This window comes from Comamonas kerstersii (genome assembly GCF_008801935.1).
GTDB lineage: Bacteria > Pseudomonadota > Gammaproteobacteria > Burkholderiales > Burkholderiaceae_C > Comamonas > Comamonas kerstersii.
In genome coordinates this window covers 1-57,671 of the sequence record NZ_VZOT01000003.1, presented here as the reverse complement: position 1 = coordinate 57,671, position 57,671 = coordinate 1, and the positions used below count along the sequence as shown (strand labels likewise).

The 57,671-nt window shown below is 58.2% G+C and carries 45 protein-coding genes, 3 tRNA genes and 1 pseudogene (1 of these 49 running past the window's edge); 37 read left to right on the top strand and 12 right to left on the bottom strand.

What is annotated here, in order from left to right; translation table 11 throughout:
• The 5 genes from F7P80_RS05540 to F7P80_RS17385 form a co-directional block, all read left to right on the top strand.
• On the top strand, nucleotides 1–35 hold the final stretch of the coding sequence (locus F7P80_RS05540) for a microcin C ABC transporter permease YejB (RefSeq protein ID WP_151043317.1). The gene continues 994 nt to the left of window position 1, outside the view; 35 of the gene's 1,029 nt are visible here — the last part of the coding sequence; its start codon lies beyond the left edge, outside the window; it ends in the stop codon at nucleotides 33–35.
• 45 nt (nucleotides 36–80) lie between these two features.
• Nucleotides 81–1,154: an ABC transporter permease gene (locus F7P80_RS05535; RefSeq protein ID WP_249041388.1), complete on the top strand. Its 1,074-nt coding sequence runs from the start codon at nucleotides 81–83 to the stop codon at nucleotides 1,152–1,154.
• A complete protein-coding gene (locus F7P80_RS05530; RefSeq protein ID WP_211371997.1) occupies nucleotides 1,154–2,767 on the top strand; it encodes an ABC transporter ATP-binding protein in 1,614 nt (537 codons plus the stop codon). The genes F7P80_RS05535 and F7P80_RS05530 overlap by 1 nt, the downstream gene beginning before the upstream one ends.
• Before the next feature lie 109 nt (nucleotides 2,768–2,876).
• Entirely contained in the window at nucleotides 2,877–3,230 is a 354-nt protein-coding gene (locus F7P80_RS05525) for a hypothetical protein (RefSeq protein WP_428840850.1), read from the top strand.
• On the top strand, nucleotides 3,200–3,331 hold the full coding sequence (locus F7P80_RS17385; protein ID WP_428840849.1) for an RcnB family protein: 132 nt from the start codon (nucleotides 3,200–3,202) through the stop codon (nucleotides 3,329–3,331). Before F7P80_RS05525 ends, F7P80_RS17385 begins: the two co-directional genes overlap by 31 nt.
• A gap of 187 nt (nucleotides 3,332–3,518) precedes the next feature.
• Here the strand turns inward: F7P80_RS17385 and F7P80_RS05520 are convergent, their stop codons facing one another.
• Nucleotides 3,519–4,259: a lipocalin family protein gene (locus tag F7P80_RS05520; protein WP_151043311.1), complete on the bottom strand. Its 741-nt coding sequence runs from the start codon at nucleotides 4,257–4,259 to the stop codon at nucleotides 3,519–3,521.
• A 419-nt stretch (nucleotides 4,260–4,678) separates the two neighbouring features.
• Here F7P80_RS05520 and F7P80_RS16730 point away from each other — a divergent pair, with 419 nt between their 5' ends.
• From F7P80_RS16730 to F7P80_RS05480, 9 genes are all read left to right on the top strand, one after another.
• The gene (locus tag F7P80_RS16730) at nucleotides 4,679–4,846 is read left to right on the top strand and encodes a hypothetical protein (RefSeq protein WP_170265343.1); all 168 of its coding nucleotides are present in this window, start codon (nucleotides 4,679–4,681) and stop codon (nucleotides 4,844–4,846) included.
• A gap of 184 nt (nucleotides 4,847–5,030) precedes the next feature.
• Entirely contained in the window at nucleotides 5,031–5,384 is a 354-nt protein-coding gene (locus F7P80_RS05515) for a thioredoxin family protein (RefSeq protein WP_151043309.1), read from the top strand.
• A gap of 192 nt (nucleotides 5,385–5,576) precedes the next feature.
• Nucleotides 5,577–6,155 (top strand): ribosome maturation factor RimP, encoded by a 579-nt coding sequence (gene rimP / locus F7P80_RS05510; protein ID WP_054065554.1) that lies wholly within the window; start codon nucleotides 5,577–5,579, stop codon nucleotides 6,153–6,155.
• Nucleotides 6,156–6,235: 80 nt separating this feature from the next.
• A complete protein-coding gene (gene nusA / locus F7P80_RS05505) occupies nucleotides 6,236–7,723 on the top strand; it encodes a transcription termination factor NusA (RefSeq protein WP_054065553.1) in 1,488 nt (495 codons plus the stop codon).
• Between the two features lie 25 nt (nucleotides 7,724–7,748).
• Nucleotides 7,749–10,601 (top strand): translation initiation factor IF-2, encoded by a 2,853-nt coding sequence (gene infB, locus F7P80_RS05500; RefSeq protein ID WP_151043307.1) that lies wholly within the window; start codon nucleotides 7,749–7,751, stop codon nucleotides 10,599–10,601.
• 92 nt (nucleotides 10,602–10,693) lie between these two features.
• On the top strand, nucleotides 10,694–11,074 hold the full coding sequence (rbfA, locus tag F7P80_RS05495; protein ID WP_054065551.1) for a 30S ribosome-binding factor RbfA: 381 nt from the start codon (nucleotides 10,694–10,696) through the stop codon (nucleotides 11,072–11,074).
• A gap of 4 nt (nucleotides 11,075–11,078) precedes the next feature.
• Complete coding sequence (gene truB, locus F7P80_RS05490; RefSeq protein WP_054065550.1) at nucleotides 11,079–12,044, top strand: tRNA pseudouridine(55) synthase TruB; 966 nt, start codon at nucleotides 11,079–11,081, stop codon at nucleotides 12,042–12,044.
• Nucleotides 12,045–12,068: 24 nt separating this feature from the next.
• Nucleotides 12,069–13,892 carry a translational GTPase TypA gene (gene typA, locus F7P80_RS05485; RefSeq protein WP_054065549.1) on the top strand — a complete coding sequence of 608 codons (1,824 nt, stop codon included), beginning with the start codon at nucleotides 12,069–12,071 and terminating at the stop codon, nucleotides 13,890–13,892.
• 241 nt (nucleotides 13,893–14,133) lie between these two features.
• Entirely contained in the window at nucleotides 14,134–15,234 is a 1,101-nt protein-coding gene (locus tag F7P80_RS05480) for an enoyl-CoA hydratase/isomerase family protein (RefSeq protein WP_151043305.1), read from the top strand.
• A gap of 179 nt (nucleotides 15,235–15,413) precedes the next feature.
• On the opposite strand, the gene F7P80_RS05475 is transcribed toward F7P80_RS05480, so the two are convergent.
• Nucleotides 15,414–17,042: a methyl-accepting chemotaxis protein gene (locus F7P80_RS05475; RefSeq protein ID WP_151043303.1), complete on the bottom strand. Its 1,629-nt coding sequence runs from the start codon at nucleotides 17,040–17,042 to the stop codon at nucleotides 15,414–15,416.
• Nucleotides 17,043–17,625: 583 nt separating this feature from the next.
• On the opposite strand from F7P80_RS05475, the gene F7P80_RS05470 reads away from it, so the two are divergent.
• From F7P80_RS05470 to F7P80_RS05450, 5 genes are all read left to right on the top strand, one after another.
• Complete coding sequence (locus F7P80_RS05470; protein WP_170265342.1) at nucleotides 17,626–18,834, top strand: HD-GYP domain-containing protein; 1,209 nt, start codon at nucleotides 17,626–17,628, stop codon at nucleotides 18,832–18,834.
• A gap of 413 nt (nucleotides 18,835–19,247) precedes the next feature.
• A complete protein-coding gene (locus F7P80_RS05465) occupies nucleotides 19,248–19,484 on the top strand; it encodes a hypothetical protein (RefSeq protein WP_058880184.1) in 237 nt (78 codons plus the stop codon).
• 21 nt (nucleotides 19,485–19,505) lie between these two features.
• Entirely contained in the window at nucleotides 19,506–19,775 is a 270-nt protein-coding gene (infA, locus tag F7P80_RS05460) for a translation initiation factor IF-1 (protein WP_054065223.1), read from the top strand.
• An 80-nt stretch (nucleotides 19,776–19,855) separates the two neighbouring features.
• A complete protein-coding gene (locus tag F7P80_RS05455; RefSeq protein WP_054065222.1) occupies nucleotides 19,856–20,221 on the top strand; it encodes an RNA-binding regulator in 366 nt (121 codons plus the stop codon).
• Nucleotides 20,222–20,334: 113 nt separating this feature from the next.
• Nucleotides 20,335–20,853, top strand: coding sequence for a P-loop NTPase family protein (locus F7P80_RS05450; protein ID WP_211371996.1), 519 nt, complete (start codon nucleotides 20,335–20,337; stop codon nucleotides 20,851–20,853).
• A 244-nt stretch (nucleotides 20,854–21,097) separates the two neighbouring features.
• On the opposite strand, the gene F7P80_RS05445 is transcribed toward F7P80_RS05450, so the two are convergent.
• From F7P80_RS05445 to F7P80_RS05430, 4 genes are all read right to left on the bottom strand, one after another.
• The gene (locus F7P80_RS05445) at nucleotides 21,098–22,795 is read right to left on the bottom strand and encodes a sensor domain-containing diguanylate cyclase (RefSeq protein ID WP_170265341.1); all 1,698 of its coding nucleotides are present in this window, start codon (nucleotides 22,793–22,795) and stop codon (nucleotides 21,098–21,100) included.
• A gap of 169 nt (nucleotides 22,796–22,964) precedes the next feature.
• The gene (locus F7P80_RS05440; RefSeq protein ID WP_151043297.1) at nucleotides 22,965–23,240 is read right to left on the bottom strand and encodes a hypothetical protein; all 276 of its coding nucleotides are present in this window, start codon (nucleotides 23,238–23,240) and stop codon (nucleotides 22,965–22,967) included.
• Nucleotides 23,241–23,326: 86 nt separating this feature from the next.
• Complete coding sequence (locus tag F7P80_RS05435) at nucleotides 23,327–23,929, bottom strand: HD domain-containing protein (RefSeq protein WP_151043295.1); 603 nt, start codon at nucleotides 23,927–23,929, stop codon at nucleotides 23,327–23,329.
• A complete protein-coding gene (locus F7P80_RS05430; protein ID WP_249041387.1) occupies nucleotides 23,916–25,331 on the bottom strand; it encodes an aminotransferase-like domain-containing protein in 1,416 nt (471 codons plus the stop codon). The genes F7P80_RS05435 and F7P80_RS05430 overlap by 14 nt, the downstream gene beginning before the upstream one ends.
• Nucleotides 25,332–25,458: 127 nt before the next feature.
• On the opposite strand from F7P80_RS05430, the gene F7P80_RS05425 reads away from it, so the two are divergent.
• Nucleotides 25,459–26,106 carry a LysE family translocator gene (locus tag F7P80_RS05425; protein ID WP_428840848.1) on the top strand — a complete coding sequence of 216 codons (648 nt, stop codon included), beginning with the start codon at nucleotides 25,459–25,461 and terminating at the stop codon, nucleotides 26,104–26,106.
• Nucleotides 26,107–26,164: 58 nt separating this feature from the next.
• On the opposite strand, the gene F7P80_RS05420 is transcribed toward F7P80_RS05425, so the two are convergent.
• On the bottom strand, nucleotides 26,165–27,088 hold the full coding sequence (locus F7P80_RS05420; protein WP_151043291.1) for a LysR family transcriptional regulator: 924 nt from the start codon (nucleotides 27,086–27,088) through the stop codon (nucleotides 26,165–26,167).
• A gap of 216 nt (nucleotides 27,089–27,304) precedes the next feature.
• Between F7P80_RS05420 and F7P80_RS05415 the strand changes: the two genes are divergently transcribed.
• Both F7P80_RS05415 and F7P80_RS05410 read left to right on the top strand, forming a co-directional pair.
• On the top strand, nucleotides 27,305–28,645 hold the full coding sequence (locus F7P80_RS05415; RefSeq protein WP_058880179.1) for a DUF3100 domain-containing protein: 1,341 nt from the start codon (nucleotides 27,305–27,307) through the stop codon (nucleotides 28,643–28,645).
• Between the two features lie 141 nt (nucleotides 28,646–28,786).
• Entirely contained in the window at nucleotides 28,787–29,965 is a 1,179-nt protein-coding gene (locus F7P80_RS05410; RefSeq protein WP_058880178.1) for a M20 aminoacylase family protein, read from the top strand.
• 85 nt (nucleotides 29,966–30,050) lie between these two features.
• Here the strand turns inward: F7P80_RS05410 and F7P80_RS05405 are convergent, their stop codons facing one another.
• A complete protein-coding gene (locus tag F7P80_RS05405; protein WP_151043289.1) occupies nucleotides 30,051–31,148 on the bottom strand; it encodes an AbrB family transcriptional regulator in 1,098 nt (365 codons plus the stop codon).
• 114 nt (nucleotides 31,149–31,262) lie between these two features.
• On the opposite strand from F7P80_RS05405, the gene F7P80_RS05400 reads away from it, so the two are divergent.
• The 5 genes from F7P80_RS05400 (at nucleotide 31,263) to fdhE (ending at nucleotide 37,604) form a co-directional block, all read left to right on the top strand.
• Nucleotides 31,263–31,339 (top strand) — tRNA-Pro (locus F7P80_RS05400).
• A gap of 679 nt (nucleotides 31,340–32,018) precedes the next feature.
• Nucleotides 32,019–35,072, top strand: coding sequence for a formate dehydrogenase-N subunit alpha (fdnG, locus tag F7P80_RS05395; RefSeq protein ID WP_211371995.1), 3,054 nt, complete (start codon nucleotides 32,019–32,021; stop codon nucleotides 35,070–35,072).
• An 8-nt stretch (nucleotides 35,073–35,080) separates the two neighbouring features.
• Nucleotides 35,081–35,992, top strand: coding sequence for a formate dehydrogenase subunit beta (gene fdxH, locus F7P80_RS05390; RefSeq protein WP_151043287.1), 912 nt, complete (start codon nucleotides 35,081–35,083; stop codon nucleotides 35,990–35,992).
• A complete protein-coding gene (locus F7P80_RS05385) occupies nucleotides 35,989–36,648 on the top strand; it encodes a formate dehydrogenase subunit gamma (RefSeq protein ID WP_151043285.1) in 660 nt (219 codons plus the stop codon). The genes fdxH and F7P80_RS05385 overlap by 4 nt, the downstream gene beginning before the upstream one ends.
• Entirely contained in the window at nucleotides 36,645–37,604 is a 960-nt protein-coding gene (fdhE, locus tag F7P80_RS05380) for a formate dehydrogenase accessory protein FdhE (protein ID WP_151043283.1), read from the top strand. Before F7P80_RS05385 ends, fdhE begins: the two co-directional genes overlap by 4 nt.
• A gap of 159 nt (nucleotides 37,605–37,763) precedes the next feature.
• Here fdhE and F7P80_RS05375 read toward each other — a convergent pair.
• From F7P80_RS05375 to F7P80_RS05360, 4 genes and pseudogenes are all read right to left on the bottom strand, one after another.
• Nucleotides 37,764–37,979 (bottom strand): annotated as a pseudogene (locus F7P80_RS05375) (IS3 family transposase); the annotation flags it as partial.
• A 548-nt stretch (nucleotides 37,980–38,527) separates the two neighbouring features.
• Nucleotides 38,528–38,618, bottom strand: a tRNA-Ser gene (locus F7P80_RS05370).
• 174 nt (nucleotides 38,619–38,792) lie between these two features.
• Nucleotides 38,793–38,869: transfer RNA gene (locus F7P80_RS05365), tRNA-Val, on the bottom strand.
• Nucleotides 38,870–39,030: 161 nt separating this feature from the next.
• Entirely contained in the window at nucleotides 39,031–39,828 is a 798-nt protein-coding gene (locus F7P80_RS05360) for an outer membrane protein assembly factor BamD (RefSeq protein ID WP_054066221.1), read from the bottom strand.
• 219 nt (nucleotides 39,829–40,047) lie between these two features.
• Between F7P80_RS05360 and dnaE the strand changes: the two genes are divergently transcribed.
• The 10 genes from dnaE to F7P80_RS05310 all read left to right on the top strand — a co-directional run bounded on the left by dnaE (nucleotide 40,048) and on the right by F7P80_RS05310 (nucleotide 57,542).
• A complete protein-coding gene (gene dnaE, locus F7P80_RS05355; RefSeq protein ID WP_151043281.1) occupies nucleotides 40,048–43,593 on the top strand; it encodes a DNA polymerase III subunit alpha in 3,546 nt (1,181 codons plus the stop codon).
• A gap of 122 nt (nucleotides 43,594–43,715) precedes the next feature.
• Nucleotides 43,716–44,075 (top strand): ATP-dependent Clp protease adapter ClpS, encoded by a 360-nt coding sequence (clpS, locus tag F7P80_RS05350; RefSeq protein ID WP_151043279.1) that lies wholly within the window; start codon nucleotides 43,716–43,718, stop codon nucleotides 44,073–44,075.
• Nucleotides 44,076–44,137: 62 nt separating this feature from the next.
• The gene (gene clpA, locus F7P80_RS05345; protein WP_151043277.1) at nucleotides 44,138–46,462 is read left to right on the top strand and encodes an ATP-dependent Clp protease ATP-binding subunit ClpA; all 2,325 of its coding nucleotides are present in this window, start codon (nucleotides 44,138–44,140) and stop codon (nucleotides 46,460–46,462) included.
• 119 nt (nucleotides 46,463–46,581) lie between these two features.
• On the top strand, nucleotides 46,582–48,036 hold the full coding sequence (gene cls, locus F7P80_RS05340; RefSeq protein ID WP_151043275.1) for a cardiolipin synthase: 1,455 nt from the start codon (nucleotides 46,582–46,584) through the stop codon (nucleotides 48,034–48,036).
• An 861-nt stretch (nucleotides 48,037–48,897) separates the two neighbouring features.
• Nucleotides 48,898–49,671 carry an ABC transporter permease gene (locus tag F7P80_RS05335; protein ID WP_151043273.1) on the top strand — a complete coding sequence of 258 codons (774 nt, stop codon included), beginning with the start codon at nucleotides 48,898–48,900 and terminating at the stop codon, nucleotides 49,669–49,671.
• Nucleotides 49,668–50,342: an ABC transporter ATP-binding protein gene (locus F7P80_RS05330; protein WP_151043271.1), complete on the top strand. Its 675-nt coding sequence runs from the start codon at nucleotides 49,668–49,670 to the stop codon at nucleotides 50,340–50,342. The genes F7P80_RS05335 and F7P80_RS05330 overlap by 4 nt, the downstream gene beginning before the upstream one ends.
• The gene (locus tag F7P80_RS05325) at nucleotides 50,339–51,463 is read left to right on the top strand and encodes a KpsE/RkpR family capsule polysaccharide export protein (protein WP_211371994.1); all 1,125 of its coding nucleotides are present in this window, start codon (nucleotides 50,339–50,341) and stop codon (nucleotides 51,461–51,463) included. Before F7P80_RS05330 ends, F7P80_RS05325 begins: the two co-directional genes overlap by 4 nt.
• A gap of 142 nt (nucleotides 51,464–51,605) precedes the next feature.
• Nucleotides 51,606–53,393, top strand: a complete 1,788-nt coding sequence (locus F7P80_RS05320; protein ID WP_249041385.1) for a polysaccharide biosynthesis/export family protein — start codon at nucleotides 51,606–51,608, stop codon at nucleotides 53,391–53,393.
• A 383-nt stretch (nucleotides 53,394–53,776) separates the two neighbouring features.
• Nucleotides 53,777–55,729, top strand: a complete 1,953-nt coding sequence (locus F7P80_RS05315; RefSeq protein WP_151043269.1) for a coiled-coil domain-containing protein — start codon at nucleotides 53,777–53,779, stop codon at nucleotides 55,727–55,729.
• 67 nt (nucleotides 55,730–55,796) lie between these two features.
• On the top strand, nucleotides 55,797–57,542 hold the full coding sequence (locus F7P80_RS05310; protein WP_151043267.1) for a hypothetical protein: 1,746 nt from the start codon (nucleotides 55,797–55,799) through the stop codon (nucleotides 57,540–57,542).
• Nucleotides 57,543–57,671 lie beyond the last annotated feature (129 nt).

The window sequence follows — 57,671 nt, the reverse complement described above, 5'->3', positions numbered from 1 at the left end:
ATGTCTGGGTCGATCCCCGTGTGAAATTTGATTGAAATATGGCGCTAACGCAATCCCCATCTGCGCAAGCAGCTATATCTATGCAAGCAGAAAACACCGCCTTGCCGCGTTCTCTTTCCCCCAGCCAGCGTGCCTGGCAGCGCTTTCGTCGCAACAAGCTGGGCTTTTACAGCCTGGTGCTGTTTTGTGTCATGGTGGTGGTCAGCCTCTTTGCTGAGGTGGTCAGCAACGACAAGCCGCTGGTGGTGCGCTATGAAGGGCAGTTTTACTTCCCGCTGCTGAAAAACTACCCGGAAACCGTGTTCGGCGGCGACTTTGCCACGCCCACGGATTACCTGGACCCCTTTATCGAAGCGCAGCTGCACCAGCCCGGCAACTGGGCCATCTTCCCGCTCAACCGCTACGGGGCAGACACCATCAACTACTTTGCCAAGGCACCCAACCCAGCCCCGCCATCGCGGGAAAACTGGCTGGGCACGGACGACCGTGGGCGTGACCTGCTGGCCCAGCTCATCTACGGTTTTCGCCTGAGCGTGCTGTTTGCGCTGGCGCTGACGGCGGTGGGCGTGGTGCTGGGCGTCATCACTGGCGCCATTCAGGGCTTTTTTGGCGGCAAGGTGGATCTGACCTTCCAGCGCTTTATTGAGATCTGGGGCTCCATGCCGGAGCTGTACCTGCTCATCATCTTCAGTGCCGTGCTGGCCCCCAGTATCTCCTTGCTGCTGGTGCTGCTGAGTCTGTTTGGCTGGATGGGGCTGTCTGACTACGTGCGCGCCGAATTTTTGCGCAACCGCCAGCTGGACTATGTGAAGGCCGCACGGGCGCTGGGTGTGCCCAATGGACAGATCATCTGGCGGCACATCCTGCCCAACAGCCTCACACCCGTGGTGACGTTTTTGCCGTTTCGCATGAGTGCCGCCATTCTGGCGCTGACCTCGCTGGACTTTTTGGGCCTGGGCGTGCCGCCCGGCACCCCGAGCCTGGGTGAGTTGCTCAATCAGGGCAAGAACAGCATTGATGCGTGGTGGATTTCGCTGTCCACCTTTGGTGTGCTGGTCATCACCTTGCTGCTGCTGACTTTTATGGGCGATGCGCTGCGTGATGCGCTGGACCCCCGCAAGGCACAGGCCAGCGACGCGAAGGAGGGCGCATGATGCAACCAGACCAAAATCCACAGCCGCTGCTGTCCGTGCGCGACCTCAAGGTGCGCTTTGGCAGCAAGCAGGTGGTGCATGGCGTGAGCTTTGATGTGCGCGCTGGGGAAAAGCTGGCGCTGGTGGGCGAATCCGGCTCGGGCAAGACCGTGACTGCGCTCAGTCTGCTGCGGCTGGTGGGCGAAGCCCAGCTCAGCGGTCAGGCCCTGTTCGACGGGCGAGATCTGCTGGCACTGACCGAGCGCGAAATGCGTGGCGTGCGTGGTGGCGATATCGCCATGATTTTTCAAGAACCGATGACCGCGCTCAACCCGCTGATGACCGTGGGTGCGCAGGTGGCGGAAGTGCTGCAGCTCAAGCAGGCGCTGAGTAGCCAGCAGGCCTGGGCGCAGGCCGTGGAGCTGCTCGCCGCCACGGGCATTCCAGAGCCTCAGCGCCGCGCGCAAAGCTATCCGCACCAGCTCAGCGGCGGCCAGCGCCAGCGCGCCATGATCGCCATGGCGCTGGCATCGCGCCCCAAGCTGCTGCTGGCCGATGAACCTACGACGGCGCTGGATGTGACGCTGCGCATGCAGATGCTGGAGCTGCTGGGCGATCTGCAGCGCCAGACGGGTATGGCGCTGCTGCTGATTACCCACGATCTGCATCTGGTGCGCCGCTTTGCCGACCGCGCCGTGGTCATGGAGCATGGCGTGCTGGTCGAGCAGGGGCCGGTGGCGCAGCTTTTCGAGCATCCACAGCACCCCTATACCGAAAAGCTGCTGCACAGCCAGCCTGAGCGCGAGGTGCAGGCGGTTGATATCGCCGCTCCCGTGGTCGTGCAGGCGCAGCAGCTGCGCGTGGGCTACCCCGTGCCGTTGCCAGGCATCAAGGGCTGGTTCAGCAAAGGGGAGTTTGTGGCCGTGCAGGGCGTGGATGTCTGTCTGCGCCAGGGGCAGACGCTGGGTGTGGTGGGCGAGTCCGGCTCGGGCAAATCCACGCTGGCACAAGCCATTCTGGGGCTGTTGCCCAGTCAGGGGGAGCTCCAGATTACGGGCCAGTGCTGGCAGCAGCCAGCCATGCGCAATACGCCTGCGAACCAGGCCTTGCGGCGCATGGTGCAGGTGGTGTTTCAGGACCCGTTCTCGTCGCTCTCGCCGCGCATGACGGTGGAGGAGATTGTGGGCGAAGGCCTGCGCGTGCATGCCCCTGATATCAGCGAAGCAGGCCGTCGTACCCAGGTGCTGGAGGTGCTCCAGAGCGTGGGCTTGAGTGAGCAGCAGTTCCCGGGGCTGCTGCAACGCTATCCGCATGAGTTCTCAGGCGGTCAGCGCCAGCGTCTGGCGGTGGCGCGGGCCTTGATTTTGCGGCCCAAGGTGCTGGTGCTCGATGAGCCCACCAGTGCGCTGGATGTGACCATCCAGAAACAGGTGCTGCAACTGCTGCAACGCCTGCAGCGCGAGCTGGGGCTGAGCTATCTGCTGATTACGCACGACATGGACGTAATCCGCGCCATGGCGCATGAGGTGATGGTGATGAAAAACGGCCAGGTGGTAGAGGCCGGCAGTGTCGAGCAGGTGCTGCAGCAACCCCACCATCCATACACCCAGCAACTTGTGCAGGCCACGCTGTAGCAGTGGAAGGTGCTACAAAATTTGCAATCCCTTTACAGACCGTGGCGTAAAACTTTGCGGTGCCTGCCTATGATGGCTTCATCAGCAAGCACCGTCACAAGGAGGCGCTATGAGCCCAAACAAGATCACCGCAGCGCTGGCTGCATTCGTGCTGGGCAGCACATCGCTGATGGTCAGCGCACAGCCCATGCCTCCCGGGCACGGAGGCCCAGGAGGTCCGGGCCGTGGACCTGCCGCAGTCAAGTCTGCGCATCCAGGTGGTAAAGCGCCCGGGCATGCACCGAATGCCTACAGGCCCGCTCCTAACATGGCAGGCAAACCCATGCACCCCCATGGCATGCCACCGGGGCAGGCCAAGCGCATGGGCGCAGGCCCGCAGTACAACTGGGTCAAGGGATCGCGTGTGCGCCGCAGTACCGCACGCCACACTACGTGGTCAATGACTGGCGAGGGCATGGTCTGAAGGCGCCGCCCCGAGGCCATCAGTGGGTGCAGTACGGTGCGGACTACATGCTGGTTGCCATCGCCACGGGCGTGATCGCGCAGCTGATTCTGGGCCGTTAAAACCAAGAGTCTGCAACCATGGACTGCTGCAAGCTTTGCAGCATGAAGCTGGATGCAGGTGTTCATCAAAAAAGCCGATGCTGATGCATCGGCTTTTGTTTTGATAGCTGCTTGCGTTTGTTTTTAGGAGCTTTCAGATATAAATCATGTGGAATTCTTTATAAATCAAGCGCAAGCAGCTATGGTTTTATGAGTACGAGCCTGTGGGGTTGACGCCATCCTGATGCACCCAGAGCACCTTGGTCAGGTCTACGCCCAGCTGCTGCGCATGGTGCAAAAGGCGCTCCTGCACACCATCGGGCAGGGTGGGAGTGCGCGAGAGAATCCAGAAATAGTCCAGCTTGTCGCCAATCACCATGGCCCAGCGGTACTTGTCGTCCAGGGCGACCACGTTATAGCCACCGTAAAAAGGGCCGAAGAAGGACACTTTCAGTGCCGCAACGTCAGGCCGGATGGTGGGCATGGCCTTGCCGAAGGAGATCTTCCATTCTCCGCGCTTGGGGTCATAGCCGCGGTTGACCACCTGAATGCGTCCATTGGGCAGCAGGCTGTATTCGGCCTGCGTGCGCTGCAGGCCTTTTTCAAAACTGTGGTCAATGCGTGCCACCTCATACCACTTGCCCAGATAGCGCTGCAGCTCAAAGTCTTCGACCGGGTGAATGCCCTGCGGTATGCGCGGATTGCGCGTGGCGTAGAGGGCAAGGCCTGCTACGGCGACCAGGCCCAGCGTGCACAGTGCTGCCTGGTTGACGCCAGACCGGGCCTGTTGAGGCGGCTCGCTGGCAATCTGAGGCAAATGGCCTGCCTTGCGATGCTGCAGCAGTGTGGCCTGAATGCTTTGGACGGTGTTTTGCAGGGCATCCTGCGTAGCGCAGCGCGGGCAGCTGGGTAATGCGGAGTGCGTGCTGGAGCGACGAAAAAGCGGCATGGGTATGTTCCTGTAGCGATGAACACAAAAGGCGCACCAAAAACTTGGCACATCTGCAGACATCGAGCACCAAGTATTTGCAGCAGCAACTGCCAGGGCATTGTAGGTGGCGGCTGTGAAATGCTGTCGTAACGATGGCTGCAAACGGTGTTGCTATGGATAAAAGTGATTGCAGCTACTGCGTGGTGTGATGCGTGTGTAGTGCTGCGTCCCTGGATCTATCCCAGCTTGCGCGAGCATGATCCTGCAACAGTGGCCATGGTATCCATGCTGAGCAAAATCTGGCACAAGGAGTCTGCAGCGCGTTGTCAGGTCCATAGCACCAGCCTTTTTTTGTGTTTTTCATGGGATTTCAAGAATAAACAGAGCGAATGTGGAAAAATACGCTGTTTACTCAAACTTCAACTGGAGAAATTGCCATGGGCAATAAAATCGTTACTGAAGCTGACCGCAAGCGCACACCCCGTCCCGTTCCTCCTCAGGGTGTGACCCTGCTGCCCCAAGGCCGTGGCCAGCGCGTGAGCTTGGAGCGTGGTTCCCACACTCGCAGCAAGAAGAATCCTGGCAAGCGTGCTCACTCGGGTTAATTCCCGTCAGCACGGCTGGACTGCATAGCCCAGTCGCCAAGCAAAGCCTCAGACCTGTGTCTGGGGCTTTTTGCATTTCGGACGCTTGCCGTGTACATGGGTGCTGTCATGCGGCTGGCATCAAGGGTAGGATGCCAGTCTGAAATATCTGAATGCTGGCCCCGGGCCTGGAGAGCAGAACAAGATGAACAGTGATCAAGCCCCCGTAGGGGTTGTCTGCCTGTGTGCAGCATGGTGCGGTGTGTGCCGTCAGTACGCACCGGAGTTTGAGGCCCTCAAAGCCAGGTTTCCGCAGGTGCGCTTTGACTGGGTTGACGTCGAGGATGAAGAAGAAGTCGTGGGCGATGTAGATGTAGAAACCTTTCCCACATTGTTGATTGGGCAAGGCTCCAAAGCCCTTTTTCTGGGGCCGCTGCTGCCGCAGATCAAAGTACTGGAGCGCTTGCTGACATCGTTGCTGGCAGGTGAGTCTGGAGGGATGGCAGTCTCTGAGGAGGCCGATGCATTGTGGCAACGCGTATGCAAAAAATGGCAGTGATGCCTACAGGAATTGCATGTGGCTGACATCGCGAATCAACACTTTGCGGATACAATAAAGCATTCACGACCAAACGGGCGGATACCAACCGCCCGTTTTTTTTGGTCGGTTGCTTTTGGAGCTCGAAGCCGTCCCCAAGCAATTGCAGGATGGTTGTCGGGTTTTTCGTACTTCCGGGATTGAACTTAGCACGTGGCACTACAGCAAATTGTTGAACAAACCGTAACGGGTCTGGGCTATGACCTGGTGGAAATTGAGCGCTCGGCCGGTGGCCTGCTGCGCATCACCATCGATCTGCCTTGGCAGGCGCCTGAAGAGGGCGTCGATCCGCTACCAGAGGCTTTTGTGACTGTGGAAGATTGTGAAAAGGTCACGCGCCAACTGCAATTTGCACTGGAGGTGGAAGGGGTGGACTACACGCGTCTGGAGGTTTCCTCTCCTGGCATCGATCGTCCCCTGCGCCATGAGCAGGATTTTGTCCGCTTTGCTGGCTCTGAGATTGACATCACCCTGAAGGAAGCCATTGGTGCAGCAGGTGCAGGTGTGGTCAATGCCAATCGCAAGAAATTCCGCGGCACGCTGGAGCGCGCGGAAAATGGTGGCTGGCAGATTGTCTGGAGTGATGAGCCAGCACGCAAACCCGGTGCCAAGGTGAGCAAAAAGCGTGAGCCCGCACCATTGCAGGCTATGGGCTTCACGCTGGATGAGCTGAAAGAGGCACGACTGGCTCCTGTGGTGAACTTCAAGGGGCGTGGCGTCAAGCCCGTTTAAGACGAAGACATTGCTAAATGCTAAACAGGCGTCCCGGCAGGCGCCACGCTGGAAAGAATTGAAATTAGGAGAGTCATCGCATGAACCGCGAACTGTTGATGTTGGTTGAGGCCATTTCGCGCGAGAAGAACGTAGAACGCGATGTGGTGTTTGGCGCCGTTGAGCAGGCTTTGGCGCAGGCCACCAAGAAGCTGTACGAAGGCGAAGTGGACATTCGCGTTGCGATCGATCGCGACACTGGTGACTACGACACCTTCCGTCGCTGGGTCGTCGTGCCCAATGACGCAGGTCTGCAAAACCCTGAGGCCGAAGAGCTGCTGATGGATGCTGAAGAGCGCAGCCCTGGTATTGAAGTGGGTGAGTTCATCGAAGAGCAGATCGAGTCGCTGCCCATCGGCCGTATCGGCGCGATGACTGCAAAGCAGGTCATCCTGCAAAAGATCCGTGACGCTGAGCGCGAAATGCTGCTCAACGAATTCCTGTCGCGCGGCGAAAAGATCTTCACCGGTACCGTCAAGCGCATGGACAAGGGCGACATCATTGTCGAATCCGGCCGCGTGGAAGGCCGCCTGCGTCGCAGCGAAATGATCCCCAAGGAAAACCTGCGCAATGGCGACCGCGTGCGCGCCATGATCATGGAAGTGGATCTGACACTGCGTGGCGCCCCCATCCTGCTGTCGCGTTCGGCACCTGAGTTCATGATTGAGCTGTTCCGCAATGAAGTGCCAGAAATCGAGCAGGGTCTGCTGGAAATCAAGAGCTGCGCACGCGATCCCGGCAGTCGTGCCAAGATTGCGGTGCTGTCCCATGACAAGCGCGTAGACCCCATCGGCACCTGCGTGGGTGTGCGTGGCTCGCGTGTCAACGCAGTGACCAACGAACTGGCTGGTGAGCGCGTGGATATCGTGCTGTGGTCTGAAGACCCCGCACAGTTCGTGATCAATGCACTGGCTCCTGCGAACGTGTCGTCCATCGTGGTGGACGAAGAAAAGCACGCCATGGACGTGGTGGTGGACGAGGAAAACCTGGCCATCGCTATCGGTCGTGGCGGTCAGAACGTGCGTCTGGCTTCTGACCTGACAGGCTGGAAGATCAACATCATGGATGCAGCTGAGTCTGCACAGAAGCAAGCTGAAGAAACCAGCTTTGCGCGCAAGCTTTTCATGGAAAAGCTGGATGTAGACGAAGAGCTGGCCGACATTCTGGTGTCGGAAGGTTTTGCCAGCCTCGAAGAAGTGGCCTATGTGCCGCTGTCTGAAATGCTGGAAATTGAAGCTTTCGATGAGGAAACCGTGACTGAGCTGCGTGCCCGTGCAAAGGATGCGCTGCTGACCATGGAAATCGCTCAGGAAGAAAGCGTGAGCGCGGTCTCGCAGGAACTGCGTGACTTGGAAGGTATTACACCCGAGATTGTGGCCAAGCTGGCAGCAGGTGGTGTGTTGACGCGTGATGATCTGGCTGATCTGGCCATCGACGAGCTGACCGATTTGACCGGCCAGTCGGAAGAAGAGGCCAAGGCCTTGATCATGAAGGCGCGTGAACACTGGTTCGCCGACGGTCAGGAATAAGGGTCAGGGAGGATAGAACGGAGATATGTCTTTGAACACTGTTGCAGAGTTCGCCAATGAACTGAAAAAGTCCCCCGAAACCTTGCTTGTGCAATTGCAGGCAGCGGGCGTTTCTAAGCGCGCGATTACTGACGTCCTGACGGAAGCTGACAAGCAAAAACTGCTGTCTCACCTCAAAGCCGCACATGGCCAAGAAAGTGAAGGCAAGAAAAAGATCACGCTGACGACCAAGTCCACCAGCGAGATCAAGCAGGCCGATGCCACAGGTAAGGCCCGCACCATTCAGGTGGAAGTGCGCAAGAAGCGTACTTTCATCAAACGTGACGACACCCCAGAGGTGGCTGCAGAGGCTGCAGCCCGCTCTGCGCAAGCTGCGCAGGCTTCCAAGGAACTGGTACGCCGTGAAGAGGAAGCGCGCAAGCAAGCAGAGATGATCAAACAACAGGAAGACCAATTGGCCCAGGAACGCCAGGAACGCGAAGAACGTGAGCGTAAGGAGCGCGAAGCTGAAGAGCGCGCGCGTGCATACGCAGAAGCTGAAGCTGCCAAGCAGCGTCAGGTAAAGGAAGCCCAGAAGGAAGCGCAAGCGGAAGCTGCTGCTGCAGCTGAAGCACGTGCCAAGGCGCAAGCCGAAGCCCGTGCCAAGGCAGAAGAAGAATCGCGCCAGCGCGCAGCTGAAGAAGCCGCGCGTGCCAAGGATCTGGAAGATCGTCGCCGCAAGGCACTGGCTGAGGCTGAAGCCATTCGCGCCATGATGGCAGCACCTAAGAAGGTGCTGGTGGCCAAGAAGCCTGAAGAGCCCAAGAAGGCAGCGCCTGCCGCTGACGCCAAGAAGGACCCCAAGGCTGCGCCGGCCAAGGATGCCAAGTCGGCTGTCAAGGCTCCTGCTACTGCTGCCAAGGACGACAAGTCCGGCACCAGCGGTCGCGGCGGCAAGGACAAGGATGGCAAGTCCAAGTCCGCATGGGGCAGCGATGCTCCTGGCAAGAAGAAGGAAATCAAGACCCGCGGTGACGCCGGTGGTGATAGCCGTGGCAACTGGCGTGGTGGCCCCAAGGGTGGCCGTCGTGGCAATGATCGCAACGACCAGCGCAACAGCCAGCCTCAGCAGCAGGAATTCCGTGCACTGGAGATTTCCGTGCCCGAAACCATCACTGTGGCCGAACTGGCCCACAAGATGGCGGTGAAGGCTTCCGAGCTGATCAAGGTGCTGATGAAGATGGGCCAGATGGTCACCATCAACCAGCCGCTGGACCAGGACACCGCCATGATCGTGGTGGAAGAAATGGGCCACACCGCCAAGGTGGCAGCGCTGGACGACCCAGAAGCCTTCAGCGAAGAGGATGCAGCACGCTACACCGGCGAGCTGCTGCCTCGCGCACCTGTGGTGACTGTGATGGGCCACGTGGACCACGGCAAGACCTCGCTGCTGGACTACATCCGTCGCACCAAGGTGGCAACTGGCGAAGCTGGTGGTATTACCCAGCACATCGGTGCCTACCACGTCAAGACGCCTCGCGGCATCGTGACCTTCCTGGATACCCCCGGCCACGAGGCGTTTACCGCCATGCGTGCCCGTGGTGCACAGTCCACCGACATCGTGATTCTGGTGTGTGCGGCTGACGACGGCGTGATGCCCCAGACCAAGGAAGCGATCAAGCACGCCAAGGCTGCTGGTGTTCCTATCGTGGTGGCTATCACCAAGGCCGACAAGCCTGAAGCCAACCCCGAAAAGGTCAAGCAGGAGCTGGTGGCTGAAGAAGTGGTGCCTGAAGAATACGGTGGTGATTCGCCGTTCATCGCTGTGTCCTCCAAGACCGGCATGGGCATCGACGAGCTGCTGGAAAACGTGCTGCTGCAAGCCGAAGTGCTGGAACTGAAGGCGCCTGTGGATGCATCCGCCAAGGGTCTGGTCATCGAAGCACAGCTGGACAAGGGCCGTGGTACCGTGGCAACGGTGCTGGTGCAGTCCGGTACGCTGAAGGTGGGCGACGTGGTGCTGGCTGGTCAGACTTATGGCCGCGTGCGTGCCATGGTCGACGAAGACGGCAAGCAGACCAAGGAAGCTGGTCCTTCGATCCCTGTGGAAATTCAGGGCTTGAACGAAGTGCCTCAGGCTGGCGATGACTTCATGGTCATGTCCGACGAGCGCCGTGCCCGCGAAATTGCGACTTACCGTGCTGGCAAGTTCCGCAACACCAAGCTGGCCAAGCAGCAGGCTGCGAAGCTGGAGAACATGTTCTCCGAGATGAGCGCTGGCAACGTACAGACACTGCCTCTGATCATCAAGGCCGACGTACAGGGTTCGCAGGAAGCGCTGGCTGCCTCGCTGCTCAAGCTGTCGACCGACGAAGTCAAGGTGCAGATCGTGTACTCCGGCGTGGGTGGTATTTCCGAATCCGACGTCAACCTGGCGCTGGCTTCGAAGGCCATCATCATCGGCTTTAACGTGCGTGCTGATGCCCAGGCCCGTAAGACGGCTGAAGGCAACGATGTGGACATCCGCTACTACAACATCATTTACGATGCGGTAGACGAAGTGAAGGCTGCCATGTCCGGCATGCTGGCTCCCGAGAAGCGCGAAGAGATCATCGGTATGGCCGAGATCCGCACCGTGTTCGTAGCGTCCAAGATCGGTACGGTGGCTGGTTCCTACATCACCCAGGGTCACGTGACCCGCAACGCACACTTCCGTCTGCTGCGCGACAACGTGGTCATCTACACGGGTGAGATCGAATCGCTGCGCCGTATGAAGGACGATGTCAAGGAAGTCAAGGAAGGCTTCGAGTGCGGTATCAAGCTGCGCAACTACAACGACATCCGCGAAGGCGATATGCTGGAAGTCTTTGAAATCAAGGAAATCGCGCGTACGCTGTAAACTATAGCTGCCAACGCTGATGAATAAAGGGTTTGAAGGTCGCAAGGCTTTCAAACCCTTATCTGACTAGCGCTACAAGCTCACAATTTTTAATGGCACCTAAACGTAAATCTGCTGCGCCCAACCGCAGCTTCAAAGTTTCTGACCAGATCCAGCGCGATCTGGCGGAGCTGATCGCCCGTGAGTTGAAGGACCCACGCGTAGGCATGGTCACACTGCAAGGTGTGGAAGTCACACCCGACTATGCACACGCCAAAGTGTTTTTCAGCCTGCTGGTGGGTGATCCCGACGAGACACAAAAGGCCCTGAACCAGGCAGCAGGCTTCCTGCGCAACGGCCTGTTCAAGCGCCTGCACATTCACACTGTGCCCACCCTGCATTTCATCTACGACCGCACCACTGAGCGTGCTGCTGACATGAACGCCTTGATTGCCAAGGCTGTGGCGTCGCGCGGTCCTGAAGAGAACCAATAAGCCTATGAACGCCACGCGCACACGGGTGCAGCGGCGCCCTGTGCATGGGGTGGTGCTGCTCGATAAACCGCTGGGCCTGTCCAGCAACGACGCTTTGCAGAAAGTGAAGTGGTTGCTGCGCGCCGAAAAAGCCGGTCACACTGGAACGCTGGACCCTCTGGCCACGGGCGTGTTGCCCCTGTGCTTTGGAGCGGCGACCAAGTTCAGCCAGCTGCAGCTGGAAGCTCCCAAAACCTATATCGCTGTAGCCCGTCTGGGGCAGGTGACCACCACGGCCGATGCCGAAGGTGAGGTGCTGCGTGAGCGTCCTGTGGAGCTTGCGTCTTACACGCCTGAGCTGCTGGCGCAGGTGCAGGCCAGGTTCACAGGCCCGATCAGCCAGGTGCCGCCCATGTACAGTGCCCTCAAGAAAGATGGCAAGGCGCTGTACGAGTACGCACGGGCTGGCATAGAAATTGAACGTCCTGCAAGAAACGTCACTATTCACGCTCTGGACATGGTTTTGTGTCAGGATGCGGACGGATTTGCTGCCTTGCAGCTGACGGTGACGTGCAGCAAGGGCACCTACATTCGTACACTGGCAGAGGACATTGGCGAGGCACTCGGTTGCGGTGCCCACCTGCGTTCACTGCGCCGTACTGATACGGGCGGCATTGGTGTCGATCGCTGCATCACTTTGGATGCCTTGATCGCCATGCCCGAAGAAGAGCGCCTGCATGTGGTGCAGCCGGCAGATTGTCTGCTGCATGCCCACACCCGCGTGGTGCTTGATGCGCGCGAGAGCGGACGGTTTCTGACCGGTCTGCGCCGCCGTGGTGACTGGCCCGATGCCGAAGCCGTTGCCGTTTATGGAGATGAACCGCGCGCCTTGCTGGGTGTGGGGCACATCACAAGTGGGGAGCTGATACCCGATCGCCTGCTCAGCCCCCTAGAAATTCAACAAATTTTGGAAGGCACGCCGCGCGCATAAGTCTCGTGGCATTTTGGAAACCGTATGAGCAAAGAAATCCGCAACATCGCCATCATTGCGCACGTTGACCATGGTAAGACCACCATGGTTGACCAGTTGCTGCGCCAATCCGGCACATTCGCCGAACACGAAAAAGTGGTTGACACCGTGATGGACAACCACGCCATCGAACGTGAACGCGGTATCACGATTCTGGCCAAGAACTGTGCCGTGTCCTGGAAGGGCACCCACATCAACATCCTCGACACACCCGGCCACGCGGACTTCGGCGGTGAAGTGGAACGTGCGCTGTCCATGGTGGACGGCGTGGTGCTGCTGATCGACGCGCAAGAAGGCCCCATGCCTCAGACCCGCTTCGTGACCAAGAAGGCACTGGCCCTGGGCCTGCGTCCTATCGTGGTGGTGAACAAGGTGGACAAGCCCGGTGCGAACCCCGACAAGGTGGTGAACCTGGCATTTGACCTGTTCGACAAGCTGGGTGCGACCGACGAGCAGCTGGACTTCCCCATTGTGTACGCCTCCGGTATCAACGGCTGGTCGTCCAAGGAAGAGGGCGTGCCCGGTGAGAAGTGGGGCGAAGACATGTCGGCCCTGTTCGACACCATTCTGGAACACGTGCCTTCTGTCAAGGGTGATGCTGAAGCGCCTCTGCAGCTGCAAATCTCTGCGCTGGACTACTCCACCTTCGTGGGCCGTATCGGCGTGGGCCGTATCACCCAGGGCACGATCAAGCCCGGTCAGCAAGTGACTGTGATGGCTGGCCCTGAAGGCAAGCCTTACACCGGCAAGATCAACCAGGTGCACACTTTCCAGGGTCTGGACCGCGTGCAAGCCACCGAAGCTGGTCCTTCCGAGATCGTGCTGATCAGCGGTATTGAAAACATCGGTATCGGTGAAACCGTGACCGATCCTGCCAATCCTCAGCCTCTGCCCATGCTGAAGATTGACGAGCCTACCCTGACCATGAACTTCTGCGTGAACACCTCGCCTCTGGCAGGTCGTGAAGGCAAGTTTGTGACCAGCCGTCAGATCTGGGACCGCCTGCAAAAGGAACTGCGCTCCAACGTGGCCCTGCGTGTCAAGGAAACCGACGAAGACGGTATCTTTGAAGTGTCCGGCCGTGGTGAACTGCACCTGACCATTTTGCTGGAAGAAATGCGCCGCGAAGGCTACGAGCTGGCCGTCTCCAAGCCCCGCGTGGTGATGCAGACCATCGATGGCGTGAAGTACGAGCCTATCGAGCTGGTGACTGCTGACATCGAAGAAGGCCACCAGGGCGGCGTGATGCAAGCTCTGGGCGAGCGCAAGGGCGAGCTGGTGAACATGGAACCCGATGGACGTGGTCGTGTGCGTCTGGAATACCGCATTCCAGCACGTGGCCTGATCGGCTTCACCAACGAATTCTTGAACCTGACACGTGGTTCCGGCCTGATCTCCAACATCTTCGACGGCTACGAGCCCCACAAGGGTGACATCGGCGGCCGTAAGAACGGTGTGCTGATCTCCATGGACGACGGTGAAATCTTCACCTACGCCCTGGGCAAGCTGGACGACCGCGGTCGCATGTTCGTGAAGGCTGGCGACCCTGTGTACGAAGGCATGATCATCGGTATCCACAGCCGTGACAACGACCTGGTGGTGAACGCAACACGTACCAAGCAGCTGACCAACTTCCGCGTGTCCGGCAAGGAAGATGCGATCAAGATCACACCTCCTATCGAGCTGTCGCTGGAATACGGTGTGGAATTCATCGAAGACGACGAGCTGCTGGAAATCACTCCTACCAGCCTGCGCGTTCGCAAGCGCTTCCTGAAGGAACACGAGCGCAAGCGCGCTTCGCGTGACTAAGACCTGCTCACACAACACGTCATCCGTTGTTGTGTGCTGCCAGTCGCACTAAGCACAGTAGCTGGGGCATGTCCCCAGCTATGCCAAGGCCGCCATGGAGCGGCCTTTTTTGCGTCTGTACAGGCGTTGTGAGCGCTGCCGCTGACCTATGGTTTGTCCTAGGAATGCAGCAAGGGTGACAAAGTTTGCCGCTGGCCTGCGCTATGGTTGCCGCATCAGGAGACACAAGGAACACAGCGCAATGACACAAGCAAGTTCAGACATCGTGGCCGAGGTACGTGGCCAGGTCGGTTTTATTACGCTAAACCGCCCCAAAGCCATCAATGCACTTTCGCTGGGCATGGTGCGTGATCTGTACGCCCAGCTGCTGGCCTGGAAAGACGACCCACAGGTGCTGGCGGTTGCCATTCGTGGCAGCAACAAGGAAGGGGTGTTTGGCCACTTCTGTGCAGGCGGAGACATCCGCTTTCTGCACCAGGCAGGCAGCACGGGCAACCCGCAGCTTGAAGACTTCTTTACCGAGGAGTACACGCTCAACCACCTGATCTTTCACTATCCCAAGCCCTATATCGCCTTCATGGACGGCATCGTCATGGGCGGTGGCATGGGCATTAGCCAGGGGGCGAGCTGGCGCATCGTCACGGAAGCGACCAAGATGGCGATGCCAGAGACCATCATTGGCCTTTTCCCCGATGTGGGTGGCGGCTACTTCCTCTCCCGCTGCCCCGGCGCCGTCGGCGAATGGCTGGCGCTCACGGGTGACACCATTGGCGCGGCAGATGCTATTGGATTCCGCCTGGCTGATGCCTTTTTGCCCGCCGCAGAGCAGGGCGCGTTGTGGGATGCGCTGGGTGTGCAGACCTTTGCAGACAGCCATGCCGTGCAGGCCTTTGTGCAGGCCAGCACACCAAAGCAGGCGCCCGGCGCGCTGCGTGATCTGGCGGAGATCAACCGTGTGTTTGCTCTGTCTTCCGTGCAGGACATCATTCGTGCGCTGGAAGCAGACACCGCCAGTGCATGGGCACAGAGCACGGCTGCAGCGCTGCGCAAGCGCTCACCGCTGATGCTGTTTGTGGTGCTGGAGCAGATCCGCCGGGCCCGCAAGCTGGGGGTGGCGGATGACTTGCGCATGGAACGCGACATGGTGCGCCACTGCTTTTATCTGCGCCCTGGCCAGAGCGAGACAGTGGAAGGCATTCGCGCGCTGGCGGTGGACAAGGACCACAACCCGCAGTGGAACCCTGCACGCATCGAAGATGTGCCTGAAGACCTGTGGAAAGCCTTTTTTGTCAGCCCCTGGCCTGCGCACTCCCACCCGCTGGCTGCGCTCAAAGACAGCTGAGCAGGCACTGGAGAAGACATGAAAAAAAAACCACCTGTGCAGACCACAGGTGGTTGGTTGGAAATTTAAAAAGTAGAGCTGCCAGCGCTTGCAGATAAAGGGTTTGAAAAATAAATCTATTCAAAACCCTTGTATATCAAGCGCTGGCAGCTTTTTATTTGATAGCTGCCGGCAGGCAATCAGCCCCCCAGCAGTGCAGGCTCCTGGCGGTTGTCAGCCAGGTGTGCTGTGCCTGCAGGGCTGGGCTTGCCCAGATGCTGCTCTGCCAGTCTGAAGGCATCTACCAGCTTGCGCAGCTGCTCGGCCTGTGCGTACAGATGCCCGGCGGCAGCGCTGGATTCTTCCACCAGTGCGGCGTTCTGCTGGGTCATCTGGTCCAGCTGGGCAATGCTCTGGTTGATCTGCGTGGCGCCCGTGCTTTGCTCCAGCGTTGCAGCGTTGACCTCTGACACGATGTCCTGCACGCGGGTCACGTTGTCCAGAATGTCGCGCATGGCTGCGCCTGCTTCCTGCACCTGGTTGTTGCCAGCCGTCACGCTTTGCAGATTGCTGTTGATGAGCTGGCGAATTTCCTTGGCCGCTGCAGCACTGCGCTGTGCGAGGGTGCGCACTTCGCCTGCCACCACGGCAAAACCGCGGCCTTGCTCGCCAGCGCGTGCAGCTTCCACCGCTGCGTTGAGTGCCAGGATGTTGGTCTGGAAGGCAATGCCGTCGATCACGCCGATGATGTCGCCAATCTTCTGGCTGCTTTGCTGGATCTCCTGCATGGTGTCCTGCGCCAGTCTGGCTTTTTCAAAGCCCAGCTGCGTGGCCTGCAGCGAGTTGCGCGACAGGTGCTCTGCCTGGCGGGTGGAGTCCGAGCACTGCTGGGCTGAAGTGCTCAGCTCTTCAATGGCTGCCGCGCTTTCTTCCAGATTGGCCGCGGTGTTTTCGGTACGGCTGCTCAGGTCATTGCTGCCGCTGGACACCTGGGCGCTGGCCGTGGAAATGCTTTGTGAGGCCTGCAGCACCTGGGCCATGGTGCGGTTCAGGGCATCGCGCATCTGGTCGATGGATTGGAGCAGCTCGCCGGTCTCATTGTGTGTGTAGTGTGTCTGTGCAGGCTGGCTCAGGTCCAGCGCTGCCATGGCCTTGGCTGCAGCATTGGCGCGCAGCAGTGGCTCGGTGATGCTGCGTGTCACCGCGATGGCCAGCCAGATGCCCAGGGCAAGCGCTGCTGCCGAGAAAATCATCAACTGCACCATGCTGTCCGCACGCAGTTCTGCGCTGCGATGGGCCATCGTGTCGAGCTGCTGGCGCTGGTATTCGGTCAGTTCGGCCACTTTGTCCAGGTAGGCCTGCATGGTGGGCTCAAAGCGGTTGGTGAACACCTGCTCTGCTTCACCCATGCGCCCCGCATTCTTGAGCGCTGCAATGTCCTTGCGCAGGCTGAGATACGCGTCACGCAGCTTGGAAGCCTCCGCCAGCATCTGCAGCTCGTGTGGAGACTTCAGATTGGCTTCGATGATCTTCATCTGGCGTGCCGTGTCGGCGGTCGCGTCCTTGGTGGCCTTGTCAAAGTAGGCCACCAGGCTGGTGTCAGTGCTTTTGGCAATGGCTGCTGCGCGCTGTACACCCGACGTCACGTTCTTGGACCAGTTGGCCAGGGCGCGCTCGGTCAGCAGCACTTCGCCAACCATGTGATTCAGGATTCTGTCTTGTTCGCGCGTCTGATAGAGGGAGAGGGCGCTGCTGCCCATGAATAAAACCAGAATGCTTGCTAAGACGGCCGCGAGCTTGCGGCCAATGGACCAGTGACGGAAAAACATGTTCCCCTTCGTGTCGGATCAAGATTGGGAGGCCTGGCACAGATCGGTGTGCAGGTCTCTGAAGTGATTGGAGTGTCAGAACGCAGGGAGAACCGTCAGCACAGCTTTAGGGGGGTGAATTTGCTTCACCTGTGCGTGCGACGTGTGCGGTCTGCAGCGCTGCTATGCAGTGCGGGCAGCTCTGATGACGTAAGTGACTTCCAACTTCAGTTTAATAGTGAAGCATTTGTGACATTTGGGCGACAAATGTAAACGCACTGAAATAGTGCTTTATCGCAAAGGTGTGCATCTTTCTTGTGCGTGCATATTGATTTTTGTTTCTTTTGGGTGCACTGCAGCATCCAGCTTGCAGCTCTATTCAGCCCATAAGTTCACCGCCAAGGCCCGTGAAGGCTTGGTATGTGCTGCATGGACAGCGAAGTCTGTCATCGCAAAACGCGCAATGTCCGAGTGTGACAAGGTGTGTTTTTTGCGTCTAATTGCTTGATTGCCAATAAGCGCTGCAGGTGCTGTGGCCACCAGCGCAGAGCACCGCCTTTGACAGGTGGCTCCGCCCGGCTCAAGAAAAACAATGGAGCAAGCAATGAAGACCACAATGCGGCGCATTCTTCCTTATGAACTGGCATTGAATGAGGCGCTGCCCTGGACGGTATATGACGAGTTCGGCAACCTGCTGCTGCGCGAAGGCTATGTGATTCGCCAGCAGCGGCATCTGGACTCACTGTTCACGCGCGGTGCCTACATCTATGAGCAAGCTCCAGACGAGGAGGTGGAAGAGGCCCAGGCCGCACCTGTGGCAGCACCGCGCCAGCGTGTGCCGCACAAGGCTGAGCCGGTGTTTGTGCGCACGCGCCGGTTAGCCAATAGCCTGGAGCGTCTGCACGCCAGTTTGCTGGCCGGTGAGCTGCGCAACGACATGCGCATGCTGGTCATTGGCATGGCCCACGTGATTGCTCAGGCCTGCAAGGACGATGCGGATGCGTTGCTGGCGGGTCTGCATACCAACCGCTCCCACAGCTATCTGGTGGTGCAGCAGCTGCTGGGCGCTGCTGTGGTGGAAGTGCTTGCTTCTGAAGCAGGGATCGATGAGGACATGCGCACCTCCTGGGTCTGCGCCGCACTGACACGCGATGTGGGCATTCTGGACCTGCAGCAGCAGCTCGATACCCAGACCCGGCCGCTGACTGCGGAGCAGCAGGCCGAAATACGCTGTCACCCCGCCTATGCAGAAACCATGCTGGGTCAGATGGGTGTCAAAGACCCACTCTGGCTGCAGGTGGTGCGTGAGCACCATGAACGCTGTGACGGCACGGGCTACCCACAGCGCCTGCTGCGTGATGCCATCTGTGATGGTGCGCGCCTGCTGGCTGTGGCGGACTCTTACGCTGCCATGGTCACATCACGGGCCAATCGCACGGCGCGACTGCCGCGCCAGGCCATGCAGACCCTGTACATCGAGCGCGAGACAGCCTATGACAGCGCCTGGGTGCTGGCACTGGTGCGCAGCCTGACACTGTTCCCGCCCGGCAGCATGGTGGCTTTGCACAATGGAGATCTGGCACTGCTGCGCACCCGCCAGCGCAAGCCGCAGGACATGCAAGTGTGGGCCGTGCAAAACCGCAGTGGTGCACTGCTGCAGCCGCCGCAGCCACGCAGTACGGCGCAGCCTGACCATGCGGTGGAGCAGCCTGTTGCCGTGCCTGAAGCACTGTACGCCGCCATCGACTGGGCCAGTCTGTGGCAGCCGCCCGAGCCACCCACACAGGTCGAGCCACAGGCAGAAGCTGTATAAAAAATTGCCCGGCCTTGCGAAAGGCGGTGGTGCCTGGTGCTGCAAGGGGTCGTCGAGGAAAAATTTTCAAATAAAAAACATAGCTGCAAGCGTATATGCAGCAAGGGAAAAGCAGTTTTTTGTACTGCTTTTTGGGAATAACCTTGCAACTTGCCGCACCAAGACTTGCGCACTGCAGCATAAGTTCTGTTAGAGTGAGCATCTTTGAGCTTGCTGCTCATGGCAGTAAGTCTGATTTTTCAGCCGCCACAGTAGGCGGTTTTTCTTTACCTCCGTCCATCAGGCGTGGCCCCCGCCGGTGGAATGCAGCACAGGGCCAGTCCTCTCTAAATTACGTTTTCCCAAAAAAGCGTAAAGCGGCTTGCTTTTGAGCCACCTTTTTTCTGCGCCAGCGCTGTGCTTGCGCCACTTTGTTGAACTACGTTTCCCCGACCTTAGAAGTCATCGGCAGATATGCGCTGACACCAGCCGCCGAACTGACAAACAGCGGTTCCTACACCGCCTCGCTTTCCATCCGCAGCGGCCACGGCCAGAGCACGCATGATCGCGTGTTTCGTTTTGTGCCTGACTTTGATACCGCCGCCGCTGCCCTGCGCTACGCCTGCCGTGAAGGCCGGCGCCTGCTGCAACAGCCGGGCCTGACTGCCTGACATCCCATCGAAGGAGATCCCATGTCAAAAGAAGATCTGATTGAAATGCAAGGCCAGGTCATGGAAGTGCTGCCCGACTCGCGTTTTCGCGTCACGCTGGACAACGGCCATGAACTGGTTGCCTACACCGGCGGCAAGATGCGCAAGTTCCGCATCCGCATCCTGGCTGGTGACAAGGTCACCCTGGAGATGTCGCCCTATGACCTGAACAAGGGCCGCATCACCTTCCGACATATCGAGCAGCGTTCGCATGCTGGCCCATCGGCCGCCAAGCGTCGCCCTCACCGATAAATCGCACAGAGCAACCACCTCTTTTCTTTTCCCCTGGCACGGCGTGGTGGCTGTGCGTTTTTTCTCTCAAGAGTTTCACCATGAACAACAAACTGTACGTTGGCAATCTGGCCTATTCCGTCCGCGACAACGATCTGGAGCAAGCATTCTCCGAATTCGGTAACGTCGTATCCGCTAAGGTCATGATGGAGCGCGACTCCGGCCGTTCCAAGGGCTTCGGCTTTGTGGAAATGTCTTCCGACGCTGAAGCACAAGCAGCCATCGAAGGCCTGCACGAGCAGCCTCTGGGCGGCCGTAACATGATGGTTAACGTGGCCCGTCCCCGTGAAGAGCGTCCTGCCGGCTTCGGCGGCGGCTTCCGTGGCAACAACGGCGGCGGCGGTTTCCGCGGCGGCCGTGAAGGCGGCTTCGGTGGCGGTTTCGGCGGTGGCCGCGATCGTTACTAAGCACTCAGATTTCGCTGTCTTTCCTGGAAGGGCAGCGCGCTGACAAAAAAATCTGCCCTTGTGGCAGATTTTTTTTCGCCTGTGCATGCCTGCCGCCGGGCTACAGTGGCGGCATGAGCCCCATGCTTGCAGGCGCGCAGCGCATTCTCATCCTTGGCAGCCCCGGAGCCGGTAAATCTACCCTGGCCCGGCAGCTGACGCACAGCATGGCTTTGCCGCTGGTGCACCTGGATGCCCTGTACTGGGCGCAGGGCACACCACCCGCAGCTGCACAGTGGCGCAGCACGGTGGAACAGGCCATTGCACAGCCTGCCTGGATCATGGACGGCCATTACCCCAGTAGCCTGGCGCAGCGTCTGCAACGTGCAGATGCGGTGATTTATCTGGACTTTCCTCGCAGCCTGTGCCTGTGGCGCGTGCTGCGCCGCAGCTGGCAAGGCCAGCGTGCCGATGGCGTGCCAGCCACATCGCTGCCGCGTTGGGATTGGCGCTTTGTGCAGCGTGTATGGCACTCCCCCAGTGTTCAGCGCCCACGGGATATGGCGCTGCTTTCTGCTTTTGAGGGCCCGGTGCTGCGGTTCACAGGGCCTTCCGCTTTGCAGCAATGCTTGCACGAAGCTAAATACTTATAAATTAATAGCTGCTAGCGCTTGCTGGGTAAGCGTTAGAGCCACTTTTTATACTTAAAGTTCGGTGCTGGCCGCAGGCAGCCACTGCTGCACAAGCGCAGCCTGAAAGCTGCAACTCCAGGCCATCTGCTCCTCACCCAGCTTGGCCTCTCTGGTCTGCGGCGCAATCCTTGCTGAAAAGCTATGGGCCCTCAATCTGATGGGCCACGGTATCAGCGGTGATGGCGTTGTCGCTGCAGGCTTGTGCTCAGTCGCTGCAGCACACTTTGTTGCGGCCACTGTTTTTGGCCGCATACAAGGCGGCATCGCTGCGCTTGATCATTTCATTCAAGCTGTCTCTGGCCTGGTCGAGATACAGGCTGCTTACGCCAATGCTCACGGTGATGTGGCCAACAGGTGCAAGGTGTAAATCTGCAATGCTTTGGCGCAGATGCTCCGCCATGTGTTTGGCACCTTGAGCATCGGTGTCGGGCAAGAGCAGCACAAACTCTTCACCCCCAAAGCGCGCGAGCACATCGGAGTCGCGGGCGCGTTCAGCCAGAGTACGGGCCAAGGCTTGCAGCACCATATCACCCACATCGTGGCCATAGGTGTCGTTGATGCGCTTGAAGAAGTCGATGTCGATGCTCAGTACGCTGAGCGGCCGTGCATTGCGAACGGCCAGGGCCAAAGCCAGTGCAGCGCGGGCTTCAAAACCGCGGCGGTTGAGCAGCTGTGTGAGTGGATCGGTCGTCGCCTGGCGCTCCAGCTCCGCATTGGCTTGTTGCAGCTCCAGAGTACGCAGGCGCACTTGCGCCTTCATCTCGTCATTGGCCTGCAGCAGTTTTTGCGTCATGTGGGACAGCGACGCGCTCAGCAACTGCACTTCTCGGTTGCTGTTCATGAGTGGCAGGGGGGTATCTACCGCACCAGCATGGATGCGGCCTGCCGCCTGGGCCAGGGTCTTGAGGTCATCGCTGACGTGCTTGGCCAAGCGCCAAGCGATCAATGCGCCCAGAAGCCCTAGGAACAAACCAGCTGCCAGGGCCATCCAGATCACGCGGTTGGCATCGGCATAGGCCATTTCCAGCGGCTGGCGCGCTACGATCCACCAGCCCAGGTCAGTGACTGTAGCTGGCAGCTGGACTGCCGTGGTCAGATAAGGCTGGGGCCTGTCTTTCCAGGTGGCGGACACTGGCGCACCAGTCAGCGCATCTTGTAGTTGCTTGCCTTGCAGCGGCAAGCTTTGGCCTAAGTCGGTGTAGGGAGCCATGACTCCTGCCGGTGCATAAATCAGCGCCCCTTGGTGGTCGAAGATAAATACGCTTTGCTGCAGCTCCGTACCAGGCCCTTGGAGCAGGCGCTCTACCGAATCGCGTATCCAGTCCCAGCTGCAGTGCACGCCCAGCACACCCGCAATATGGCCGTCTGGGTGGTAGATGGGGGCCGAGAAGTCCACCAGACGCAAGGGCTCGCCGGTCATGCTGCGTGGCAGCAAATCTGCCAGCAGCTTGGCGGGGTGCACTTCGCTGATAAAGGGTGTGCTCATGCCTTCCTGAAACCAGGGGCGTGCAGCCACATTCGCACCTTGCAGCATGCCTTGTGTGGCATTGCGTACCGTGCCTTGTGTATCAGCGACGCCAATCCAGACGTTGTGTGGGTTGATATGTTGCACGCGGTCAAGCATGGTGCGTACGCTGTCGGCATCCAGGCCGCTTTCCCACAGCTCTTTGGCACGTGCCAGCACTTGTGTGCGGTGGCTTTGCTGACTGATTTCTTCGTGCAGCAAGGTCACAGTGTTGTGCGCGACCATGTTCAGGCTGGTCGCGGCTTGTTGCTGCAGGCGCAGTTTGAGGATTTCCCCCCACAGCAGACACAGTGCAATGGTCAGCAATGCCGTAAAACTGCCAAATACCAGTGCAATGTGGGTGCGAAAACTTTTGGCGGGAGGGCTGGAAGGGGTCATAACGCGGGGGGCAGGAGAAAGAGGCTGCACAGGGTGCGTGTAGCAAGGCGCAATCATCAATGTATGCGCTTTGCAAGTTCCATGCTGGGGCTTGTTGTGGTGAAGCTCCAGTTAAGGAAGCGCTGCATTAAGCGCTTTCGCGCGCGATGGCTTGACTTTGAAAGACCTGCTAGGCAGTGGTCGCAACGAAGAAACAACAACTTGCCGATGATGCTTTGCACGCCCTAGACGTTCGTTTTTTGGCTGCTGATTTTTGATGGATGCAGAGTATCCTCAAGCGGCATGCTTGTCGCTGTAAGCCATTCATGATGATTGAATATTCCCAGAAAGAATCAGCGGCATCATCCACCACCGACATCACCGCTGGCACCGGCAACCGCAACATCGTTGCCATCTGCCGTGCGAGCACTTCGGTATCTTGCCCTGCATAGACCCAGATCAACATGCCACGACCAGGCCCATGTTCTCCACGAGCTTGAGGCAGAACTGACTGGGCAAGGGCGTCACCAGTTGGGCATGCTGCGGGAAAGGTCAGGGCGTTGCCGCAGGCAGCCACTGCTGCACAAACGCTGCCTGAAAGCTGCGAATCCAGGCCATGCGCTCCTCTCCCAGCCGCCTTCCGGCTGCGGTCTGCATGCTGGCGGGCAGGGTGGCGAGCTTGACCTCGATATGGTCCAGCGTGTACGTCACATCATCGAGCGGGCGCTGCTGCGCCAGAGGGTCAGAGGGGTGGGCCAGCGCACGGCCCAGCTGACCGCCCACGCTGAACATGCGTGCAATGCCTACAGGGCCAAGGGCATCGAGCCGGTCAGCATCTTGCACGATCTTTGCCTCTATGGTCTGTGGCGCAATACCTGCCGAAAAGCTATGGGCCTCAATCGCATGGGCCACGGCATCGAGCTTGTGCGCGGGAAAGCCTCGCGCTCGCAGCGCAGCGACTGCTTTTTCTGCCGCCATGCGCGAAGCCTGTGCCCGCTGCGGATGGTTTTTGGGCAGATTCACACAGTCATGCCACAGGCAGGCAGCGTGCACCACTTCGGTATCTGCTTCGGGGTGGTCTTGCAGCAGGATTTGGGCAGTGGCCCAGACTCGGGCAATGTGGGTGGTGTCGTGGGCGGGGTCAGTGGCCTGCATTTTTTAATGTATTAATGAGAAGTAGAGAAATGTCTGAATCAGTGATTGACACCGGCAGCCGCAACATGGTTGACCCCTGTTGATTGGCAGAAAACAACACCCCCGGTGCCAGTAAAACCCCTTGCGCTGCCATCTGCCGTGCCAGCACTTCGGTATCGCGCCCTGCATCGGCCCAGATAAACATGCCGGCCAGTGGCTCCTGGTGCACGACCAAGCCCATGTTCTCCACGAGCTTGAGGCAGCGCTGGCGGGCCGTGTCCACCCGTTCGCGCAGGCGCTGTACATGCTTGCGGTACTGGCCATCGGCAAGGATGCGGTGCACCACGCGTTCGCCCAGCTCCGGGCTGGTCAGGCCGCTGAGCAGCTTGGCATCCGTCAGCGCGCGAATGCGCTCGGGCTGTGCGGCCACATAGCCCACGCGCAGACTGCCAGCCAGTGTCTTGGAAAAGCCCCCAATCAGCAGCACACGGCGCAGCCGATCCAGCGTCGCCAGGCGCATGGGCTGTGGCACAAAGTCTGCATAGGTGTCGTCTTCCAGAATCAGAAAGTTGTGCTGCTCGGCCAGGCGCAGCACGTCATAGGCCACGGGCAGAGAAAGGCCAAAGCCCGTGGGGTTGTGCACCACGGTGTTAGTGATCAAGAGCTTGGGCCGGTGCGCCCTGGCCAGGCGCTCCAGCACTTCCAGATCAGGGCCATCGCGCAGACGGGGCACAGGCAGCACCTGCACGCCCAGTGCGCGCAGCAGACCAAACACCATGAACCAGGCGGGGTCCTCCACCAGCACGGCGTCGCCCGCGCGCAGGGTGCTGCGCAAGATCAAATCCATGCCTTGGGTGACGCCGGTGACGGTCATCAGCTCCAGTTCAGGGTCTATCTGCAGCCCTTGCGCCAGCAGCATGGCGCTGATTTGCTGGCGCAGTGGCGCGTATCCCTGTGGCTCGCCATAGCCCAGCAGCTGCATGCCTGCACTGCGGCCCACGGCACGTACGGCGGCGTTGAGCATGTCGTGGTCCATCCAGCTCTGGGGCAGCAGGCCGGTGCTGCCGTCAAACTGCACCTGTCCATGGCTGCGGAACATGCTGCGCAGCAAAAAGGGGGTGTCAAAAGCCTGTCCTGCAGAAAGACTGGGCATTTCAGGGGTGGAGGGCGCATGCAGCCTGCGCTGGGTGCTCACAAAAAATCCAGCACCGGGGCGCGAATGCAATAAACCGAGCGCGACCAGCCTGTCATAGGCCTGCACCACGGTGTCGCGGCTCACGCCTGCGCTGTCTGCCAGCTGGCGAACAGAAGGCATGCGGGTGCCCGCACGCAGGCTGTGGTTGCCCAGCAGCTGCTGGCAGTGCTGCACCAGTTGCTCGACCAGCGGCGGGCTGTCGCTGCCGCGCAGGGGTTGCCAGCCCAAGGCGTTGCTGCTGTCAGCGGTTTGGGGGTGTACTGTTCGGGTGTTTGAGGCCATACAGTCTCTAAAGTGAGTGGAAAAACTGTATGGAAACTGTATGGGTAATTGCGCCTAGCATGCAAGCCTTGTGATGGTTTTGCTACGAGGTGTCTGCATGAATCTGCCGCTGGATTTGTCGTCTTCCAACCATTGGTTGCCGCTGGTGATGTTTATTGTGGTGAGCTCCATCACGCCGGGGCCGAACAATGTGATGCTCACGGCCTCTGGTGCCAACTTTGGCTACCAGCGCAGCGTGCCGCATATGCTGGGGATTTCAGTGGGTACATCGGTGCAGCTGCTGATGGTAGGCGCAGGGCTGGGGGCTGTGTTTACGCAGCAGCCCCAGCTCTATACCGCAGTGCAGTGGCTGGGGGCGGCCTACCTGATCTGGCTGGCATGGAAGATTGCAAGCGCTGGCCGCATGCAGACCCAGGGCGGCAGAGTTCAGCCTTTGAACTTCTGGCAGGCGGCAGCCTTTCAGTGGGTGAACCCCAAGGCATGGCTGATGAGTATTGGTGTGGTGGCAGCCTATACCTCGCCACAGGCGTACTGGCCCAGCCTGTTGCTGAGTGCACTGCTGATGCCGCTGGTGAACTACCCCTGCATCAGCGTATGGACACTGTTTGGCAGCGCGATTGGCCGCTGGCTGCAGTCGCGCCGGGCGTTGCGCATCTTCAATGCTGCGATGGCCGCTTTGCTGCTGCTGTCACTGTGGCCCATGCTGGCAGTGAAGATATAAAAATTTAATAAAAATGGCTGCTAATGCCCGAAAAATAAGCGCTGACAGCTATTAATTTTTAAGTCTCAGCAGCCTGCTGCTGGAAGGCAGCCATACCCTGCAGGCAAAACCGCAGAAAGCGATTGGCAGCTGGTGAAAGCTGGCGGCCTGTGCGCGTGATGAGCTGCATCTGCGCATGGGCAAAGGCGGGGTTGTCGATAGGCACGGCGCGCACCAGGCCCTGTGCCAGTTCGGTGGTGACGGCGCACTGGGGCAGCAGGGTGATGCCCTGGCCGCTGCCGACAAAGTGCAGCAGTACGCTGATCAGGTTGCTGGTCAGCGCAGGGCTCAGCCGCAGCTGGTCGGTCTGCTCTGCATATTCCACCAGCTGGCGAATGCCGTACACGCCCTGCAGCAGGGCAACGGGCCATTGCTGCAGCTCGTGCAGCGAGGTCATGGGCTGGCTGGCCAGTGGGTGGTTGCTGGCGACGATGGCATGCATGGGCTGCAGCGCGCTGGCACGCACCTGCACCATGGGATCTGCCGGGGCGTAGTACACCAGTCCCAGCTCGGCCTGGTCTTCGCGCACGCGGCGCATGATTTCGTTGGTGCCATACACCTCCAGCGATACCGAGATGCCAGGGTGCTGTTGGCGAAACTGCTGCAGCGGCCCCTGCACCAGTTCCTGGGCAAAGCCTTCACCGCTGACCACGCTCACAGTGCCGGTGTGCAGGCCGCGCAGGGCTTCAATCTTGGCCAGCATGTCGTGCTGGTGGGCCAGATGCTGGCGGTAGTAGTCCAGCAGCAGCAGCCCCGCTGCCGTGGGCACCACGCCGCTGCGGTGACGCTCGAGCAGCACCAGCCCCAGCTCTTCTTCCAGCAGTGCAATCTGGCGGCTGACGGCAGAAGGCACGATGCCCAGCTTTTCTGCAGCATGGCGCACGCTGCCAGAAGTTACAGCCTCATACAAATAGCGAGCACGGGAATCGTGAAAGGCGAGCATGTGCAGCAGAAAGTGATGACTTACGAGAGAACGGGGCAGCAACTGGTATTTTGTTCTAATTTTCAGAACGCAAAACTAATAAAGTGCAATCTATGCGCAGATATAGTCATTGACAGTGGTCCGTGTGCATAACCAGCGTAGTTGTGGGTGCGGCCGAACGGTTTGTTCAATATCAGCGCGTGGGACTGCGCAGGCAGCAGCGCAAAAGGAAAATCGATGACTTCCAACGTTCCAAAGGCCGCTTCGGCCCAGCCCGGCATCAGCGCCGGCAGCGTCATGCAGGTGTTTGCACTGGCACTGGTGATTGCCGCTTTGTCCGAGTGGCTGGGGCCACTGCCCATTGAGCTGGGTGTAGGCAAGGTGGTGTTGCTACCCATGATCTGGGCGCTGCTGATTGGCCTGATTCTGGGCCTGCTCGCCAAGCGCATGCCCAAGCCCGTGAGCCTGGGGCTGCACAGCCAGCACCTGGCGGCAGCTGTGCTGTCGTGCGCACTGTTCCTGTTCATTGCCAAGCTGGGCCTGATGGTAGGTGGCTCGCTGCCGCAGCTGGCCAAGGTGGGCTGGGGCCTGGCGCTGCAGGAGCTGGGCAACCTGATTGGCTGCGTGCTGCTGGGTATGCCAGTGGCGCTGCTGCTGGGCATCAAGCGCGAAGCCATTGGTGCAACGTTCTCGATTGGCCGTGAGCCCGGTCTGGCCATTGTGGGTGAGCGCTTTGGTATGGACTCGCCCGAAGGCCGCGGCGTGCTGGCGGAATACATCACTGGCACTTTGATTGGCGCCATCTTTATCTCGCTGCTGGCGGGCTTTGTGGCCAGCCTGGGCATTTTCCACCCCATCGCGCTGGGCATGGGCGCGGGCGTGGGCTCGGGCAGCATGACGGCGGCGGCGGTGGGAGCCATCTCTGCGCAATACCCAGAGCGTGCGAATGACATTGCGACTTTTGCTGCTGCGGCCAACCTGATCGCCACCACGCTGGGTACGTATCTGACGCTGTTTATCTCCCTGCCTCTGGCCGTACGTGCCTATCGTTTCCTGGAGCCTATTCTGGGCCGCAATCGCAAGGCAGTGGCGGTGCAGGAGGCGGCACCTGCTGCGCATGAAGTGGTGCATGTGCCTGCGCTGAACCTGGGCATGCGTCTGCTGGCATGGGTGTATGTGGGTTTCCTGGTGCTGGTGGGCAACCAGATCGGCTACGGCATCCCCATGCTGGATGCGCTGCCTGGCATCGCACTCATCGTTGCTGTGGTACTGGTGGGTGATCTGATCTATATGGGTACTGGCCGCAAGCTGCCTGCGGTGTGCTGGATTTCTTTTGTGGCCATGGCGCTGACTTTCCCTGCCGTGCCTTATGCGGCAGAGGTGGCAGCGATTACCAGCAAGGTGAGCTTCCTGGCCATGATTACGCCCATGCTGACTTTTGCGGGTCTGTCGCTGGCCAAGGACATTCCCGCCTTCCGCCGCCTGGGCTGGCGCATTGTGGTGGTCTCGCTGATGGCCAATGCCGGTGTCTTCCTGGCGGCTGCGGTGATCGCACAGTTCTTTGTGAGCAATATGTAAGGCGGTCATCACCACCGATGTGATCTATGCCTCGTCAGTACATCCCGATGTGCTGCGAGGCATTTTGTTTGGGGCTGCGCTGGCATTGCTGCAAGCGTATATTGCTATCAACTTTGATTTTTTGAACAAGAGGAATCTGTCATGAACACCATCAAGTGGCCCGGTCAGCAAACGCTGCAGGCATGGAGGCATGACTTTCACCGCCATCCCGAAACCGCCTACCAGGAGCACCGCACCAGCCAGCGTGTGACTGAGCTGCTGCAAAGCTTTGGCCTGGAAGTACACACGGGACTGGCTGGCACGGGCGTGGTGGCTGTGCTGCGCGGCAAGCGTGGCGATGGCCCATCGATTGGCCTGCGCGCAGACATGGATGCCCTGCATGTGCAGGAGCTCAACAACTGCGAGCACAAGTCTGTCAACGAAGGCCGCATGCACGCCTGCGGCCACGACGGTCACACCACCATGCTGCTGGGCGCAGCGCAGGCCCTGGCCTCCAACCCTGACTTTGCGGGTACGGTGCATTTCATCTTCCAGCCTGCCGAAGAAAACGAGGGCGGTGCACGCACCATGATTGAGCAGGGCCTGTTTGAGCGCTTCCCCATGGATGCGGTCTACAGCATGCACAACTGGCCCGGCCTGCCCGTGGGCACAGCAGCCGTGCACAGCACCGCCGTGATGGCAGCCTTTGACATTTTTGACCTGACACTGACGGGCAAGGGCTGTCATGCCGCCATGCCGCATCTGGGCAAAGATGCATTGCTGGCCGCCTGCCAGCTGGTGACGCAGTTGCCCGCACTGATTGCCCGTGAGCAGGAAGTGCACAAGCCTGCCGTGCTGAGTGTGACCAGCTTTAACGCAGGCGATACCTACAACGTCATGCCCGAAGTCATCAAGCTGCGCGGCACCGTGCGCTGCTTTGACATGGAGCAGCGCGCCCGGATTGAGCAGCGCTTCCGTGATGCCATTGCCGCTACCTGCACCCTGCATGGTCTGGAGGCACAGCTGGACTACCGCGTGAGCTACCCCGCCACCATCAACCACCCCGAGCATGCTGACATCTGCGCCGAGGTACTGACCCAGGTGCTGGGCGAAGGCAATGTGCGCCGCGATCTGAAGCCCAGCATGGCCTCGGAAGACTTTTCCTTCATGTCGCAGACCCGCCCCGGTGTCTATATCTGGATGGGCAATGGTGAAGACAGTGCCTCGCTGCACAACCCGAAGTACGACTTCAACGACAACGTATTGCCCAAGGGCGTGCAGTATTTTGTGGAGCTGGTCTACGCATTGCTGCGTGACGGCAAGCTGCCCAAGGCGGGCTGAGTCGCAGACAGCATCTGCTAATCACGAAAAAGCGCTTCCTGGTGAAGCGCTTTTTTTATAGCTGCCAGCGCTTGCTGCATAAGCGCTAGAGGCCAATTTGGCTTATTTTTTTTCGTACATAGAGCCAGCGGTGCAAAGGCTCGGTGAGCAGCAGCACGGCAATCAGGCGCGTGACCTGAAACGATGTGACCACGGGCACGGACAGCGCAAAAATCTTGGCAGTGATGGACATTTCCACAATGCCACCCGGTGCAGTGGCCAGCAGCAGCGAGGTGTAGTCCAGATCTATGCATTGCCACAGCAGCCAGGCAAACCCGGCACACAGCGCGATCAGCCCCAGCGTCAGCAGCGTAATGCTCAAAGCCCAGCGCGGCGCGCTCTTCAGAAACTGGCGGTTAAAGCGCACACCAAGACTGATGCCGATGACCAGCTGTGCAGCGTTGCTCAGGCCTGGTGGCAGGGCGGAAAGCTGCAGATCACACAAAGCCATGATGACGGAAGCTGCGAACGGCCCCAGAAACCATGGGTTGGGTTGCCTGAGCCACTGAAACACCGCCACGCCAGCCGCAGTGAGCAGCGCAAACAGCGCAAAGCCTGCAGGCTGAAAGCTCAGTGCCAGTGGTGCGCTAGGGAGGCTGGCGGCGGGAACTTCACGCTCAATCAGGGCCACGAGAAAAGGCACGCACAGTGTGACCAGCATCAACCGCAGGCTGTGGCTGGCGGCGACCAGATCGGTTCTGGCCTGGCTGCGCTCCGCCAGGATGGACATTTCCGAGGCAGCCCCAATCACCCCCGAAAAGTAGGCGGTGGAGTGCAATTGCTCCGGGCTGTGGAAGCCGTCGTTACCACGGTTGCACCACGCAATGAACCGGGCACTGAACAAGCCCAGCCCCAGCGAAAACATCACGGCCAGTCCCACGGCCCACCACAGCTGGGCCAGCAGCCCCAGGATCTCCGACGAAAAATACATGCCCAGTGCAGAGCCCATGGCCCATTGGGCCAGGTTGCGCATGCGGTTCAGGCTGAGCACGGGCAGCTGCATGACGGACAGCACGCCCGTCACCAGCAACGGGCCGGTCAGCCAGGGCAGTGGCACATGCCACCACACAAACAGCTGGGCTGCCGCAAAGGCAATGAGCAGGGTGAGCAGATAGGCAGGAAGAGGGCGCAGGGGCAAACGCATGTTGTAAAACTTCGGTCTATTCAGATTGCTTTGCACATGATGTGCCATGAATGCTTGATGCTGACACGCTTTTCACTTTTCATAGCAAAAAAAGGCGTAAAATCTAAGGCTTGTCGGAGCGTAGCGCAGCCTGGTAGCGCATCTGCTTTGGGAGCAGAGGGTCGCGAGTTCGAATCCCGCCGCTCCGACCAAAAGATTCAAGGACTTAGCTGAGAGATCGGCTAAGTCCTTTTGTCTTTTCTGGGCTGAGGGGTAAACAAGAAATTAGCTACTTGCGCCTTCGAGGTGCGCCTGCCGACATCGCACTGCAGATCCGCGCTAGGCTGACAAACCTGTCGGGCAGTTCTGCTGCAAAAACGAGGAGTGCTGGAGTGGTACACGTGCGGCAAGTTTTCTGGAGTAGAAAGCAAAAAACCTCTGTAAATCAAAGATCTACAGAGGTTTTGTGTTCTGGCGGAAGGGGCGTCCGCCATTGATGCCCCATTCTTCGGGCCCCTAAAAAGTAAAAAATAACTGACAAATTTTCAGCGCTATATAGCATTTTGTCCATCGAGCTATATGTGCGGTGGTAGATTGGCGCTCTTTTGACTTTTTAACATAGGTCAAGTGACAAAAGCTTGAGGGCTTTTGTTTGAATTCCCTCGTCTTGCGAGCCGTTCTCATCGAGCAGCTCTATTGCTTGCCATTGGCATTCCCTCAACATTCGACGTGGCCCGTGAGGCTCGGCAATGTGTGAGCAATCGTCAAGGTCGAGGCCTTTGAGTTCGGGCTGTTCCCCCGACTCAACAGGTAGCATTCCTCATGCACTGCTGCCTGTAAACCTAACGCCCTCCATGGTCATGGGAGCGCGGTTTCTGAAAACTACTCACGATGATGAATCACGGCAGAAGAAGATTCTTTAAGCTGTGCGGCGCTGCTGCTGCTAGCGCCACTGCTGCGTCCTTGGGCTTTGCCCCCTCTGTTGCGCAAGCCACTCTCCCCCGCCAGTACAAACTACTGCGCGCCAAAGAAACACGCAATAACTGCACCTACTGTTCAGTGGGTTGCGGCATGCTGATGTACAGCTTGGGTGATGGTGCCAAAAACGCCAAGTCCAAGATCTTCCACATCGAAGGTGACCCAGACCACCCAGTAAGCCGTGGTTCTCTGTGCCCCAAGGGTGCGGGCGCATTGGATTACATTCATTCCGAACAGCGCCTGAAGTACCCCGAAGTGCGCGAAGCTGGGACCAATGAATGGAAGCGCATCAGTTGGGAGGAAGCGAACGAGCGCATCGCTCGCTTGCTCAAGGACGACCGAGACGCCAACTTCATCGAGAAAAATGACAAAGGCGAAACGGTCAATCGCTGGCTCTCTACTGGCATGTTGGCTTCTTCTGCAGCATCCAATGAAACCGGCATCTTAGACTTCCGCTTTGCCCGTGCCTTGGGCATGGTAGGTTTCGACTGCCAAGCCCGTCTGTGCCATGGTCCTACCGTGGCGGCCCTCGCCCCTTCGTTTGGCCGTGGTGCTATGACCAACCACTGGGTGGACATCAAGAACGCCAATGTGATCTTGGTCATGGGCGGCAACCCCGCTGAAGCCCACCCGGTGGGATTCAAGTGGGCGATTGAAGCCAAGATCCACAACAAAGCCCACCTGATGGTGGTGGACCCACGCTTCAACCGCACGGCGGCTGTTGCTGACTTCTACGCCCCCATTCGCGCTGGCGCAGACGCTGCATTTTTGATGGGCATCGTCAACTATTTACTGCAAAACGACAAAATCCAGCACGAATACGTCAAAGCTTACACCAATGCAAGTCTGATCGTGCGGGAGGACTACAACTTTGAAGAAGGCTTGTTTAGCGGTTACGACGAAGACAAAAAAATCTACGATAAGTCCAGTTGGACCTACGAGCGAGATGCTGAAGGCCATGCCCTGCAAGACGATACGCTGCAAAATCCCCGCTGTGTGCTGAACTTGCTGAAAAAGCATGTGGAGCGCTACACCCCCGAGATGGTGAACACCATCACAGGCACCAAGGTGGAAGACTTCCTGCACGTGTGCGAGCAACTGGCCAGCACCTGCGTGCCTAACCGCACCGCCACCTTCCTGTACGCCCTGGGCTGGACGCACCACACTGCTGGCGCTCAGATCATTCGCGGTGCAGCCATGATCCAGTTGCTGCTGGGTAACATTGGCATGGCTGGCGGCGGCGTGAATGCGCTACGCGGACACTCAAATATTCAGGGCTATACCGACCTTGGCTTGCTATCCACACGCCTGCCTGGCTACATGGATCTACCCAAAGATGCACAGCAAACCCTAGAAGGCTATCTGAGCGATATCACACCCAAAGCGGATGTGGCAGGCCAAGTGAACTTCTGGGAAAACACGCCCAAGTTCTTTGTCAGCCTGATGAAGGACCTGTACGGCGAGCACGCCACCAAAGACAACAACTGGGGCTTCGACTGGCTGCCCAAGTGGGACCGCAGTTACGACATGCTGGCATACTTTGACCTGATGTACCGCGGCAAGGTCAACGGCTACATCGCCCAGGGCTTCAACCCCGTGGCGGCCATGCCCGACTCCACCAAGGTGCGCGATGCACTAGCTAAACTGAAGTTCTTGGTCGTCATCGACCCACTACAAACAGAAACTTCGACTTTCTGGAAGAACCACGGCGAATTCAACGACGTGGACCCAGCCCAGATCCAAACGACGGTGTTCCGTCTGCCCTCGTCGTGCTTTGCCGAGGAAAACGGCGCCATTGTCAACTCAAGCCGCTGGCTGCAGTGGCACTGGGCTGCGCAAGAGCCCCCATTTGAAGCACGCCATGATGGCCGCATTCTGGGTGGCATCTTCATGAAACTGCGTGAGCTGTACGCCAAGGAAGGTGGAACATGCCCCGAGCCGCTAATGAATATGCGCTGGGAATACCACAACCCAGAAGATCCACACCCCGAAGAAGTCGCCAAGGAAGCCAACGGTTATGCGCTGGCCGACCTGTATGACGACAGCGGCAAGCTGATCGCCAAGAAGGGGCAACTGCTTTCTGACTTCGGCATGTTGCGTGACGACGGCACCACCGCCAGCTACTGCTGGATTTTTGCCGGCTCATGGACCGAAGCAGGGAACCAGATGGCCCGTCGCGACAACACAGACACAGGTCACGGCAATACTCCCGGCTGGGCTTGGGCCTGGCCGGCCAACCGCCGTGTGCTCTACAACCGTGCCTCGGCTGACCCAGCGGGTAACCCTTGGGACCCGAAGCGCCAAATACTGCACTGGGATGGAAAGAAATGGGGCGGCGCTGATGTACCCGACTACCCAGTCACAGCAGCCCCCAATAGTGGCGTCAATCCCTTCATCATGCTTCCCGAAGGTGTGGGACGTTTGTTCTCTGCCAAGGGTATGAACGATGGTCCTTTCCCCGAACACTATGAACCGACGGAAAGTCCCATCGCCGCAAACCCATTGCACGCAAAGGTCAGTAAGAGCCCCGTGGCTCGTGTGTTCGCTGATGACGCTGCACGCATGGGGACACGCGAGCAGTTCCCCTATGTCGCGACCACCTACTCGATCACCGAGATGTTCCGCCACTGGACCAAGCACTCGCGTCTGAATGCGATTGTTCAGCCCGAACAGTTCATTGAGTTATCCGAAAAACTGGCTCAGAAAAAAGGTATTAAGGCCGGCGATGTCATTCGTGTCTCTAGCAAACGTGGCCATATCAAGGGTAAAGCAGTTGTTACCAAACGCGTGATGACGTTGCAAGTTGATGGCCAGGAGATTGAACAGATCGGTATTCCCTGCCACTGGGGCTACGAAGGCACCACACGCAAGGGCTATCTGGCAAATACGCTGAGCCCTGGTATTGGCGATGCCAATGCCCAGACTCCCGAGTTCAAGGCCTTCTTGGTCAACATCGAAAAGGCATAAGGCACGCCATGACCATGCAATCCCAAGATATCGTGCGGCGCTCGGCCACCAACGGTTTCACACCGGCTGCCCATGCCCGCGACCATAAGGCCGAAGTGGCTAAACTTATCGACGTCAGCATCTGTATTGGCTGTAAAGCCTGCCAAGTCGCTTGTAGCGAATGGAATGATCTGCGCGATGACGTTGGTGAGAACTTCGGCGTTTATGACAACCCACGCGATCTTTCACCCCAAACTTGGACCTTGATGCGCTTTGATGAGCACGTCAATGAGCAAGGCAAAATGGAATGGCTGATCCGCAAAGACGGTTGTATGCACTGTGAGGATCCTGGCTGTCTGAAAGCATGCCCGCAACCTGGTGCGATCGTGCAATATGCTAACGGCATTGTTGATTTCCAGTCCGAGCACTGTATTGGCTGCGGCTACTGTGTGGCCGGTTGTCCGTTTGATGTACCACGCATCAGCGAAAAGGACAACAAAGCCTACAAATGCACCTTGTGTTCTGACCGTGTCGCTGTGGGGCAGGAGCCGGCTTGCGTAAAAACCTGTCCGACTGGTGCGATTTCGTTCGGCACGAAAGACGACATGCTGATCAAGGCAGAAGGTCGTGTGGACGAGATGAAATCCCGTGGGGGGCAAAACGCTGGGGTTTACGACCCAGCAGGTGTGGGTGGCACTCATGTGATCTACGTGCTGCAACACGCTAATCAACCCGAGCTCTACCACAAGCTGCCTAATGAGCCCAAGATCAGCAGTGTGGTTGAAGGCTGGAAGGGCTGGTTCAAGCCACTGGCAGCACTTGGCTTTGTGACTGCGTTGGCAGGCGCTGCCGCTCACTACATCACTACAGGCCCCAATGAAGTCGACGATGACGATATCGAGGGCGATCACACATCCACGTCGAAGGGAGAAAAGGCATGAAAAAAGACCGCATGATTTTGCGTACACCCTTGCCTGAACGTTTGTGTCACTGGGCCATGGTGGTGTGCTTCTTTCTGGTTGCCATGTCGGGGCTCTCTTGGGTATTTCCCAGCTTGAACTGGCTAAATGGCGTCTTCGGCACGCCACAGATGGCGCGAGTCTTACACCCCTTCTTTGGCATCGGGGTGTTCTTGGCACTGGTGTATTTATTTATCCGTTTTGTGAAATACAACTTGTTCGTCAAGGAAGATCGTATCTGGGCAGACAACATTAAGTCTGTAGTCGCAGGTGATCACAGCAAGCCACTGCGTATCGGTAAGTACAACGCCGGCCAAAAATTCCTATTTTGGGGAATCATGTTGCTGATTAGCGTGCTGCTGATTAGCGGTCTGGTCATCTGGCGTGCCTACTTTGCTCACCTGTTTCCCATTCCTGTATTGCGCGTTGCTTTGCTGCTGCATGCGGTAGCGGGTGTCGGCCTGATGTTGCTGATCATAGGCCACATCTATCTGGCGCTCTGGGTCAAGGGCTCTATCCGTGGAATGGTCACGGGCTACGTCAGCCATGCTTGGGCACGTGCCCACCACGATCGTTGGTACCAAGAAATTGCCAGCAAAAGCTCCAAGGAAAAAACAAAGGTTAAAGGAACACAATGAGCATCCAAGTCGTTCCTGAAGCAGAGCGATCGCCGGGCGTGGGGGAAATTGCATCCTTGCAGCGTCCTGCGGCCAAGCTTCCTTACACACAGCGCTCCAGTCGTTTGCAAGCGCTAGCTGAGGGCCATGCGATGGCGGACTATCTGCTATGGGCTGCGGACCTCGTTAGCGCGCAGCAGACCACAGCACAAGCTCTACCTTTGCCAGAGGCAGAAAGCCTATATCTTGGCACTGTTTTGCAGCATAGTAAGAAAGCACCATTGCATTCAGCGCAATGGAAACGATCTGTTCATTGGCAAACACTGCTAGATCAGTTTCTCGTGCAGTTGACCGAGCAACCGCGGATGCATACCAGTGCTGTACAAAAAGCACTGCAAAGTCTGCAGTCTGCAGACGCTGAACAGCGTGAAATGTGGGCAGATGCGCTGCTCACCGCACTGCGTGGCGAGGAGCTAAGTGATGCTGGAGCTTTGCCGGAACCTGGTATTGCACAACTGCTGTGGTGTGCGTTGTCCATGTATTGGCGTCAGCTAAGTAGCCAATTGCCAGCGTCTGGCCAGGCGGAAATAGGAGACCTTAATCATCTCTGCCCCGTGTGCGGTCATGTTCCTACTGGTAGCTTAATACAAGGCGGCGCGCAAGCTGGTCTGCGCTATCTGCAATGCAGTTTGTGTGAATGCCAATGGCATGTGGTTCGCGCCACTTGTACGAACTGCGATAGCACTGGTGCCTTGGACTACTGGTGCCTAGAAAGTGAAAAAGCGCCAATCAAGGCAGAGAGCTGCAACGGCTGCAACACCTACCTGAAGGCCTTTTACCAGCAACTGGATCACCAGCTTGAGCTCGTTGCCGACGATTTGGGGAGCCTTGCACTCGATGCGGAAATGGAAGAAAAGGGGCTGGCACGTAGCGGAGTGAATCCCTTAATGCTGCCCGCACTCGATGTCCCAGGCTAGAGGGTACAGACTCTTCCATGTACCTTAGCTCTCGGCGAAGGTGCTAAAAGCCCATCTGTAGATTGATTTGCAGATGGGCTTTTTCGTTAGCCGTAATTTCATCGAACTGATGTTGCCCCTGCTTTGTGGAGCTCTTAGCTCCCTGCTTACGCGGCCTTTTTACACGGCCTTTTTACGCTGTGCTTCGTACCAGCGTTTCTCGTATTGCATGGGGCTGAGGTAGCCCAAGCTCGAATGCAATCTACGGTGATTGTAGAAGGCCATCCAGTTCATGATGACCTGCCTTGTTTGCTCCCGGGTAGCGAAGCGCTGTCCATGCACACAAGCGTTCTTCAATCGTCCCCAGAAGCTTTCAATGGGGGAGTTGTGATCGCATCAGCAATTGGCTGAAGCTGCTTGGCTAGGTAGTGCTGGCACTGAGCACTTCCAACAGCTCTGCCCCATTTCTGGCCATTACGTACTGAATCCCGCCCCCGCTCTGGTACTACTGTGCCCCTGCATACGCTGGTTGTATTCATCGGCAATGCGCGCAGCGCTGACTTGCGACGGCACATTCTTGACGTACTCATCCAAATGAGTTCCTTAGGCGCCTGCGGTAGATGAGTAGATCATCTTTGTGACCAGCAAGGGGCTTGCACGTACTCAGCCAAAAACTCTTTGTATGGCTCGCCTTTGAAGAACCGTGCGAGCAGGCCATCCTGAAACTGCCGCGCCAGCAACGCCCCATCACTGCACGCAATCTCGCAGTACGGAAAGAACATCAGTCCGCATGCGTATTTGAACCGGAATGCTCAGGCTTGGTTTTTTGCTCTAGATTGATCCAATCCAGCAGCAACAAATCAAACGATCCATGGCATACCAAATGGCATACCGATTCAAAGCAAAAAAAAGCCAAAGTGAATCAATCACTTTGGCTGATGTCTTGGCGGAAGGGGCGGGATTCGAACCCGCGGTAGGCTATTAACCTACACACGCTTTCCAGGCGTGCGACTTAAACCACTCATCCACCCTTCCGGGGTGTAACTCAAGCATTTCTAAAATGCTGAAGTTCAAATTTACTTTTTGCTCTTGATTTTGATTTTGAAACTGTAAGCCTAGCTTCTTTGAGCGTGTGTTGATACTTTGGCCAGGATTTGTGAAAAACAAAAGGACTTGTGTATTTGGACAAGTCCTTTGCTTGAAGAATCCTGGTAGGCGCGATTGGATTCGAACCAACGACCCCCACCATGTCAAGGTGGTGCTCTAACCAACTGAGCTACGCGCCTGTTTCGTCAACAGGAAGAACTATAGCAGGGTTTTCAGGCCTCAAAAGGGAAAACTGCCAAATCGTTCAAAAAAACAGGGCTCAAAAGCCCTGTAAAGAAGTAGCAAGAAGTAGCGATGGGAACAAATGCTCAGCAGTACCCGGAGCCCAACATCTGGTGCATCACCAGAGCTTCCACCAAGGCTTCTTTTGGGTGTCCTGGGCCTGAGTGCTTTCGGCGCTGCTGCCAAAGCTGCTTTCGCGCACGCGCTTGGCATCGTCACGCAGGTCGGCCATGCCCAGCTTGTCGTAGGAGTTGATCAGAATATCCAGGGCTTCCTTGGATGCGGGAACGCCGTCATAGTCCGTCAGCGCGGTCTGGGCGCGTGCAATGGCTGCCACATAGGCACCACGCTGGTAGTAGTAGCGTGCAACGTGCACTTCATACTGGGCCAGCGAGTTGACGATGTAAGTCATGCGCTGGCGTGCATCAGGGGCGTAGCGCGAGTTGGGAAAGCGTGTGACCAGTTCCTTGAAGGATTCGTAGGAGTCCTTGGCGGCTTTCTGGTCGCGCTCGGACAGGTCCTGGCGTGACAGCCACGAGAACAGTCCCAGGTTGTCATTGAAGTTCACCAGGCCCTTGAGGTAGAGGGCGTAGTCCAGGGCAGGGCTGGAGGGGTGCAGGCGGATGAAGCGATCCAGTGTTGCCAGTGCCTGCTCACGCTCGCCACCCTTGTACTGGGCATAGGCTTTTTCAATTTGTGCCTGCTGTGCCAGTGGTGTGCCTGCGGCGCGGCCTTCGAGCTTTTCAAACAGAGGCACTGCCTTGTCGTAGCCGCCTGCTTCTGCCTCGTCACGCGCTTCGGTGTAGATGCGCTCTGGAGTCCAGTTTGCAGTGGGATCATCTTTGGTGGACGAGCACCCGGCCAGAAATGCCGCAGTCAAAACAACAGCAAAAACAGGTCGTGAAAAACGCGGCATGGCGAACAGCTTTCGGACTGAGGTTGTCATAAGGTTCCAGAAGGATCAGACGCGCTCTCAAAGCCAAGAGCACTCTGCAGTGGTCTTGCATTGTATAGGTCCGTGGCGCGTTCCCGTAAGTACCTCAGGTGACTGTATGCACGCAGCGCCAGCCTCAGTCTGGTGAGGACATGCAATGAATTGGGCGTGCGGTGTGCGCGGTGTTTCTACAATGCTTGGATGTTTGTTCACTTGCGCTTGCACACCGAGTTTTCCGTCATTGATGGAACGTGTCGTATCAATGATGTCATCAGCGCGGCTGCCGCTGATGGCCAGCCAGCACTGGCGCTCACCGACCTGAACAATATGTTCGGGGCCCTGAAGTTCTACAAGGCAGGGCGGGGTAAGGGCGTGAAGCCCTTGCTGGGGGCTGAGCTGAATATGGAAGCCTGGGGCGGAGACGTCGCAGGCCGTGTATTGCTGCTGGTGCAAAGTCATCAGGGCTTTTTGAATCTGTCCGAAATTCTGGCGCGTGGGTGGACAAGCAATGTGCCCAAGGGGCAGGCACAGCCCTTGTTCAAATGGGAATGGCTGCGTGAGCTGGGTGAAGGCCTGCTGCTGCTGTCTGGTGCCAATGCAGGCCCGATAGGGCAGTTGCTGCTGCGCGGCGATAGCCAGGGTGCAGCAGATGCGGCCTTGCAGCTGGCCAGCACATTCCCCCACCGCTTTTATCTGGAGCTGCAGCGTGCAGGGCGGCCAGATGATGAGCGTCTGGTGATACAGACGGTGCAGCTGGCAGCACGCATGAACTTGCCTGTGGTGGCAACGCACCCCATCCAGTTTGTCAAGCCTAGCGACTTTGAAGCGCACGAAACGCGAGTGTGTATTGCCGAAGGTGAAGTGCTGGCCAACCCCAAGCGGGTGCGACGCTTCACGCAGGAGCAGTATTTCAAGAGCAGTGCGCAGATGGAGGCCTTGTTTGCCGATATTCCTTCTGCCATTGAGAACACGCTGGAAATTGCGCGTCGCTGCAGCGTCCAGCTCAAGCTGGGTACGTACTACCTGCCTGAATTCCCCATTCCCGAGGGGATGACAGAGCAGCAGTATTTCCGCCATGCCTCGTATGAGGGGCTGGAACACCGTCTGGCCTTGCTGTTCCCGGATGTGGCAGAGCGCAACCGCAAGCGGCCAGAGTATGTGGAGCGGCTGGAGTTTGAGCTGGGCATCATCTTGAAGATGGGCTTTCCGGGCTACTTCCTGATCGTGGCGGACTTTATTAACTGGGCCAAGAACAATGGCTGCCCTGTGGGGCCAGGCCGTGGCTCTGGTGCAGGTTCGCTGGTGGCCTATGTGCTCAAGATTACGGATCTGGACCCGCTCTACTACAACCTGCTGTTCGAACGCTTTCTGAACCCAGAGCGTGTGTCCATGCCTGACTTTGACGTGGACTTCTGTCAGGCCAACCGTGACCGCGTGATTGACTATGTGAAGGAGCGCTACGGCCGCAATGCCGTGAGCCAGATTGCCACCTTCGGCACCATGGCGGCACGGGCGGTGATTCGTGACGTGGGCCGTGTGCTGGACCTGAGCTACAACTTCTGTGACGGCATCTCCAAGCTCATTCCCAACAAGCCGGGCCTGCACGTCACGCTGAAGTACCCGCCCAACCCCAAGAAAGAGGGCGACAAGTACACCTACGCGATTGAGGCGGAGCCTATTCTGGCGCAGCGCATTGAGCAGGAAGAAGACGTCAAGCTGCTCATCGAGATGGCGCAAAAGCTCGAGGGCCTCACGCGCAACATCGGCATGCACGCGGGTGGTGTGGTGATTGCCCCGGGCAAGATCACGGACTTTTGCCCCATGTACCAGCAGCCGGGCAGCGAATCGGCAGTGGCCATGTTCGACAAGGACGACGTGGAGCAGATTGGTCTGGTGAAGTTCGACTTCTTGGGGCTTGCCACGCTGACCATCCTGGAAATTGCGCGCGAATTCATCATGAAGCGCCACAAAGGCCAGGAGAACTTCCGCTTTGAAGAAATTCCGCTGGATGACTACCCGACCTACAAGCTCTTCCAGGAGGGCAAGACCGAGGCCGTGTTCCAGTTTGAATCGCGCGGCATGCAGGGCATGCTGCGGGACGCCAAGCCTTCGCGCCTGGAAGATCTGATTGCCCTGAACGCCTTGTACCGTCCGGGGCCTATGGACCTGATTCCTTCTTTCGTGGCCCGTAAGCACGGGCGCGAAGAGATTGAATATCCACACCCTCTGGTGGAAAAGGTGCTGGCAGAGACCTACGGCATCATGGTCTACCAGGAGCAGGTGATGCAGACCGCCCAGGTGCTGGGTGGCTACTCGCTCGGTGGCGCTGACTTGCTGCGCCGTGCCATGGGCAAGAAAAAGGTCGAGGAGATGGTCAAGCACCGCGCCATCTTCCGTGAGGGTGCGGCCAAGCAGGGCATCAGCCAGGAAAAGGCCGATGAGGTCTTTGACCTGATGGAAAAGTTCGCGGGCTACGGCTTTAACAAGTCGCACGCGGCTGCTTACTCGCTGCTGGCTTATCACACGGCGTGGCTGAAGGTGCACTACACGGCAGAGTTCTACTGCGGGAACATGACCGTGGAAATGGACAACACCGACAAGCTCAAGGTGCTCTTTGAAGATGCCATCAAGATGGGTATGAGCTTTGAGCTGCCGGATGTCAATCGCGGTGTCTACCGCTTTGAGCCGGTGACAGACAAGGTCATCCGCTACGGGCTGGGTGCGGTCAAGGGCACCGGTCAGCAGGCGATTGAGGCCATCATCGCTGCCCGTGAAGGGCAGGGCGTGGGGCCGGACGGGCATGTCAAGGGGCCCTTCAAGAGCCTGTTTGACTTCTGCTCGCGCGTAGACCGCAGCAAGATCAACAAGCGCACCGTGGAAGCGCTGATCAAGGCTGGCGCTTTTGACAGCATTCACCTGGACCGTGCTGCGCTGGCCGCGTCGATTGACACGGCCTTTGAATATGGCAATGCCCAGATCGTCAATGCCAATCAGGGCGGCCTGTTCGACATGATGGGTGATGATGCTCAAGGCTCCAGCAGCCAGGAGCCACCCCTGGCCAATGTGCTGCCATGGACCGTCAAGGAGCGCCTGACGCAGGAAAAGCAGGCGATTGGCTTCTACATCTCGGGCCACCTGTTTGATGAGGTGGAGCACGAAGTGCGCCAGTTCATCCGCACGCCGCTGAGTGAACTGGGTGACAGCCGTGAGCCACAGCTGGTGGCGGGCATTGTGAGCGACCTGCGCGTCATCAACGGTCAGCGCGGCAAGCTGTGCCTGTTCAAGCTCGATGACAAGAGCACCGTGCTCGAAGCATCGATTGATGAAGCCACCTTGCTGGCCAACAGCGATCTGCTCAAGGATGACGAATTTGTCGTGCTCAGCGCCAGAGCGCAGCACGACCACTTCAGCGGTGGCCTGCGTCTGAAAGCGCAGAAAGTCTTCAGCCTGGCCGATGCACGCTGCCTGTTTGCACGCTATCTGCAGATTGACGCCAAGCAGCAGTTGCCTCACGTACAGCGCATTCTGCGTGAGTTCCCGGCCAAGGTGGTGTCGGATGCCGAAGGCGATGTAGTGCGCGGCCTGCGCGTTCGCATGGAGGTTCGCTGCCAAAGCGGCGAAGATGCGGCATTGGTTGAGCTGGACCTGGGCGAGCACAACCGCTTCTACCCCAGTGATGCGGCACTCGCTGCCTGGCGCGCAGAAACTGGCAGCACAGCCTGTCAGCTGGTCTGGCGCAATAGCTGAAAATACGAAGTGTTGGATGCCTGTCACCCGGGCGTCCTACATGATGTTTCTTGAAACTGCCCTTTTCGATCCCACCTCGCAGTATGAAAAATGACAGAGGGACGATCACTAGAATGAAATTCATGGCTACCCCCCAATCACCTATTCGTCCATCATTGCCCGAGCAAGCTCCTCATGAAGAAGATGGCAACCAGGTCGTCCTGGAGCGCCAGGTTCACAAGCTGGCTCCGCCGCCGATGTACCAGGTGGTCATGCTCAATGACGATTTCACCCCCATGGAGTTTGTGATCGTGGTCCTGCAAGAATATTTCGGTAAAGATAGGGAACAGGCTACCCAGATCATGCTCGAAATCCATCTGGACGGGCGCGGCGTATGCGGCGTCTATTCACGAGATATTGCGACGACCAAGGTAGAGCAGGTCTTGCAGGCCGCCCAGCAGGCAGGACACCCCCTGCAGGCAGTATGTGAGCCTATTGAATAAATGGTGTTCGCCCCGACCTATCACATCAGTCTTATTAACCGCAAGCACAAAGGAGTTCGTACATGATTGCCCAAGAACTGGAAGTCAGCTTGCACATGGCTTTTGTCGAGGCGCGACAGCAGCGCCACGAGTTCATCACGGTGGAGCACCTGCTGCACGCCCTGCTGGACAACCCCAGCGCTTCTGATGTGCTGCGTGCCTGCTCCGCCAACATCGAAGATCTGCGTTCCTCGCTGAGCAACTTCATCCGGGACAACACCCCACAGGTGGCTGGTACGGAAGAGGTGGACACACAACCCACGCTGGGCTTTCAGCGTGTGATTCAGCGCGCCATCATGCATGTGCAGTCCACAGGCAATGGCAAGAAGGAAGTCACCGGCGCCAACGTGCTGGTCGCTATCTTTGGCGAGAAAGATTCCCACGCCGTGTACTACCTGCACCAGCAGGGTGTCACACGTCTGGACGTGGTCAACTACATCGCACACGGTATTCGCAAGAGCGATCCGCCAGAGGCTGGCAAGGCCGAGGCGCAGATGGACAGCGAAGAAGTGAGCATGGGTGGTGAGCGCAATGAAAAAGCCTCGCCGCTGGAGCAGTACACGCTCAACCTGAACCAGGCCGCCAAGGAAGGCAAGATCGATCCTCTGATCGGTCGCGACTACGAAGTCGAACGCACCATCCAGATCCTGTGCCGCCGCCGCAAGAACAACCCGCTGCTGGTGGGTGAAGCAGGCGTTGGTAAAACGGCCATTGCAGAAGGCCTGGCATGGCGCATCACCGAAGGCACGGTGCCTGAGGTGCTCAAGGACGCCGTGGTGTATTCGCTGGACATGGGTGCACTGCTGGCAGGCACCAAGTACCGCGGTGACTTTGAGCAGCGCCTCAAGGGCGTGCTCAAGACGCTCAAGGACAAGCCCAATGCCGTGCTGTTCATTGACGAAATTCACACCCTGATCGGTGCGGGTGCTGCGTCTGGCGGCACGCTCGATGCTTCCAACCTGATCAAGCCTGCGCTGTCCAGCGGTCAGCTCAAGTGCATCGGGGCGACCACATTCACGGAATACCGTGGCATCTTTGAAAAAGACGCTGCCCTGTCGCGCCGTTTCCAGAAAGTGGATGTGGTGGAGCCCACCGTGCCTGAGACCATTGAAATCCTCAAGGGTCTGAAGCCTCGCTTTGAAGAGCACCACAGCATCAGCTATTCCACAGAAGCGCTGGAAGCAGCAGCACAGCTGTCTGCCAAGTACATCAACGACCGTCACCTGCCTGACAAGGCCATTGACGTGATTGACGAAGCGGGCGCAGCCCAGCGCGTCAAGCCCGAGGCCGATCGCAAGGCAGTGGTGGGCCGCACCGAGATTGAGGAAATCGTTGCCAAGATGGCGCGCATTCCCCCTGCGAATGTCTCTAATGACGACCGCAGCAAGCTGCAAACCCTGGAGCGTGACCTCAAGAGCGTGGTTTTCGGTCAGGACAAGGCGCTGGAAGTGCTGGCCTCTGCCGTCAAGATGGCGCGCTCCGGCCTGGGCAAGCCTGACAAGCCGATTGGCTCCTTCCTGTTCAGCGGCCCTACAGGCGTGGGCAAGACCGAGGCAGCCAAGCAGCTGGCCTACATTCTGGGCGTGGACCTGATCCGCTTTGACATGTCTGAGTACATGGAGCGCCATGCGGTCAGCCGCCTGATTGGCGCGCCTCCCGGCTATGTGGGCTACGACCAGGGCGGTCTGCTGACCGAAGCTGTCACCAAGAAGCCGCACGCCGTGCTGCTGCTCGATGAAATCGAAAAAGCGCACCCAGACATCTTCAACGTGCTGCTGCAGGTCATGGACCACGGCACGCTGACGGATAACAACGGGCGCAAGGCCGACTTCCGTAACGTGATCATCATCATGACCACGAACGCGGGTGCCGAGACCATGCAAAAGTCTGTGATGGGCTTTACCACCCAGAAGCAGGCGGGCGACGAAATGGCAGACATCAAGCGCCTGTTCACGCCTGAGTTCCGCAACCGTCTGGATGCCATCGTCAGCTTCAAGCCGCTGGACGAGCAGATCATCCTGCGCGTGGTGGACAAGTTCCTGCTGCAGCTGGAGCAGCAGCTGGCCGAAAAGAAGGTGGAAGTCACCTTTACCGACAAGCTGCGCAAGCACCTGGCAGCCAAGGGCTTCGATCCCGCCATGGGCGCTCGCCCCATGCAGCGTCTGATTCAGGACACCATCCGCCGCTCACTGGCTGACGAACTGCTGTTTGGCCGTTTGGTCGATGGCGGTCGCCTCGAAGTGGACTGGAACCCCGATGCCAACGAAGGCAAGGGCGATGTGGTGCTGGACATCACGCCACTGCCAGAGGCAGCATCTGAGCCAGAACACACGGCAACGTCAGACTAAGCGCTTTGCTACGCCAACCGACAGCTCACCAGGCTGTCGGTTTTTTTATGGGCATGTGCGCCAAGCCATGTCGTACGGGATACATTCGCGGCAATTCGATATTTCGTTGAGGAGCGGTGGTGGAGGCAATTGCACAGTGGTTCACGCGTGATCATGTGATGCTGGCTCTGTCCGTGCTGTGGTCGCTGTACGTGGTGGTTGTGGCGGTCTGGATCTTGCTCCAGCGCCGCGCGCCGGTCGCCACACTCAGCTGGCTGCTGTCCATGGCCGTGATTCCTGTGGTCGGGGTCGGGGTCTATTACTTTTTCGGCCCCCAGCGTCTGAAACGCCAGCGCCTCAAGCGCCTGCGCAGTCGCCGCCGCTCCCGCGTGCGTGCCAGCATTGCGCGTCTGAAAGACAAAGTGCCCACGGCGCCTGCCAACCTGCACCAGCTGGTCAAGCTGGTCAGTGCATCCAGTAATCTGCCGCTCAGTACAGCCGACAAGGTGCAGCTGCTGGTGGGCGGCGCAGCAACTTTTGACAGCATCATGGCTGCCGTACGCCAGGCGCAGCACCATGTGCATCTGGAGTACTACATCTTTGAGCCCGATCAGACCGGGCAGGCCCTGCTGGCCCTGCTGTGCACCAAGGCGCGCGAAGGGGTAAGGGTGCGTCTGCTGGTCGATGCACTGGGCTCCAAAAGGCTGAGTCGCAGGCACTACCGAGAGCTGGAAGCCGCAGGTGGTGAAGTGGCACTGTTCCACCCGACCCGGCTGGGGCGGCGCACACGGCCGGTCATCAACTTTCGCACCCACCGCAAGATTGTGGTGGTTGACGGTGACATCGGCTTTACGGGCGGCGTCAACATCACTGACGAAGAAAACCAGCGCATCTTGCCCGAGGCCTATCACGACGTGCATGTGCGCCTGCATGGCCCGGTGGTCAACTGGCTGCAGACCGTGTTTCTCGAGGATTGGGCCTATGCGCTGGACTACAGCACCAACCAGGAACCTACCGATCTGGACGTTTTGCTGCCCGATATGCCGGATGGCGATCAGGCCGTGCAAATCATGGCATCTGGGCCAGATAGCAGTATGGAAGCCATTCACCGCGTGCACGTGGCTGCCATTCATGCCGCGCATGAGCGCCTGTGGCTGACGACGCCTTATTTCGTGCCCACGGAAGCAGCCATGCTGGCGCTGACCAACGCTGCTCTGCGTGGTGTGGATGTGCGGCTGCTGGTGCCGGAAAAATCAGACTCACGCATCGTCACCGCAGCGGCGCGCTCCTACTTTGATGAGCTGATCAAAAGTGGCGTCAAGGTGTTCGAATACCGCAAGAGCATGCTGCACTCCAAGACCATGGTGGTCGATGACTGGATGGGCATCATCGGCACCGCCAATTTTGACAACCGCAGCTTTCGCCTGAACTATGAAGTCTGCGCAGTCATCTATGGCCGTGCTTTTGCCACAGATCTGGAGCAGCAGTTCATGGCAGACCTGCAGCATGCCCACCGTGTCATGTACGCCCGTCCACAGCCTTTCCTGCAACGCCTAGGAGACTCCATTGCGCGGCTGATGTCGCCGCTGCTTTGAGGGGTGTTTCCTTTGTACCCTCACCCTGACCCTCTCCCGCAAGCGGGAGAGGGAAAAAGCATTCCCTCCCCCGCTGGGGGAGGGTGAGGGTGTGGGGCAACCCAATGCATCCCCACTACCTGCCTGACCATCGCCTGTGTGTACTCCCTCTCCCACTTGTGGGAGAGGGCAGGGGTGAGGGTGATTCTTTCCCTCCCCCTTTGGGGGAGGGCTAGGGTGGGGGCCAGCCTGATATTTGCTGCTTCACCTGCTCATATTCAGGGTCATGCCCGGCCCCCATCCCTGCCTTCCCCCAGAGGGGGAAGGAGAGGAAGCCAGAGGGGACGGAACAAAGATGGGCTGGTGGAAGGAGCACCCTCACCCTGACCCTCTCCCGTAAACGGGAGAGGGAAAAGCATTCCCTCCCCCGCTGGGGGAGGGTGAGGGGCAACCCAATGCATCCCCACTACCTGCCTGACCATCGCCTGTGTGTACTCCCTCTCCCACTTGTGGGAGAGGGCAGGGGTGAGGGTGATTCTTTCCCTCCCCCGCTGGGGGAGGGTGAGGGTGGGGGCCAGCCAGGCGTAGCCCACACCACTTGCCCGTGCTTAAGGCCATGCACGGCCCCCATCCCTGCCTTCCCCCAGAGGGGGAAGGGGTGAATGCCCGAGGGAGAAGCAGAAAAAGCTAGCACAAAGCAGGAGGGGAATCCAGTGGGGGAGCAATCCATTTAAGGCGCACTTGGTGAATTCCATGCAAGCTTGCAAACACTTTGTTAACAACCTTGTCTGTGATAGGTTACCAATACATTTTGTGATATGGTGCGAACGCTTTTTTCACAACCTAAAAAAGTTCAGCCAAACGGCTGAACTTTTGTTTTCCATGAATAACCTTCAAAGAGCAGCGGCTGTCTGGAAAGCACTGTTTCTACGAGAGGCATTGGTCAGAATGTTCAGCTCCCGGTTTGCGTGGGGCTGGGTCGTGTTGGAGCCAGTGGTCAATATCCTCTGGCTGGTCTTGATCTTTACCGTCATCCGCGTGCGGCATATCGGTGGCATAGAAACGCCGCTGTGGATTGCCATCGGCATGCTGGTGTTCATGACGTTCAAACGTACGGTGTCTCAAGTCCAGAACGCCGTAGACGCCAACTCTGCATTGTTTGCCTATCGCCAAGTACGCCCGTCTGATGTTGCCTTGGTCCGCGCCGTGCTTGAAGGCGTCACCATGCTCGTCATCAGTACAGCGGTTTTTGCTGTGGGCGGAATTTTTGGCTGGATGGCCTTGCCCGCTGCGCCATTGCTGGTGCTGGAAGCCTTTTTGCTCGCCTGGTTGTGCGGCCTGGGCCTGGGCATGTGCTTTGCCGTACTCATCAAGCTGGTGCCAGAGCTGGAGCGCATTATTGGCTTCATCATGATGCCGCTGATGATGATCTCTGACGTCATCTTCCCTCTGTCTATGGTGCAGCAGCCTTATCTGGACTGGCTGCTTTACAACCCCCTCGCCCACGCCATTGAGGCTGCGCGCCTTGGCTTTGCACCTTACTACCATGCTGTCACCGGGCTAGACGTAGGCTATGCCTATGGCTGTGCACTGGTGTTGAACTTCATGGGCTTGGCCCTGTTTCGCCGCTATACCCAGCGCTTGGTGATGCAATGATTGAAGTGATTGACGTACATAAGCGCTATTTCACCGACCATGGCATGGGCCCCTGGGTGCTTACCGGCGTGAACCTGAATATTCCCACCGGCTGTAGCGTGGGCCTGGTCGGTGGTAACGGGGCTGGTAAATCCACCTTGCTGCGCATTATTGGTGGCGTGGACTATCCCACCAAAGGCGAAGTCATTCGCCACTGCAATGTCTCCTGGCCCATGGGTTTTGGTGGCGGTATTCAGCACAGCCTCACCGGCCGCCAGAACGCCAAGTTTGTGGCGCGCATTCATGGGCTGGAAGATGAGATTCCTCGCATTGTGGAGCAGGTACAGGCCTTTGCCGAAATTGGTGAAGCCTTTGACCGCCCCGTGCGCACTTATTCCTCAGGCATGAAGTCACGCCTGCAGTTTGGCCTGTCACTGGCTTTTGATTTTGATGTGTATATCTCAGACGAAGTGACAGCCACGGGTGATAAGCAATTTCAGCAAAAAGCCGCCAAGGCATTTAAAGACAAAGTGGGCAAAGCCAGCCTGATCATGGTCTCGCACAGCGAAAAAACGCTTAAAGACTTTTGCCAGGCAGGCATCTGGCTGCATAATGGCACAGCGCACTGGTTTGACCAGATTGACGACGCCATCCGCGCCTACCACGACAGCATCTCTCTTTCCCGATCATGACCATTGCCATTGCCTCTCTCACCACGCGCAGCCTGCAGTGGCTACGCAAAAAACCGCTGCGTGCAGTCACGGCCATTGCCTGCGCATGCAGTGCCATTTACTGGCTAGGCATTGCCTCAGACCGCTATGTGTCTGAATCGCGCCTCATCATTCAAAGCACCAATTTGCACAGTGGCAGCCAGATCGACCTGGGCAGCCTGATCTCTGGCGCCTCTGGCGGCAACCGCACCGACCAGCTGCTGCTGCGTGAGCACCTGCGCTCACCCGACATGGCTGAAAAGCTCGACGAGCAACTGCACCTACGCCAGCACTTTGCCGGGCAGGGCGACTGGTTCTCACGCCTGTGGGGTGCAGAAGCCAGCCGTGAAAGCTTTTACAACTACTACCTGCGCCGCGTAGCCGTGGAGTTTGATGAGTTTGCAGGCGTGCTTGTGCTCAAAGCCCAGGCCTATGAGCCTGAGATTGCCCAGCGCATCAACCAGGCCCTGCTTAAAGAGGGTGAGCGCTTTATGAACCAGCTGGCCCATGCCATTGCGCAGGACCAGGTGGACTTTCTCTCGCAGCAAGTGCAGCTGCTGCATGACAAAGTGCAAAGCACCCGGCAGGAGCTGCTGCGCTTTCAGGAAAGCAAGCGCCTGATATCGCCTGAAGCCGCTGCCCAGGTGGTGGCCTCCATCATCGGCAACCTGCAAGGCCAGTTGGCAGACCTGCAAGCCCAGCGCAGTGCCCTGCAGGCTTATCTGGTGGAAGACCACCCCAACATCGTCTTGCTGAACCAGCGCATCAAAGCACTGGAAAAACAGATTGAGCAAGAACAGACCAAGCTGGCCGCCCCCGGTGGCAAAACCTTGAACCGCACGGCAGAAGCCTACGCCCAGCTGGAACTGCAGGCCCAGTTTGCGCTGGATATGTACAAAACCGCCATCACTGCGCTGGAGCAGGGCAGACTGGAAGCCACCCGCACCCTGAAAAAAGTCTCGGTACTGCAGCAGCCCAATCTGCCTCAGGAGGCCACAGAGCCACGCCGCCTGTACACCACCACCGTCTGGGTGGTAGTGATCTTGCTGGTTGCGGGCGTGATCAGCTTGCTGCTGGCCATTGTTCGTGACCACAAAGACTGAGGCGCAGCGTATGACCACTCGCACCATGAACAAGCTGACCAATAAAACTACTTTTTTTGTAGCTGCTAGCGCTGATAAAATCTTGCATTCACATACATTTCACCCGCAAAGCGGCATTGCACCAGTGCAAAGCACTCCTTTTATGCAAGCAGTCAAGCGCTGCACGCAGCGTTGGCACTGGCTGGCCGCTGTTGGCCTTGCCCTTGGTTTGCAAACCGCCCATGCGCAATTGGCTTATGAAGCGCTGATGGGCGGCAGCAATACGGCCCACGCTGCTTCAGCCTCTGCCAGCAGGCAGCAGCCAAGCACCCCTGCAGACCCACAAGCCGCAGCCATGTTGGGCTACCCAGCAATGGCTAACACCACTCCTGCCAGCAAACCCATGCCCCCCAGCGCCTTGCTGACGGAAGACCACCTGCGCAACCAGGCCAGTGATGTATTTGGTGCCCAGCTGTTTACCGGCGCCTTCAGCGCGCCCGGGGCCATGCAGTTCAACCCAGACTACGCCATCGCCATTGGGGACCAGATTCAGGTCCGCCTGTGGGGGGCGTTCAATTTTGAGCAAACACTTACCGTAGACCCGCGTGGCAACATCTTTTTGCCCCACGTAGGCCCCGTGCCGGTGCTGAGCGTGCGCAACCATGAACTGCAAACCGTGGTGCAGACCGCCGTGCGCAAGGCATTCCGCAATAACGTGAGCAGCTACGCCACGCTGGCCGCCGCCCAGCCTGTGCGTGTATTTGTAGGCGGCAATGTCAACCGCCCCGGCCTGTACAACGGCACCAGTATGGACAGCGTGCTCCACTACCTGGACATTGCCGGTGGTGTTGACCCTGAGCGCGGCAGCTACCTGCAGGTGCAGGTCAAGCGCGGTGAGCATGTCAAAGCTACGCTCAACCTGTATGACTTTTTGCTGCAAGGCACCATTCCCATGGTGCAGTTGGCAGATGGTGATGTGATTTTTGTACCCGCCAACGGCAAGCGCATCAGCGTGAAAGGCCTGGTGGTCAACGCCAAGCGCTTTGAATTCAAGGGCGAGCAGCAAACCGTGGCGCAGCTCATGAAGCTGGCCAAGCCCCTGCCACTGGCCACCCACGTGCGCGTGGTGCGCAACACCGGCAGCCTGCGCAATGTGGAGTACTACCCGCTGACAGACGCTGAAGCCATCGCCTTGAGTGATGGTGACGAGCTGGAATTTACCGCTGACAAAAAGCCCGGCACCATCACCGTGCGCGTGGAAGGCGAGCACGACAGCGCCCAGGAATACGTGTTGCCCTATGGCACCCCCATGGGTGAACTGCTGCAGCGCATACAGCCGCGCCAGCACTCAGACATGCAAAGCGTGCAGCTTTTCCGCGAAAGCGTGAAGCAGCGCCAGCGCGAAATGCTGCAAACCAGCCTGCACAACCTGGAAATGAGCCTGCTCACCGCCCGCAGCGGCAGCAGCGAAGAAGCCCGCCTGCGCACCGAAGAGGCAGACCTGGCCCTGCAATGGGTAGAGCGCGCCAAAAAAATTGAGCCCATTGGCCAGGTGCAAATTGCCAAGGCCAGCCAGCTGAACAGCATCTTGCTGGAAAACGGAGACGTCATCCGCATTCCCCGCAAGGACGACATTGTGCTGGTCAGCGGTGAAGTGCTCTTCCCCAACGCCGTGGCCTATGAAAACAACCTGAGCCTGGAAGGCTATATCGACCGCGCCGGTGGTTTTACCCAGATGGCAGACAACGCCCGCGTAGTGGTGGCCCGCCGTGATGGCTCTTTTGAACAGGTCAACCCCAAGCGCCTGTTTGCCAATACCAATATTCAGCCGGGTGACCAGATTCTGGTGCTACCGAAGGTGGATGAGAAAAAGCGCCAGTTCTGGAAAGACATGACGCAAATCCTCTACCAGATCGCCGTCAGCGCCAAGGTGGTCTTTGGCAGTTGGTAAATATGTAAAGCCTTGCCTTCAGTACTAAAAGCAAGGCTTTCGTTTGCCCGGCTTTGAGTGCCACGGTTTTTCTCTTTCAAGCATTTCTCCCGCCCAACCCTATTACAGAGACAAAAATGGAGCGAACCCAACACCCCCTGTCAGTGGGCCAAAAAAAGAACAAAACCCAAGCGCAAGCCAAGCAGGGCGCTGCGCCAACTGGCCCGCACAAAGACCAGCGCAGAAAACGCAGCAAAAAAATGCAACCACAGTCTGCCCAAGCACATGCTCAGGCAGGCATAACGCAACCGCGCACCCATACCGGCTTGCAGCCCATGCCTGCGCAGCAGGCAGCAGCCCCCGCTACGGCATCTACCCCCGTAGCGCAGCAGCCCAGAATGACAATGAGCAAAACTAAAAAAACCGTAAAAAAAGCCGCAGCCAACCACATACTGGTGGTGGCCCACCCCAGCGCACAGGCGCAGCAAGTGTTTGAACTGCTGAAAGCCGCTGGCGTGCAGGAAGCCTTGCCCTCGCGCCGTGAACAGCTTTCTGCCCAGGCACTGACTGAAACATTGCTCAAAGCCCACGGCCTGCAATGGCATGAAGGGCAAGTGCCCACAAACATTGAAAGCGTGGAAGCATCCCCCATGTGGCAAAGCCTGGTGCTGGACCTGGTGCTGGGCAATATGGAGCAGCCCCTGTGGGCCTGGCTAGACCCGCAAGCCGTACACCTGCTGGACTTCTGGCAACAGCAAAGTGAGCACACCGTGTTCATGCTGGTGTATGACGATCTTCACAACATCTACCAGCAATGCCTGCAAAGTGGCACAGATGTATCGCCTGAAAGCATTAACGCCAAAGTGCAAAGCTGGGTTGCCTATAACGAGGCTCTGCTGCAATTCCACCTGCGCAACCCAGAGCGCAGCTTCTTGGTACATGCCAAGCAAGTGGCGCAGTCTGCCCAAAGCTATGTGCAGCAAATTAACCAGCGCGTAGCCGCGCCACTGGAGTTAGCGGCAGGCCAGAGCACCGCATCAGAAGAGCCTGTTGACACAGCAGAACAGCCCATCAGCCAACTGGCCAGCACAGAACTACAAACCCAGCCATCTGCCACCACCCAACCCAGCACAGATGGCTTGGCCAACTGGCTGATTGAACAGCTGGTACACACGCAGGCTGACGCATTGCAGCTGTATGAAGAGATGCAAGCCGCCGCCAACCTGCCATTGACCAACGTCGCCATGTCAGCACCTGCGGCAGATGCTGCTGCATTGCAGCAGGCATGGGTCAGTTTTGCAGCTGCACAGCTGCAACACAGCCGTAACACTCAGCGTGTGGCAGACCTACAGCAGCAACTGCAAACGCTGCAACAACAGCACGCTCAGGAGCAGGCACTGACCGATTCAGAGGCTACCGCCAAACAAGCAGTGCAAGTACAGCTTAAAAACGCAGAAGAAGAAAATGCGCTGCTTCTAGAACAGTTGCACAAAGTGCAAGAAGAGCTGGAAAGCTGCTATCTGCAATCCCAGGAGCAAGCCAAAAAACTGGCTGAGATTCCCAAGCTGCAAGCGGTCTTAAAGTCCGCCCAAGAGCAGGCCTCCAAGCTGCAGCAAGCTGAAGCTGCTGCCCAGAAGCTGCAGGCAGACCTGAAGGCTGCTCAAGAAAAGGCCGCCAAGCTGCAGCAAGCTGAAGCTGCTGCCCAGAAGCTGCAGGCAGACCTGAAGGCTGCTCAAGAAAAGGCTGCCAAGCTGCAGCAAACAGAAGCTGCTGCCCAGAAGCTGCAGGCAGACCTGAAGGCTGCTCAAGAAAAGGCCGCCAAGCTGCAGCAAACAGAAGCACAGCTCAAAAAAGAGTTGCAGCAGGCCGTGGCCAAGTCTGCTTCTGCCGAGCTGCAAGAAGAAAACGAGCTACTTTTAGGCCAACTGCACAAAGTTCAAGAAGAGCTGGAGCGTTATTACCTTGAAAACCATCAGCTCAAAGCCAAGGGCATTGCTGCTCAGTCCAAGGTCTATTACGGTGCTGCAGACAGGGTGAAGCAACAACTTGCTTACCGGCTGGGTGCGACCATGATCAGGCAATCGCGCAGTATTGGCGGTTGGTTGAACATGCCATTTGCCTTGAGTGCCGAGACCAAGCGTTTCAGGCAGGATCAAGCAGCGGGCAAGGACCAGCAACTGCCACCCATTGCCCAATATCAGGATGCGCATGAGGCGGAGTTGATCAAGCAGCACCTTTCCTACCGCTTGGGAGCGCGTCTGTTGACCAATACCAAAACATTGGGTGGCCGGATTTCCCTGCCTTGGAGCTTGTATGCGGAGGTGAAGGCATACAAAAAAGATCGCCAGTCGCACTGAAGCTTTGCATGCACAAATCGCAGCCACTGAGTTTGGCTGAAACGGCAGAATTTTTATGAGTAGCCCAATGAATACCATCATCCCCTGGCTGGAGCATTTGAACGTACTGATGCCCCCCAGAAATATCGCCCTGGTGGGGGCAGGTAACGGCAAGGGCATTTGGGCGCAATGGCTGGTGCATCAAGCCAGCAAGTCCAAGGTGACGTTGATCGAGGCGGAGCCTCTGCAATATTCGATCTTGCAGCGCACCTTGGACTTGTTGGGTGAACGTGCTCAACATTGTGAAATACGCAATACCGTGGTTGCGGCTCAACAGGGCACGGCTTCCTTTTTCGTGACCAACAGTCAGCAGGAAAGTGGTCTGCTGGAGCCTCGATCGCTTTTGAGTCTTTGGCCCAATCTGCAAACGGAAGAGGTCAAAGAGCTGAGTGCCATTACCTTGGACGCCTTGTTTAGCGACCTGAGCGAAGACGCCGAGCAGCCAATGGGTAAAGGACATTGGCTGGTCATTGACTGCCTGCCTGCAGGGGCTCTGTTGCGAGCCTCCAGCAAGCTGGATCTGGTGGATGTAGTCATTGCAAGAGTCTTGCTGGGCGAAATGCACGCAATGCCAGACGGCACAAGTCTTGAAGAGGTGGCAGAGTTTCTTCAACAAAAAGGCATGGTGCAGACTGCAGTCGAAGCCACTCGCCATCCGGGCATTGGGTATGCCTTGTTTGTGCGAGATGCACGGGCGGCCTTGCATGTACATCAAAGCGAGTGCCAAAAGCTGCGTCTCAATGGCGAAGAACAGGCGAAGTTGTTGCAGGAGCTTCAGGCTCAGGCCGGGCAACTGACCCAGACTAAAGCTGCTGCCGAAAAGCGCTCGCAGGAGCTAGCTGAGCAACTGGAGCAACTGGGCCAGGCGCTTGAGAAGCAGAGCAGGCTGGCACAGGAGCGCCTGAGCCAGACGCAGCAACTGGCTCAGGCCAAGCTGATTGTGGAGGCGCAATCTCAGGAGCGAGCCCAGCAGTTGGAGCAGCTTGGCAAGGCACGCGATGAGCAAGCCCAACTGGCGCAGGAGCGCCATGCTCAGATCGAGCAACTGACCCAGGCCAAGACCGCAGCAGAAAAGCAGTCACAGGAGCGAGTGCAACAACTGGAGCAGCTCACCAAAGCACGTGATGAGCAAGCCAAGCTGGCGCAGGAGCGCCAGGTGCAGATCGAGCAACTGAAGGTCGTTTCGACAGCACTTGCTGCTGCCGAAAAGCAGTCACAGGAGCTAGTGCAACAACTGGAGCAACTGACCCAAGCCAAGCTGATTGTGGAGGCGCAATCTCAGGAGCGAGCCCAGCAGCTGGAGCAGCTTGGCAAGGCACGCGATGAGCAAGCCCAACTGGCGCAGGAGCGCCATGCTCAGATCGAGCAACTGACCCAGACCAAGACTGCAGCAGAAAAGCAGTCACAGGAGCGAGCGCAACAACTGGAGCAGCTCACCAAGGCACGTGACGAGCAAGCCAAGCTGGCGCAGGAGCGCCAGGTGCAGATCGAGCAACTGAAGGTCGTTTCGACAGCACTTCAAAAAAATGAAGTTCAGGAGAAACAGTTCAAAGAATTTCAGCAGCAGCTGGAAAGCTCTCTTGGAGAACGGATTGGCAAAGTCCTGGCGGGCCAGATCGATGCCGGTGTCAAGGCTCAGACAGAAGTCTTCTCGAAATTGCTGCAAAGCAATCTGTCTGAAACCAAAGAGGGCTTGCAAAGGGTAGTCAATGCCTCGGAAACAAAAGTCAAGAACGAGTTAGGGAACCTCTGCATAACTCGATTTCAAGCGTGATAGTGCTTGAACGAGTGTGATGTTCCCTTGCCCCTGGCACTCAAGATGCCCGCGTTTCGCGGGCATCTTGCTTTTTATGCACCCACACCAGGCTTGGATTGGCTGTTTTTCAGCAAACGGCCACGGGCC

Bases quoted from the DNA above. Each gene is read 5' to 3' on its own strand.
- nusA (WP_054065553.1), top strand. From the start codon at position 6,236: ATGAACCGCGAACTGTTGATGTTGGTTGAGGCCATTTCGCGCGAGAAG.
- F7P80_RS05385 (WP_151043285.1), top strand. From the start codon at position 35,989: ATGAAAAAAGACCGCATGATTTTGCGTACACCCTTGCCTGAACGTTTG.
- F7P80_RS05450 (WP_211371996.1), top strand. From the start codon at position 20,335: ATGAGCCCCATGCTTGCAGGCGCGCAGCGCATTCTCATCCTTGGCAGC.
- F7P80_RS05475 (WP_151043303.1), bottom strand. From the start codon at position 17,042: ATGTTTTTCCGTCACTGGTCCATTGGCCGCAAGCTCGCGGCCGTCTTA.
- F7P80_RS05480 (WP_151043305.1), top strand. From the start codon at position 14,134: ATGACACAAGCAAGTTCAGACATCGTGGCCGAGGTACGTGGCCAGGTC.
- rbfA (WP_054065551.1), top strand. From the start codon at position 10,694: ATGGCACCTAAACGTAAATCTGCTGCGCCCAACCGCAGCTTCAAAGTT.
- F7P80_RS05330 (WP_151043271.1), top strand. From the start codon at position 49,668: ATGATTGAAGTGATTGACGTACATAAGCGCTATTTCACCGACCATGGC.
- F7P80_RS05535 (WP_249041388.1), top strand. From the start codon at position 81: ATGCAAGCAGAAAACACCGCCTTGCCGCGTTCTCTTTCCCCCAGCCAG.
- F7P80_RS05420 (WP_151043291.1), bottom strand. From the start codon at position 27,088: ATGCTCGCCTTTCACGATTCCCGTGCTCGCTATTTGTATGAGGCTGTA.
- F7P80_RS05530 (WP_211371997.1), top strand. From the start codon at position 1,154: ATGCAACCAGACCAAAATCCACAGCCGCTGCTGTCCGTGCGCGACCTC.
- F7P80_RS05455 (WP_054065222.1), top strand. From the start codon at position 19,856: ATGAACAACAAACTGTACGTTGGCAATCTGGCCTATTCCGTCCGCGAC.
- F7P80_RS05360 (WP_054066221.1), bottom strand. From the start codon at position 39,828: ATGCCGCGTTTTTCACGACCTGTTTTTGCTGTTGTTTTGACTGCGGCA.
- F7P80_RS05325 (WP_211371994.1), top strand. From the start codon at position 50,339: ATGACCATTGCCATTGCCTCTCTCACCACGCGCAGCCTGCAGTGGCTA.
- F7P80_RS05310 (WP_151043267.1), top strand. From the start codon at position 55,797: ATGAATACCATCATCCCCTGGCTGGAGCATTTGAACGTACTGATGCCC.
- F7P80_RS05435 (WP_151043295.1), bottom strand. From the start codon at position 23,929: ATGCAGGCCACTGACCCCGCCCACGACACCACCCACATTGCCCGAGTC.
- clpA (WP_151043277.1), top strand. From the start codon at position 44,138: ATGATTGCCCAAGAACTGGAAGTCAGCTTGCACATGGCTTTTGTCGAG.
- F7P80_RS05445 (WP_170265341.1), bottom strand. From the start codon at position 22,795: ATGACCCCTTCCAGCCCTCCCGCCAAAAGTTTTCGCACCCACATTGCA.
- F7P80_RS05415 (WP_058880179.1), top strand. From the start codon at position 27,305: ATGACTTCCAACGTTCCAAAGGCCGCTTCGGCCCAGCCCGGCATCAGC.
- F7P80_RS05525 (WP_428840850.1), top strand. From the start codon at position 2,877: ATGAGCCCAAACAAGATCACCGCAGCGCTGGCTGCATTCGTGCTGGGC.
- F7P80_RS05425 (WP_428840848.1), top strand. From the start codon at position 25,459: ATGGTTTTGCTACGAGGTGTCTGCATGAATCTGCCGCTGGATTTGTCG.
- F7P80_RS05405 (WP_151043289.1), bottom strand. From the start codon at position 31,148: ATGCGTTTGCCCCTGCGCCCTCTTCCTGCCTATCTGCTCACCCTGCTC.
- infB (WP_151043307.1), top strand. From the start codon at position 7,749: ATGTCTTTGAACACTGTTGCAGAGTTCGCCAATGAACTGAAAAAGTCC.
- truB (WP_054065550.1), top strand. From the start codon at position 11,079: ATGAACGCCACGCGCACACGGGTGCAGCGGCGCCCTGTGCATGGGGTG.
- F7P80_RS05410 (WP_058880178.1), top strand. From the start codon at position 28,787: ATGAACACCATCAAGTGGCCCGGTCAGCAAACGCTGCAGGCATGGAGG.
- F7P80_RS05440 (WP_151043297.1), bottom strand. From the start codon at position 23,240: ATGTTGATCTGGGTCTATGCAGGGCAAGATACCGAAGTGCTCGCACGG.
- fdxH (WP_151043287.1), top strand. From the start codon at position 35,081: ATGACCATGCAATCCCAAGATATCGTGCGGCGCTCGGCCACCAACGGT.
- F7P80_RS05335 (WP_151043273.1), top strand. From the start codon at position 48,898: ATGAATAACCTTCAAAGAGCAGCGGCTGTCTGGAAAGCACTGTTTCTA.
- F7P80_RS05320 (WP_249041385.1), top strand. From the start codon at position 51,606: ATGCAAGCAGTCAAGCGCTGCACGCAGCGTTGGCACTGGCTGGCCGCT.
- F7P80_RS05515 (WP_151043309.1), top strand. From the start codon at position 5,031: ATGAACAGTGATCAAGCCCCCGTAGGGGTTGTCTGCCTGTGTGCAGCA.
- infA (WP_054065223.1), top strand. From the start codon at position 19,506: ATGTCAAAAGAAGATCTGATTGAAATGCAAGGCCAGGTCATGGAAGTG.
- F7P80_RS05470 (WP_170265342.1), top strand. From the start codon at position 17,626: ATGAAGACCACAATGCGGCGCATTCTTCCTTATGAACTGGCATTGAAT.
- clpS (WP_151043279.1), top strand. From the start codon at position 43,716: ATGGCTACCCCCCAATCACCTATTCGTCCATCATTGCCCGAGCAAGCT.
- fdnG (WP_211371995.1), top strand. From the start codon at position 32,019: ATGATGAATCACGGCAGAAGAAGATTCTTTAAGCTGTGCGGCGCTGCT.
- fdhE (WP_151043283.1), top strand. From the start codon at position 36,645: ATGAGCATCCAAGTCGTTCCTGAAGCAGAGCGATCGCCGGGCGTGGGG.
- dnaE (WP_151043281.1), top strand. From the start codon at position 40,048: ATGTTTGTTCACTTGCGCTTGCACACCGAGTTTTCCGTCATTGATGGA.
- F7P80_RS16730 (WP_170265343.1), top strand. From the start codon at position 4,679: ATGGGCAATAAAATCGTTACTGAAGCTGACCGCAAGCGCACACCCCGT.
- typA (WP_054065549.1), top strand. From the start codon at position 12,069: ATGAGCAAAGAAATCCGCAACATCGCCATCATTGCGCACGTTGACCAT.
- F7P80_RS05315 (WP_151043269.1), top strand. From the start codon at position 53,777: ATGAGCAAAACTAAAAAAACCGTAAAAAAAGCCGCAGCCAACCACATA.
- F7P80_RS05520 (WP_151043311.1), bottom strand. From the start codon at position 4,259: ATGCCGCTTTTTCGTCGCTCCAGCACGCACTCCGCATTACCCAGCTGC.